Source organism: Streptomyces sparsogenes subsp. cuspidosporus, assembly GCF_039532705.1.
In the GTDB taxonomy this organism is placed as follows: Bacteria; Actinomycetota; Actinomycetes; order Streptomycetales; family Streptomycetaceae; genus Streptomyces; species Streptomyces sparsogenes.
Map to the genome: position 1 here is coordinate 1 of NZ_BAAASD010000045.1, position 57,671 is coordinate 57,671.

General features: G+C 74.2%; 33 protein-coding genes (1 of these 33 running past the window's edge). 16 read left to right on the forward strand and 17 right to left on the reverse strand.

Features of this window, described 5'->3' with window-relative positions; all coding sequences use genetic code 11:
- The 6 genes from ABFY07_RS35265 to ABFY07_RS35290 form a co-directional block, all read left to right on the forward strand.
- A partial coding sequence (locus tag ABFY07_RS35265; RefSeq protein ID WP_346178409.1) for an RHS repeat-associated core domain-containing protein occupies positions 1 to 599 on the forward strand: 599 nt, incomplete at its 5' end.
- Position 600: 1 nt separating this feature from the next.
- Positions 601 to 918 carry a hypothetical protein gene (locus ABFY07_RS35270; protein WP_346178410.1) on the forward strand — a complete coding sequence of 106 codons (318 nt, stop codon included), beginning with the start codon at positions 601 to 603 and terminating at the stop codon, positions 916 to 918.
- Positions 919 to 1,164: 246 nt separating this feature from the next.
- Positions 1,165 to 2,172, forward strand: a complete 1,008-nt coding sequence (locus tag ABFY07_RS35275; protein ID WP_346178411.1) for a hydroxyacid dehydrogenase — start codon at positions 1,165 to 1,167, stop codon at positions 2,170 to 2,172.
- Between the two features lie 239 nt (positions 2,173 to 2,411).
- Positions 2,412 to 4,382 (forward strand): APC family permease, encoded by a 1,971-nt coding sequence (locus tag ABFY07_RS35280; RefSeq protein WP_346178412.1) that lies wholly within the window; start codon positions 2,412 to 2,414, stop codon positions 4,380 to 4,382.
- 97 nt (positions 4,383 to 4,479) lie between these two features.
- A complete protein-coding gene (locus ABFY07_RS35285; protein ID WP_065967575.1) occupies positions 4,480 to 4,815 on the forward strand; it encodes a PadR family transcriptional regulator in 336 nt (111 codons plus the stop codon).
- 20 nt (positions 4,816 to 4,835) lie between these two features.
- Positions 4,836 to 5,774, forward strand: a complete 939-nt coding sequence (locus tag ABFY07_RS35290) for an HAAS signaling domain-containing protein (protein WP_346178413.1) — start codon at positions 4,836 to 4,838, stop codon at positions 5,772 to 5,774.
- Between the two features lie 131 nt (positions 5,775 to 5,905).
- Here the strand turns inward: ABFY07_RS35290 and ABFY07_RS35295 are convergent, their stop codons facing one another.
- From ABFY07_RS35295 to ABFY07_RS35310, 4 genes are all read right to left on the reverse strand, one after another.
- Positions 5,906 to 7,489: an AMP-binding protein gene (locus ABFY07_RS35295; protein WP_346178414.1), complete on the reverse strand. Its 1,584-nt coding sequence runs from the start codon at positions 7,487 to 7,489 to the stop codon at positions 5,906 to 5,908.
- Positions 7,486 to 7,782, reverse strand: coding sequence for an acyl carrier protein (locus ABFY07_RS35300; protein ID WP_346178415.1), 297 nt, complete (start codon positions 7,780 to 7,782; stop codon positions 7,486 to 7,488). Before ABFY07_RS35300 ends, ABFY07_RS35295 begins: the two co-directional genes overlap by 4 nt.
- A gap of 65 nt (positions 7,783 to 7,847) precedes the next feature.
- Entirely contained in the window at positions 7,848 to 8,876 is a 1,029-nt protein-coding gene (locus ABFY07_RS35305) for a 3-oxoacyl-ACP synthase III family protein (protein WP_346178416.1), read from the reverse strand.
- Between the two features lie 45 nt (positions 8,877 to 8,921).
- A complete protein-coding gene (locus ABFY07_RS35310; RefSeq protein ID WP_346178417.1) occupies positions 8,922 to 10,223 on the reverse strand; it encodes an MFS transporter in 1,302 nt (433 codons plus the stop codon).
- A gap of 571 nt (positions 10,224 to 10,794) precedes the next feature.
- Here ABFY07_RS35310 and ABFY07_RS35315 point away from each other — a divergent pair.
- A complete protein-coding gene (locus ABFY07_RS35315) occupies positions 10,795 to 12,216 on the forward strand; it encodes a helix-turn-helix domain-containing protein (RefSeq protein WP_346178418.1) in 1,422 nt (473 codons plus the stop codon).
- 12 nt (positions 12,217 to 12,228) lie between these two features.
- On the opposite strand, the gene ABFY07_RS35320 is transcribed toward ABFY07_RS35315, so the two are convergent.
- The 7 genes from ABFY07_RS35320 to ABFY07_RS35350 form a co-directional block, all read right to left on the reverse strand.
- Positions 12,229 to 13,974: an acyl-CoA dehydrogenase family protein gene (locus ABFY07_RS35320; protein WP_346178419.1), complete on the reverse strand. Its 1,746-nt coding sequence runs from the start codon at positions 13,972 to 13,974 to the stop codon at positions 12,229 to 12,231.
- Complete coding sequence (locus ABFY07_RS35325; protein WP_065967583.1) at positions 13,971 to 14,315, reverse strand: acyl carrier protein; 345 nt, start codon at positions 14,313 to 14,315, stop codon at positions 13,971 to 13,973. The genes ABFY07_RS35320 and ABFY07_RS35325 overlap by 4 nt, the downstream gene beginning before the upstream one ends.
- 118 nt (positions 14,316 to 14,433) lie before the next feature.
- Entirely contained in the window at positions 14,434 to 15,687 is a 1,254-nt protein-coding gene (locus ABFY07_RS35330; protein ID WP_346178420.1) for a cytochrome P450, read from the reverse strand.
- A 42-nt stretch (positions 15,688 to 15,729) separates the two neighbouring features.
- Positions 15,730 to 16,500: an SDR family NAD(P)-dependent oxidoreductase gene (locus ABFY07_RS35335; RefSeq protein ID WP_346178421.1), complete on the reverse strand. Its 771-nt coding sequence runs from the start codon at positions 16,498 to 16,500 to the stop codon at positions 15,730 to 15,732.
- 40 nt (positions 16,501 to 16,540) lie between these two features.
- Complete coding sequence (gntD, locus tag ABFY07_RS35340; protein WP_346178422.1) at positions 16,541 to 17,620, reverse strand: guanitoxin biosynthesis L-enduracididine beta-hydroxylase GntD; 1,080 nt, start codon at positions 17,618 to 17,620, stop codon at positions 16,541 to 16,543.
- A 191-nt stretch (positions 17,621 to 17,811) separates the two neighbouring features.
- Positions 17,812 to 24,390 (reverse strand): amino acid adenylation domain-containing protein, encoded by a 6,579-nt coding sequence (locus ABFY07_RS35345; RefSeq protein WP_346178423.1) that lies wholly within the window; start codon positions 24,388 to 24,390, stop codon positions 17,812 to 17,814.
- Positions 24,387 to 27,722 carry an amino acid adenylation domain-containing protein gene (locus ABFY07_RS35350; protein ID WP_346178424.1) on the reverse strand — a complete coding sequence of 1,112 codons (3,336 nt, stop codon included), beginning with the start codon at positions 27,720 to 27,722 and terminating at the stop codon, positions 24,387 to 24,389. Before ABFY07_RS35350 ends, ABFY07_RS35345 begins: the two co-directional genes overlap by 4 nt.
- Before the next feature lie 219 nt (positions 27,723 to 27,941).
- Here ABFY07_RS35350 and ABFY07_RS35355 point away from each other — a divergent pair, with 219 nt between their 5' ends.
- Positions 27,942 to 29,576: an AMP-binding protein gene (locus ABFY07_RS35355; protein ID WP_346178425.1), complete on the forward strand. Its 1,635-nt coding sequence runs from the start codon at positions 27,942 to 27,944 to the stop codon at positions 29,574 to 29,576.
- A 93-nt stretch (positions 29,577 to 29,669) separates the two neighbouring features.
- On the opposite strand, the gene ABFY07_RS35360 is transcribed toward ABFY07_RS35355, so the two are convergent.
- Positions 29,670 to 30,686: a diiron oxygenase gene (locus ABFY07_RS35360; RefSeq protein WP_346178426.1), complete on the reverse strand. Its 1,017-nt coding sequence runs from the start codon at positions 30,684 to 30,686 to the stop codon at positions 29,670 to 29,672.
- A gap of 207 nt (positions 30,687 to 30,893) precedes the next feature.
- Between ABFY07_RS35360 and ABFY07_RS35365 the strand changes: the two genes are divergently transcribed.
- The 4 genes from ABFY07_RS35365 (at position 30,894) to ABFY07_RS35380 (ending at position 40,470) form a co-directional block, all read left to right on the forward strand.
- The gene (locus tag ABFY07_RS35365; protein WP_065967590.1) at positions 30,894 to 31,682 is read left to right on the forward strand and encodes a thioesterase II family protein; all 789 of its coding nucleotides are present in this window, start codon (positions 30,894 to 30,896) and stop codon (positions 31,680 to 31,682) included.
- A gap of 80 nt (positions 31,683 to 31,762) precedes the next feature.
- Complete coding sequence (locus ABFY07_RS35370; RefSeq protein ID WP_346178427.1) at positions 31,763 to 32,722, forward strand: TauD/TfdA family dioxygenase; 960 nt, start codon at positions 31,763 to 31,765, stop codon at positions 32,720 to 32,722.
- Between the two features lie 190 nt (positions 32,723 to 32,912).
- A complete protein-coding gene (locus ABFY07_RS35375; RefSeq protein WP_346178428.1) occupies positions 32,913 to 39,257 on the forward strand; it encodes an amino acid adenylation domain-containing protein in 6,345 nt (2,114 codons plus the stop codon).
- A gap of 73 nt (positions 39,258 to 39,330) precedes the next feature.
- The gene (locus tag ABFY07_RS35380) at positions 39,331 to 40,470 is read left to right on the forward strand and encodes a glycine amidinotransferase (RefSeq protein WP_346178448.1); all 1,140 of its coding nucleotides are present in this window, start codon (positions 39,331 to 39,333) and stop codon (positions 40,468 to 40,470) included.
- 74 nt (positions 40,471 to 40,544) lie between these two features.
- Here ABFY07_RS35380 and ABFY07_RS35385 read toward each other — a convergent pair whose 3' ends face one another.
- A complete protein-coding gene (locus ABFY07_RS35385; RefSeq protein WP_346178429.1) occupies positions 40,545 to 41,369 on the reverse strand; it encodes a phytanoyl-CoA dioxygenase family protein in 825 nt (274 codons plus the stop codon).
- 184 nt (positions 41,370 to 41,553) lie between these two features.
- On the opposite strand from ABFY07_RS35385, the gene fabD reads away from it, so the two are divergent.
- On the forward strand, positions 41,554 to 42,507 hold the full coding sequence (fabD, locus tag ABFY07_RS35390) for an ACP S-malonyltransferase (RefSeq protein ID WP_346178430.1): 954 nt from the start codon (positions 41,554 to 41,556) through the stop codon (positions 42,505 to 42,507).
- Positions 42,508 to 42,817: 310 nt separating this feature from the next.
- Here fabD and ABFY07_RS35395 read toward each other — a convergent pair whose 3' ends face one another.
- Positions 42,818 to 43,816 carry an Lrp/AsnC family transcriptional regulator gene (locus ABFY07_RS35395; RefSeq protein WP_346178431.1) on the reverse strand — a complete coding sequence of 333 codons (999 nt, stop codon included), beginning with the start codon at positions 43,814 to 43,816 and terminating at the stop codon, positions 42,818 to 42,820.
- A 137-nt stretch (positions 43,817 to 43,953) separates the two neighbouring features.
- Between ABFY07_RS35395 and ABFY07_RS35400 the strand changes: the two genes are divergently transcribed.
- The gene (locus tag ABFY07_RS35400) at positions 43,954 to 45,555 is read left to right on the forward strand and encodes an AbgT family transporter (RefSeq protein WP_346178432.1); all 1,602 of its coding nucleotides are present in this window, start codon (positions 43,954 to 43,956) and stop codon (positions 45,553 to 45,555) included.
- 81 nt (positions 45,556 to 45,636) lie between these two features.
- Positions 45,637 to 46,791: a M20 family metallopeptidase gene (locus tag ABFY07_RS35405; RefSeq protein ID WP_346178433.1), complete on the forward strand. Its 1,155-nt coding sequence runs from the start codon at positions 45,637 to 45,639 to the stop codon at positions 46,789 to 46,791.
- Between the two features lie 12 nt (positions 46,792 to 46,803).
- Here the strand turns inward: ABFY07_RS35405 and ABFY07_RS35410 are convergent, their stop codons facing one another.
- The 3 genes from ABFY07_RS35410 to ABFY07_RS35420 are packed head-to-tail and all read right to left on the reverse strand — an operon-like array spanning position 46,804 to position 57,022.
- The gene (locus ABFY07_RS35410) at positions 46,804 to 47,910 is read right to left on the reverse strand and encodes a hypothetical protein (RefSeq protein WP_346178434.1); all 1,107 of its coding nucleotides are present in this window, start codon (positions 47,908 to 47,910) and stop codon (positions 46,804 to 46,806) included.
- 47 nt (positions 47,911 to 47,957) lie between these two features.
- On the reverse strand, positions 47,958 to 50,813 hold the full coding sequence (locus tag ABFY07_RS35415) for a right-handed parallel beta-helix repeat-containing protein (RefSeq protein WP_346178435.1): 2,856 nt from the start codon (positions 50,811 to 50,813) through the stop codon (positions 47,958 to 47,960).
- On the reverse strand, positions 50,810 to 57,022 hold the full coding sequence (locus tag ABFY07_RS35420) for a putative T7SS-secreted protein (protein WP_346178436.1): 6,213 nt from the start codon (positions 57,020 to 57,022) through the stop codon (positions 50,810 to 50,812). Before ABFY07_RS35420 ends, ABFY07_RS35415 begins: the two co-directional genes overlap by 4 nt.
- A 206-nt stretch (positions 57,023 to 57,228) precedes the next feature.
- Between ABFY07_RS35420 and ABFY07_RS35425 the strand changes: the two genes are divergently transcribed.
- Positions 57,229 to 57,671 carry the 5' end (the start) of a hypothetical protein gene (locus ABFY07_RS35425; RefSeq protein ID WP_346178437.1) on the forward strand. It continues 547 nt past the right edge of the window, so 443 of the gene's 990 nt are visible here — the first part of the coding sequence; the start codon lies at positions 57,229 to 57,231; the stop codon falls past the right edge of the window.

A 57,671-nucleotide genomic window follows, 5' to 3' on the forward strand; every position in this document is an offset into this window, starting at 1 on the left:
ACAACCACCACCGCTACTACGACCCCGAAACCGCCCGCTACCTCACCCCCGACCCCCTGGGCCTGGCCCCCGCCCCCAACCCCGCCACCTACGTCCACAACCCCCACACCTGGGCCGACCCCCACGGGCTGACGCCCTGCAAGCCGTCCCTCAGGGATCGCCTGAAGTCCCTGTTCGGGGGCAAGGACTCCTCGGCTCCCCCGGCTCCCGAACCGCCGGCCGCCCGGCCGCCCCTCATGCTGGAGTCGCCCAACCCCGGTATCGGCACCGTCAGCGACCTGTACGGACCGTTCCACCGGCTGGGCTCGCCGACTCAGACGGTCGAGGTGACACAGCAGGTCGTCGAGTCGGGAGAGCTGTGGGGACGCGCCTCCCGCTGGGGAGGCGAAGAGATGGTCCAGGCCCACCGGGGCCCCATTCCGGACAGCGCGCCACCCGGAAGCTTCGAGTTCTACACCTCGGTCGAGCCCAAGCCGGCGAGGAACACACCGCCCGGCTATGTGGCGTGGGAACTCGGCAGCGAGGCCGGGGTGGGTAGGGTCCACCACGGCGGCGAGGACTTCGCCTCCATCCCCGTCTTCGTCACGGAGGTGAGATGACGTGCGGCGCATCGAGGCAGCGGAGTTCCACGGCTCCCCCCAGGCGTATGTCGCCCAGCTCGAGGTGACCACCGAGAGCCTGGAGGCCCGCTGGGGCGCCCGTGAGATCACCCGGGACGACCTGGGCGACTGGTTCACCTTCGCCTTCGCCCTCGACAGCGGCACGCTCGCGGCCCTGGTGCGGGAGGCCGAGCACGCCCCGCACCCCGGCTACATCCTCACGGCCATCGGGGATGAGCACCCGCGCGCGGTGCTCACGGGATTCCTGGCCGAATCGGGGCTGAGCGCGGATCGCGTCCTCCACGAGGGCTTCGACTGAGACGGCCCCGGCCCCCGGAGCACTCGCCAGGGCCCGGCGTCGGCACCCCGCCGACGCCGGGCCCTTCGCCTTGTCCGGCCACCCCCCAAAGGACCTTCTCCGTCCATCCCCCAGGGGACCTTTCGGGCCGCCGGTGGCAACCGTTCGCTTTGATCGATCCGGCAGTTCGGCGCATTGACCCTCTGCAGGCGCGGCCATAGCGTAGAGACCGGTTGCTATCCCATTCCCGAACCGGAGGCCCCTGCCTTGCCCGAGCGCCCCCTGGCGTTGTTCGCCATGAGTACGAAGACCCTGCCCAGCGTCTATCCCCCCGAGGTGCTGGAGCGGCTGCGGGCCTCCGTGGAGGTCGATCCCTCCCTGGTCGCCGAGGACTTCCGGGACCCCCGGGTGCGCAGCGCCCTCAGCCGGGCCGAGATCCTGCTGACCGGCTGGGGCTGCCCGCTGATCGACGCGGCGGTGCTCGACGCCGCGCCCAGGCTGCGCGCCGTGCTGCACGCCGCGGGATCGGTCAAGGGCATCATGGCCCCCGGCTGGTGGGAGCGGGGACTGGTCGTCTCGTCCGCCGCGGACGCCAACGCGCTGCCGGTCGCCGAGTACACCCTCGGCATGATCATCCTGGCGGGCAAGGACCTCTTCGCCGCCCGCGAGCGCTACCGCTCGCTGCGCACCTTCCCGGTCGCCGAGATCCTCCCCGGCATCGGCAACTTCGGGCGCCGGGTCGGCCTCGTGGGCGCCTCCCGGATCGGCCGCCGCGTCATCGAGCTGCTGCGCCCGCTGGACTTCGAGGTGTTGCTCGCCGACCCGTACGTCGGCGAGGCCGAGGCGGCCGCGCTCGGCGTACGACTGCTGCCGCTGGACGCGCTGCTCCGCCGCAGCGACATCGTCTCGGTCCACGCGCCCGCGATCCCCGAGACCCACCACATGATCGGCCGTGACCAGCTCGCGCTGATGCGGGACGGGGCGGTGCTGATCAACACCGCGCGCGGCAGCCTGGTCGACCACGACGCGCTGATCGAGGAGGTGCGCACCGAGCGGCTCAGCGCCGTGCTCGACGTCACGGAACCGGAGCCGCTGCCCGCCGACTCCCCGCTCTTCGACCTGCCGGGCGTCTTCATCACCCCGCACCTGGCGGGGTCGCAGGGCAACGAGGTGCGCCGGCTCGGGCTGTCCGCGGTGGGCGAGTTGGAGCGGCTGCTGGCCGGGGTGCCGCTGTCCCACCGGGTGGACCCGGCGGAGCTGGAACGGGCCGCCTGAGCCCGGGTTTACGGCGGACACAACGGGCGCTGCGACCTCGCCGAGATCCAGTTCTGGTACCTGGCGCCCGACACGGAGTGACGGCGCGGGTGCCGCGCGTGTGTCCCGCCCGTGCGTAGCGGGCGGGACACAGCAGGTGAGAGCACACCGCCGTGGGGTACCGGTAGGGGGCACGTCTACCCTGATCCGGCCGCCTTCGGGCGGCGCGTTCGGTTCACCCAGGCGACAGGAGTACGACCATGGCCACCTCCACCGATGTGGAAGCCCCTCCCGAGGGGGCGGCGGAGAATCGTTTCCGCACGTGGCTCCTCAAGGGCCTGTCCGACCTGGGCAAGCAGCCGTCCGGGCCGCACGCCCCCGAGGCGGAGGTCCACCGGGGGCAGCGGTGGTGGCGGGTGATGTGCCTGACCGGTGTGGACTACTTCTCCACCCTCGGCTACCAGCCGGGCATCGCCGCCCTGGCCGCCGGGCTGCTCTCCCCCGTCGCCACCCTGGTGCTGGTGATCGTCACCCTGGCCGCCGCCCTGCCGGTCTACCGGCGCGTCGCCCAGGAGAGTCCGCACGGCGAGGGATCCATCGCGATGCTGGAGCGGCTGCTGACGTTCTGGCAGGGCAAGCTGTTCGTCCTGACGCTGCTCGGGTTCGCCGCCACCGACTTCCTGATCACCATCACCCTCTCCGCGGCCGACGCCTCCACCCACCTGGTGGAGAACCCCCACTTCACCGGCGTCCTGCACGGCCATGAGGTGATCATCACCCTGGGCCTGGTCGCCCTCCTCGGCGCCGTCTTCCTCAAGGGCTTCACGGAGGCCATCGGGGTGGCGGTGGTCCTGGTCGGCCTCTATCTGGCGCTCAACGCGGTGGTGGTCCTGGTGGGGCTGTGGCATGTGGCGACCGCGCCCCACGTGATCACCGACTGGTCCCAGGCGCTCACCGCCGAGCACGGAAACCCGCTGGTCATGATCGGTCTGGCGCTGCTGGTGTTCCCCAAGCTGGCGCTCGGCCTGTCCGGCTTCGAGACCGGGGTGGCGGTCATGCCGCACGTCGAGGGCGGGCCCGAGGACACCGAGGAGCGGCCCGCCGTGCGGATCCGGGACACCAAGAAGCTGCTCACCACCGCCGCGGTCGTGATGAGTGTCTTCCTGATCGCCACCAGCTTCATCACGACCCTCCTGATCCCCCAGGACGAGTTCAAGGACGGCGGCCAGGCCAACGGCCGCGCGCTCGCCTTCCTGGCCCACCAGTACCTGGGCTCGGCGTTCGGCAGCGTCTACGACGCCGCGACCATCGGCATCCTGTGGTTCGCCGGGGCCTCCGCGATGGCCGGGCTGCTCAACCTCATGCCGCGCTATCTGCCCCGCTACGGCATGGCGCCGCACTGGGCCCGTGCCGTGCGCCCCATGGTCATCGTCTTCATCCTCATCGCCTTCCTGGTCACCTGGATCTTCGACGCCGACGTCGACGCCCAGGGCGGCGCCTACGCCACCGGCGTCCTGGTGCTGATGACCTCCGCCGCGATCGCCGTCACCATCGCCGCCCGGCGCGCCCGGCAGCGCGGCTGGACCGTGGCCTTCGCCGCCATCTCCGCCGTCTTCGGGTACACCACCACGGTCAACGTGGTGGAGCGGCCTGACGGCGTGAAGATCGGCGCCTGTTTCATCGCGGGCATCATCGCCGTGTCGCTGCTGTCCCGGCTGGCCCGCGCCTTCGAGCTGCGGGTCACCGACGTCCACCTGGACCCCATGGCCGAACGGTTCGTCCGCGACACCGCCACCCGCCGGATCCGGTTCATCGCCAACGAGCCGGACAGCCGCGACGCGGCCGAGTACCGCGACAAGATCCACCAGATCCGGGCCGACAACGACATCCCCGCCGAGGAGGACTTCGTCTTCGTCGAGGTCACCGTGCGCGACCCCTCCGACTTCGAGTCCGCGCTGCGCGTCCGGGGCGAGGTGCTGCACGGCCGCTATCGCGTGCTGACCCTCGACGGCTCCAGCATCCCCAACTCCCTCGCCGCGCTGCTGCTGCATGTGCGGGACCTGACCGGGCGGCGCCCGCACATCTACTTCGAATGGACCGAGGGCAGCCCCTTTGCCCAGTTCCTGCGGTTCTTCCTGTTCGGTCAGGGCGAGGTCGCCCCGGTGACCCGCGAGGTGCTCCGGGAGGCCGAACCGGACCGGGCCCGGCGCCCCCATGTGCACGTGGGCTGAGCGGACACCGCGGGCCCGCCGGTCAACTCGGGTCCCGTGGCCGGGAGTCGACTCTACGGGGTGACATTAGTGTGCGCCGCACAGTATCGTGTGACCTGTGTCCGTAGAAGAACTGACCCTTGCCCAGGCCCAGGAGCTGCGTCGAGGGACGGTCGTGCTGGCCTGCCTGGCGCTGCTCCAGAAGCCCAGTTATGGCTACGCGCTCTTGGAGACGCTCAACGAAGCGGGGGTGACCGTCGACGGCAACACCCTCTACCCCTTGCTGCGCCGCCTGGAGAAGCAAGGCCTGCTCACCAGCGAATGGAATACCGACGAGTCCCGGCCACGGAAGTTCTACCAGGTCAGCCCCGATGGCTCCCGGGTGCGCAGCGGCCTGGTGCGCGAGTGGCGGGACCTCGTCGCCTCGATTTCACGACTCACCAAGGAGGGGTGATGAGTACCCAAGGAGGGGTGATGAGTACGAGCCTGCTCACCGAGCGCTATGTGCACGAAGTCGTCAGGCGGCTCCCGGCCGACCAGCGGGAGGACATCGCCGAGGAGCTGCGCACCACCATCGCCGACACCGTCGAGGGCCGCAACCCGGCCGATCCGCGGGCAGCGGAGCGCGAGGTGCTCTGCGAGCTGGGCGACCCGGTGCGCTACGCCGCGCGCTACACGGACCGGCCGCTCGCCTTAATCGGACCCGACCTCTATCCGACCTATGTCCGGCTGCTGGTGACCCTGCTGTGCACCGTGCTGCCGGCGATCACGTTCGGGCTCGTGGTGCTGGACGTCCTGGACGACGAGGGCCTCGGCCCGGCCCTCGGCGGCGGCATCGCCACCCTGTTCACCCTCGGCTGTGAGATCATCGCCGTGCTCACCGTGGTGTTCGCGGTGACCGAGCGGGTCCGCCACCGCAAGGGTGTGGTCGACGCCGCCTCCTGGACGCCCGACGACCTGCCCGAGGTCCGGCAGCCGGAGAAGGCCGGCGTGGGCACCATCGCCTCGGCGGTGTGGGACGCGCTGCTGTTCGGGCTGATCATCTGGCAGCACACCGCGAAGCCCTACCGGGCGGACGGCGAGCGGTTCCAGGTCCTGGACCCCGATCTGTGGTCGGGCTGGGTCTGGCCGATGCTCGCCGGGCTCGCCGGGCTCGTGGTGGTCCAGGTGGCCCGCGTGGCCGCGCGCGGCTGGACCGTCCCGCTGGCCATCGGGAACGCCGTCTCCCAGGCGCTGTTCACGCTCTCGCTGGCCTGGGTGCTCCATCAGAAGGCGCTCTTCAACCCGGACTTCCTCGCGCACACCAAGGACCTCTGGTCGTCCTCGGACCAGGCCTACAGCGGAGCGGCGCTGATCGTGCTCGCCATCGGCGTCAGCGGGGTGTTCAAGAGCTTCCGCTCGGCGCGCGGCTGAGGCGCAGACCCCGGCCGCGGGGCGGGTCGCCGCGCCGGTCATCGCGCCGGCCGTCGCGCATGACGAAGGGGCGCTCTCCCCGCCGGAGCGCCCCTTCGCGAGCGTGTTCCGCCGGGCCGGCCGGCGGTGCCTCAAGGGCGTTCCAGCACCGAGTCCCTGACCCGGTTGCGGTCGACCTTGCCGGTGGAGGTCCTGGGCAGCGGCTCGGCCACGGTCTCGATGACACCGGGGATCGCCGCCCGCACCGTGCGCTCCGCGCAGTACTGGCGCAGCGCCAGAACGCCCACGCAGCCCGGTTCCACCAGGCGCAGCCGGGCGTGCAGCCGGTGTCCGGCCACCGGGTCGGGGACCGCGACGACGGCCGCCTCGAGGACGGCGGGGTGCTCCAGCAGAATGGCCTCGACCTGCTGGGTGCTCACCTGGAAGCCGCGCACCTTCACCATGAAGTCGGTGCGTCCGAGCACGCTGAGGGAGCCGTCCTCGTGCCGGGTGGCGATGTCCCCGCTGCGGTAGTAGACGAGACCGGGGACGCCGTCCGGGTGCGGGCCGAACTTCCCGTCGCTGGGCACGTTCACGTAGCCGCTGGTCTGGAACGGGGTGTTGACGAGGAGCTCGCCCTGCCCCGGGCCGGTCAGCGTGCGCCCGTCCTCGCCACTGATCAGCCAGCTCACGCCGGGCAGCGGGTGGCCGATCGGCAGCGGGGTGCGGACGGGCCGGTCGCGCGGCACCTCGTAGAGGAAGCTGTTGTTGGTCTCGGTGCAGCCGTAGTTGTTGTACCAGCGGGCGCGCGGGAAGACCGTGGAGAGCCCGGCCAGCACCCGGGCGGGCATGCTGTCGCCGGCGAACACGAGGTGTTCGGGTGCCTCCAGCGGCCCTTCGCCGGCCGAGGCCTCCACGAGCAGCTGGAAGAGGAGCGGTACCCCTTGGATCACCTGGACCCGGTGGTCGGCGACCAGGTCGCGCAGATAGCCCGGGGAGGCGCCGCGGTCGGGGTCGGCCAGGACGACGGTGCCGCCGTACGCCAGGGTGGTCCACACGTCCAGCAGGCACAGGTCGAAGTTGAGCGGGGCGTAGTTGAGGACGGTGGTGCCCGCGGTGATCCCGAAGGTCTCGGCGCCCCACGCGGTGAACCGGGTGACCGCGCCGAACGACAGGGGGACGATTTTCGGCAGGCCGGTCGAGCCTGAGGTGGTGAGCATGAAGCCGATGGCTTCGTCGTCGACCGGCGCGGGCACCGACGAGGCCACCGGCACGGTTCCCGGCGCGGGCACCGACGAGGCCACCGGCGCGGTTCCCGGCGCGGCCGCTGAGGCGTCCGCCGGCCGCGGGGGCCCGGTGGTGTTCCCGGCGGCCGCATGGGGGTCCACCACCCGGTCGACCAGCGGATCGTCGGTCAGGCCGAGGACCACCTCGCACCCCGCCTGCTGGTACAGCTCCTTGGCCGGTGTGTCGGGCAGCTCGTGGGACGGCAGCAGAAAGCGGCGGCCCGCCATCAGCGCGCCCAGCACCAGCGCCACCGCCTCGGGCGACTTGCGCACGCGCAGGCCCACCGGGCGGGAGGTGTCCGGCGCTGCGGCCGCCACCTGGGCGCGTGCCCGGCGGGCCATGGCGTGCAGCTCGGCGTAGCCGACCGCGCGGCCCTCCCAGATGAGCGCGGGCGCGGACGGCCGGTCGGCCGCGTGCCGGGCGAACGCGGTCACGAATGTGTGGCTCATGCGGGTCCCCGCCCCGCGGCGCGCTCGGCGGTGTTCCGGATGGCCCGCACCGAGCGGAAGTTCCTGGTGGTCAGCTCCGCGTCGGGAACCACGACCCGGTAGCGGTCCGCCAGCCATCCGGCGATCCGCAGCACGGCGAGGCTGTCGATCACGGCGGTGGCCAGCAGGTCGTACTCGGCGTCGAGCTCCACCGTGGCGACGCCGGGCAGGAACCGCTCCACGACGAACGCGGCGATGTCCTCCTCGGAGATGTCCGGCACGGTCGCCGGTGCGGCGTGGGGGTGCGCGGGCATGGTGTTTCCCCTTCCACTGGTTCCTGACGTCCCACTGGTTCCGACGGCCTCACACTTCGACGTCCTCACACTTCGATGAGCGTGCAGAACCAGTGCATGCCGGGCGCCGCGACTCCCACGAGCGCCACGAGGTCCCCCCGCGACAGCTCGGCGGCCTCGATGTGGCGCCACAGGCAGATCAGTTGGTCGGCGGCGCCCATGTGGCCCAGTTCGCGGGCCAGTTCGGCGTTGGTGCGCGTCAGGGGGAGGCCGACCGCGTCCGCGGCCGCGCGGATCGTCTGCTGGTTGTCGTTGAGGTAGACGAGGCGGGCCAGTTGGGTCCGGTCCCGTCCGGCGCGGGCGAGGGCCTGGTCGACCACGTCCGCGACCCGCCCGCTGATCTCCTTCATGAACACCTGGAACCGCTCGGGGTCCCGGCCGAAGTGGCGGTAGACCCCGGTCATCGGGTCGGCGTGCAGATTGCCGTGGCCCGGGGGCGGCAGGGGGGCCGCGGCGCCCCCGTACTCGACGCGGAACAGGTCGGCGTACTCGGGGTTGGTGAAGTGGGCCGAGGAGAGCCGGCGCAGGCGCGGGTGGCCGCGCCGCAGCACGGCCGCGACGGCCCCGTCGCTGGCGATGGCGCCGTTGAAGTCCATCCTGTTGGTGTGGGCCTCGCTGGCCACGTTGACCAGGGCCACCAGCACGTTCCGGGTGTCCGGCGAGAGGGCCATCGCGCCCGCCGCGTGGTCGAGCGCCACCGACCAGGCCGCGCACACCTGGGTGAACATCACGGTGGGCGTGGCGTGGGCGCCCAGCGCCCGGGCCACGGCCGCCGAGGCGTCCCAGCCCAGGTACTCGGGGACGTCGGAGTGGCCGACGACGATCAGGTCCACGTCGGCGATGTCGAGGTCCGCGTTCTCCAGGGCCGCGCGGGCCGCCTCGGCCGCGAGGTCGGTGGCGGTGACTCCCTCGGCCACCCGGTGGTAGGTCCGGTACCCGAGGCCGCTCACGACCTCGGGATCGGGCACGTACTCGCCGGCCGTCTCGGCCACGTCGTGCCGTTCGCCGAAGGCCATGCCCATCGCGACGATGCCCAGGTCCACTGGAGTGGCCATGTGTTGTCCCTTCGCTCGGATGGCGTCCTCGCCAGGTGTGCCGGCTCAGACGTGCGCCGGCTGGAGGGCCGGGAGTTCGGGCACCTCGGCGAGCGGGGTGTCCAGGATGCTCAGGTGGCGCCGGGCGAGGTGCAGGCTGATGGCCAGCAGGGCCATGGCCGCGGCCAGGATGAGGACGGCCGTCTCCACCCCCGCGGCGTCGGCGAGGAATCCGGCCACCAGCGGGCCGATCCACTGCATGCCCTGGAAGAAGAACTGTCCGGTGGCGGCGACCCGGCCGAGATACGCGTCCGGGACCAGCCGCACCTCGTACGACTCGGTGACGACGTTCATCGGCGCCATACCGGTCATGCCGACCATCAGGACCAGCCCGATCTGCCACGGCTGGGGCACCAGCGCCACCAGGGCGAAGGACGCCACGAAGACCCACGCGGACAGCAGCAGCACCCGCCTGGCGCCCAGCCTCCGCATCAGCCAGGGCCCGGCCACGGCGCCGATGAGGCCGCCGGCGAGGGCGAGCGAGGTGGCGACGCCGACCGCGGTGGGCCCGCCGCCGCGGTGCCGCACCAGCACGATGAACAGGAGGGTGAGCCCCTGCGCCACGGTGTTGAGCAGGGCGCCCCAGGTGAGGGTGAACATCAGGTAGTCGCTGCGTCTGATCAGCCGCACGCCGTCCTTCATGTCCGCGACCAGGCCGGGCCGCCGGTCGCCGTCGGGGTGCCGGTCCGGGCCGAGCGGCCTTCGGATGAGCAGCGAGCCCAGGGTGACGAAGACGAAGGACACCGCGTCGAAGAGGAACGGGATCCAGCGGGCCATGGAGTACAGCAGGCCGCCGAGGGGGGCGCCGATGAGCTGGACGACCATGTCGCGGCCCATGCTCTGCGCCGTGGCGGTGGCGACCTGTTCCTTGGGGACGATCCGGCGCAGCACCGGCGTGGAGACGCCGATCTTCAGCCCGGCGGCCAGTCCGCTGACCAGGGCCAGCGCGTCGAGCGCGAGGACCGGCGGACTCCCCCGGTACACCAGCAGGGCGACGGCGGCCATCGCCACCGCCTCGACCAGCGGGACCACGCACAGGATGGCGCGCCGCGACACCCGGTCGGCCAGGGCTCCGCCCACCGCGAGGGTGCCGAGTTTGCCGAGCATGTGCAGGACGGTGATGGTTCCGGCCTGGGTCGCCGACCCGGTGGCGTACAGCATGAAGAGGGGGAACGCGAGGGTCGACACGCTGGTGCCCAGCGTCGACAGGCCGTTTCCGGACCACCAGTACACGTAGTCGCGGTCGCGCCACAGCGATGGTGGCCGCTCCGCGGTGTTCGGCGTTTCCCCGGGACGTGACCGCGCCATCGCCCTAGCCCCCGTCCCCTCGGCTGTCTCGCTCGTACCGTTCGCTGGTGCGTCCTGCCGGTCCGCGGCCGTTGCCGGTGACCTCGCGCAGCATGCTGGTCGATGCGTCGCCGCCCGGGCCAGGCACTACACCGGCAATTCACGGGGGAAGTTGCCGCTGGGCGCAAGAAGTGTGAGAAGTGAGGGAGAAGCGGGGAGAAGGGGGAGAACACCCGGAGAACGAGGAGGCACGGAATGCTGGGATGTCCGCTTCCGGCCACATTGGCGGAGTTGTCAACTAGTGGACACAGACCGCTTTCATGTCAAGGCTACCACTCCCCCTCGGACGTGTTGTCGAGTAGGGTCCCATTCTTGCCACGGGACGATGTCATGTGCGTGCGAGTGGTTTATCGGGTCCTTGAGCAGGCACAAACGGGGAACCAGGGGGTCGGATGAGCGTCGGACGAGCCCGCCCCGATTTCGTCGGCCGCCTTGCGCCTGCCCGGTCACGGGGCGGCGCCCGCCTTTGCGCGCGCGCCGTACGGGATGCGCAGGGGGAGCACTTGTTCCATCTCAAAGGGGGATTCACTCAATGGCGATTCCTAATGATTTCACGTCGTTCGACGGAACCGACATTCATCAGCTGCGTGACTTTCTGCTGAACCAGCGGCGGATTTCCGGCTGGACGCAGGAGGAGCTCTCCGAGCGCTCCGGTGTGAGCGTGCGTACGATCCGCAACCTGGAGACGGGCTCCAACACCAACCCGCGCAGGACATCGGTGGCCTTGCTGCTCAGCGCCCTGGGCGCGGCGCCCGCCTCGCTCCCCGAGGCGGCCCCCTGGGGCGGGGACGACATGACGGTGCTGCCCGAGCGGCGGCCGGAGTCGCACCGGGGCCGGGCGACCGAGCTTTCGCCGTGGCACGGCCCCCGGCCCCTGGGCGACCCGTTAGTGGGCAGACAGGCCGATATGCGGCACATCCTGGCCTGCGCGCAGCGCAGCCGGCTGATCGTCCTCACCGGTCCCGGCGGGGTGGGCAAGACCCGCCTGGCCCTGGCGGCGGCGTCCCGGCTGCGCCCCCTGTTCCGCGACGGCGTGGCGGTGGTGGAGTTGCGCGACTGCCCGCCCGAGCACCTCGACCCCGCACGCGCACGTGCCGAGTTGACGCGCGTCATTCGGGATTTCATCCGTGAATCGGGACATTCCGGCACCGCCGCGCCGGGCGGCCGGCGGCTGCTGGTGCTGGACGGCGCGGAGCATGTGGCGCAGCAGGCCGCCCGTATCGCGCGGCAGTTGCTCGACGAGCGTCCGGGGCTGCATCTGCTGGTCACCTCCCGTCGCGCGCTGGCCGCGAGCGCGGCGGAGACCTGGGAGGTCGAGCCGCTGCGGGTGGACGGCCGGGAGCGCCGTGACATCGCGGTGCCGAGCGCGGTGGAGTTGTTCCTGCGCCGGGTGCAGGCCAGTCTGCCGACCCTGGATCTCACCCATCACCTCCCGCTGGTCACCACGCTGTGCCGGCTTCTGGACGGTGTGCCGCTGGCCATCGAGGTGGCCGCGCAGCGGTTGCGGTCGCTGCCGCTGACCTCTCTCCTCCAGGAGGAGACGCTCTTCCATCTGCTGGACCAGGCCGACACGGGGGGTCTGAGCGCGCACCGCACACTGTCGGACAGCGTGCGGTGGAGTTACGACCTGCTTCCCGTGGCGCACCGTGAGCTGCTGCGCGAGCTGGTGGCCCTGCCGGACGGCTTCTCGCTGGACGACGTGGTGACGGCGCAGCCGGGCCGCCGTCCGGGCATGATGCGGGTGGCGCATCTGCTGGCCGAGCTCGCGGACGCCTCGCTGGTCCAGACGCAGCGGGAGCGGCAGTACACCTACCGCATCCACGCGCTGGTGCGGCATGTGGTGACGCAGGTGGCGCGTCACCCGCAGGCCGCCGACGCCGGGGCCGCCCGGCCGGCCGAGCCGGACCGCCCCGAGCCGGTGGCGGTGCGCAGCGCCGGGCGCCCCGCCGCCTGACCCGGAGGACACTCAGCCCGCCGCCGCGGCGCCCGCCTTGACGGCCTGGAGCGAGAAGTACTCCGGGCCGTCGAGGCGCGCGAACATCAGCTTCTCCAGCCACGGCAGCAGGCTGTCGTCCGGTTCGGCGGTGTGGTCGAGCCTGCTCAGCAGCCGTTGCAGCACGAGGACCAGCCATCCGGTGCCCGGGGCCGTGGCGCGCTCCTCGGCGAAGGAGTACAGCCAGGTGTACAGGCACGAGGCGGCCGCGTGATGGACGCAGTGTTCGGTGGCCCGGTCCTGTCCGTCGGTCGTCGCGGGGTCGAGCGACTCGGCGGCGATCCGCGTGTAGAAGGCCGCCCGGCGGGCGGACCACGCGTCGAGGACCTTGCGGAGCGCGTCGGCCTCGGCCGCCGGGACCTGGCGTTCGGCGATCAGTCGGGCCTCGGCCACCGCGGGGCCCCAGCCCCGGGTGATCTCGTCCTCACTGGCGTTGGTCAGCCGCAGCGCCCGGCCGGAGGGTTGCCACACCGGGGCCTCGTCGGACCAGTCGAAGAGCCGGCGCAGCAGGGTGTCCGCGCCGGGGGCGGGGCGGTCGGCCACCCGGGCCACGGCGGGCAGTTGCGAGGCGATGCTGTGGAGGTTGACGTGTGTGGTGCCCTCGAAGACGCTCGCGATCGCGTGGTCGCGCTGGAGCTTCTGGAAGACGCCGCCGGCCACGCCCTCGCGCAGATAGCCGCGTGCCCCCAGGACCCGGCCGGCCTCCTGGACGACCTCCTCGCCGAGGGTGGGCACCAGGTACTTGACCACGGAGGACCACAGGCTGAGCCGGGACGGGGCGACCGACAGCGAGCGGGCCACCGGCAGGGTGACGCACTCGGCGATCAGCAGGTCGAGGTGGGAGCGCACCAGGTGCCGGCGGATGACGGGGATGCGGTAGATCTCCTGCCCGTACAGCACCCGCTCCCGCGCGTGGCGCAGGGCGATCCGCAGCACCGAGTCCATGGTGCCGATGGACAGCGCGCCGATGGCCGTGCGGGTGATCTGCAGGACCTGGAGGATGCCGGTCAGGCCCCCGCCGGGGCGGCCGAGCAGCGCGCCGGCGGGCACCTTGGTGTCCCGGAAGGTGATGCCGCTGAGGTCGTGGCCGCGCAGGCCCACCGTGCGCACGAAGGGGTGGTTGTCCCAGCTGCCGGGCGGGAGCGCTTGCTTGTCGACCAGCAGCAGGGAGGGGCCGGCCCCTTCGACGGCCGCGTAGACGGTGAGGAAGCGGCCCCGGGTGGCGTTGCCGACGGGCCACTTCTCCCCGCTGAGGAGGTACCCGTCGCCGTCCGGCACCGCCGTGGTCTCGTTGGTGCCCAGGTCGCTGCCGTGGTCCGGTTCGGACACCGCGAAACACGCGAGGTCCCCGCCCAGGAGGCCCTGCGCGACCCGGGCGCGCTGCTCCTCGTCGCCCCACAGCCACACCGGGTTGACGCCCAGGAGCGCGGAGCCGAACATCACCGCGACCGTCAGGTTGCGGCGCGCGAGCGAGCGGGTCAGCAGGACGAGCTGTTCCAGGTTCCGCAGCCCCCCGCCGAACTCCTCGGGCACCAGGTAGCGCGCGAACCCCCAGGACCGGATGAGGTCCACCGCGCCCGGGGGCAGGGCGCCCCGCTCCTCGTGCTCGACCGTCTCCGCGTGGCTGAACGGGCCGCCGGCCGCGCCCGGGTCGCCGAGGGTCCGCTCGAGGTCGGCGACCAGGGCGAGGGAGGGGCGGTCGCCAGGGTGGCGGTTCATGCGGTGGGGGCGTCGGCGCCGTAGCGGGCGAAGAGGGCGGCGACCTCGTCGTCGGGGGGAAGCTGCGCCCGGCCGTCGGCCACCTCGGTGCGGACGAACTCGACCACGTCCCTGACCCGCTCCAGCTTCATGGTCTCCTCGGGGGTCAGCACCCGCAGGCCGTAGAGGTCCTCCAGGTTGTAGCCGAGTTCCGCGAGGACGAGGGAGTGGAAGCCGAGGTCGCCGACGAGCCGGTGGTCCGGCTCGACCCGGTCGACCTTGCGCGGAGCGATCAGCCGGACCATTCCGCACACCACGGGGGAGACGGCTTCGGCGCCGAGGGCGGCAGGAGTGTGAGTCATGTCCTCGACGGTAGGCCGGGTGGCGGGCCGCTCCCAGGCAACGGGCCCGGCAAGCACACGGCAACTCGCCGCCACCGGGGGTGCGCTTCCGCCGAACTGCCGCCGGGATGCCCATGGGTCAGCGGTCGCCGTCGCGGCCCGTGGGCCGTTCCCCGGTCAGGGCCACCGGCAGCGCGGACATGCCGCTCAGGAAGTTGGAGTACACGTATCGCGGCTCGCCCGCGGGCTCGGCGGAGGCGACCAGCTCCACCAGGCTCTCCAGGAGGGCCGTCAGCTCGGCGCGGGCCAGGAAGGAGCCGAGGCAGAAGTGCGAGCCGTGGGCGAACGACAGGTGTTTGTTGGGGGTGCGGGCCAGGTCGAAGTCGTCGGGCCGGTCGAAGACCCGCTCGTCGCGGTTGGCGGAGGCGAGCCAGGTGACGACGATGTCGCCCGCCTCGACGAACCGGTCCTCCAGGAGCACGTCCCGGGTGGCGGTGCGGCCGCTGTGCAGGGCCGGGGTGGTCCAGCGCAGCACCTCCTCGACGGCCGATGCCACCTCGACCCGGCCGGTCTTGAGCGCCCGCCACTGCTCGCCGTGTTCCATCAGCGCGTGCAGGCCGCCGATCATCGCGAAGCGGGTGGTCTCGTGTCCGCCCATGATGATGCTGTAGCAGTTGAAGACGATCTCCTCGTGGGTCAGCGGCCGGCCGTCGATCTCCTTGGTGACCAGCAGGCTGACCACGTCGTCGTACGGCTTGGCGCGGCGCTGGGCGGCCAGTTCGGAGAAGTAGAGCAGCAGGCCGTTCCGGGACGACCAGGTCGCCTCCTCGGTGGGGGCGCCGTCGGCGGAGGACAGCGCGGAGGAGGTGAGCTCGATGATGTGCCGGCGTTCGGCGGCCGGCACGCCGAGCAGGTCGCAGATGGCGGCGAGCGGGATGTGCGCGGCCACGTCCTCGGCGAAGTCCACCTGGCCCCGCTCCACCGCCTCCTCGACCAGCGCCCGGGTGGAGCGCCGGACGCTGTCGACCACCACGCCCAGGGAGCGTGGCGAGAACGGCTTGAGCAGGGCGCTGCGCAGCGCCTGGTGCGGGCGGCCGTCGGTGACGGCGAGCATCTGCCCGGCCGCCGAGTCGCCGCCGGCGAGCAGGGTGTCGAGCACATTGCCGCGTTCGGAGGTGAAGGTCTCGCTGTCGCTGAGCACCGAGACCACGTCGGCGTAGCCGCTCACCGCCCAGAAGCCGGGGCCGCGCGCGGTCTCGGGCTGCCAGTGCACGGGGGCCTCGGCGCGCAGCCGGCGCCACAGCGGGCCGAGGTCGTGGTCGGCGTGCAGCAGGGGGTCGGCGAGGTCCAGGTGGTCGAGCGGTTCCGGGGCGAGCGCCGGGCGGGTGTCCATGGTTGTTCCTCGACTCGGTGGCGGGATGGCTCGGGGGTGCGCTCAGCCGAGCGGCTTGGTGGGGCCGGGGAAGAACGCGGTGGTGGCCCCGGCGGTCTCGGCGCCGTCCACCACGAACTGCTGGCCCGAGACGAAGGACGCCTGGGGGGAGGCCAGGAAGTGGAAGACGTCCGCGATCTCCTCGGGGAGGGCGTGGCGGCGGGCGGGGATGCGCTCGTTGACCTCCTGGAGCATGGCGTCGGTGTACTCGGCGCGCTGCATGGGGGTCAGGACGGCGCCCGGCGCCACGCAGGCGGTCCTGATCAGGGGGGACAGTTCGACGGCGAAGGTCTGGCAGAGCGAGGCCACCCCCGCCTTGCTGGCGTTGTAGTCCGCGTAGAGCGGGTAGCCGCGGGAGCCGTTGACGGACGCGGTGGCGAGCAGCACGCCCTCGCCCCGGCGCAGCATGTGCGGGACGGCGTGGCGCCACAGCGCGAGGACGCCCATCAGGTTGACGTCCAGGGTGCGCCGCGCCTCCTCCTCGGTGAGGTCGAGGATGCCGTGGCGGACGCTGATGCCGGCGTTGGCGATGACGACGTCGAGGCGGCCCCGCTCGGCGTGCACCCGGTCCACGGCGTCCCGGACGCCGGCCCAGTCGGCGACGTCCAGCTCGATCCAGCGGACGTGGCCCCCGCCCTCGCGGGGGCCTTCCCGCGTGCCCGGGGCGGGCGGCTGGATGTCGAGGTTGACCACGTAGTCGCCGGAGCGGGCGAACCGCTCCGCGGTGGCCTGGCCGATGCCGCTGGACGCGCCGGACACGATGACGGTGCGCATGGGAGGTGGCTGCCTTTCTGCGGGAGCCCGCGGGGCGGGGTCAGACGATGACACGGGGGTGTTCCAGCGCGTAGCCGCTGAGGTTGCGCCGCAGGTTGCGGCTGACGGTGAGCTTCTTGAGCCAGCGGTCGGTCCCGTCGTACCGCGGGGTGAAGGGGCGGCGGCCGTGTACGGCCCGGTAGTTGTCCACGATCAGCAGCGAGCCGGGGCCCACCACGATCTCCCGCTGGACGCGCCGTAGTTCGTCCATGAGCCGGTCGAGCGCGGCGGCGGCCTCGATGTCGTCGGAGGCCACGCGCATGAAGGGCCGGTCGATGCGCAGGTACGGGTTGAGCCGGTCGCCGAAGAGCACGGCGGTGGGCACGGGCCGGTTCACCATGGCGTACAGCCTGGCCAGCGCGGGGTGGCCGGGCGCGGACGTCTCGAGCTGCCGGATGTGTTCGCTGTCCGGCAGGATGTGGAAGCGCTCCTCGGCGAGCACGGTGCGGTCGTGGTCGCTCAGCCGTACGTCGCGGACGGACGCCACGACGGTGGGCACCCGGTCGGGGTTGCGCAGGCCGAACAGCAGCAGGTAGTCGCAGCGGTTGGGGTGGAATCCGTCCTCGGTGTGGAACTCCAGCAGGCTCTCGCTGCCGTAGCCGCTCTGGCGCTGTTCGTCGCCGCGGATGGGCAGGATGTTCTGGATGATGCGGCCCTCCTGGAGGGTCACCCAGCCGAACGGGTCGCCCAGCGCCATTCCGCACATCGCCAGCCACAGCTCTTGGGCCCTGGCCGTGTCGCCGTCGATGGCCTGGCGCCAGTGGCCGGGGGTGGGGCCGATCCGGGTGTCGTCCACCGGGAAGCCGTGCACCAGGCAGGCGGCCGTGGACTCGGTGCGGCGGTAGGAGAGGAGGAAGCCGCGCAGTCCGGGGGGCAGCAGTTCCTCCGCCGCGTGGTCCCGGTCGTAGAACTCCGGCAGGCCGGGCGCGCCGTGGGTGTCGCCGAGCCGGGCCGCGGCGGCCCGCAGCGCGGCGGCCTCGGCTGCGTCGAGGCGGTATTCGAGGGGGGTGTCGGGTCCGCCGGGGTCCCGGTCGGCCGCCCCGGGGCGGAGGGCGTGGGCAGCAGGGTAGGTGCTCGTCATGGCGATGGTCCTCCACCGGGGTCGTGACCGCGCGGGTCGTCCGTCGTTCGGTCCTGTGCGCCCCGCGCGTCGCCGCCGGGCCGCGTGGTGGTGCCTCACTGGGCCGGCCGAGCAGGGTCCCGGCCGTCGTCGGCCCAGTGGTGGTGCGGGCGGTGGCCGGGGGCGTGTCCGGCCACCGCCGAGGGGGGAGTTCAGACGGGTTCCTGCCAGTCGGACGCGAACGCGTCGAACTCGTGCTGGTCCAGGGTGATCAGCGGCTCCTCCGGGCCGGCCGCGTCCGCGTCCGGGGCCGGGGCGAGCTCCTTGACCGCGGTGGCGAGCGCCGCCACGGTCTTGTGGGTGAACACGTCGCGCGGCGCCATGTCCAGGCCGTCCGCGTGGGCGAGGGTGACGAGCTTGATCGAGCTGATCGAGTCGCCGCCGAGGTCGAAGAAGCTGTCGTCGATGCCCACCCGCTCCACCTGGAGCGCCTGCGCGAACAGCGCGCACAGCCGCTCCTCGCGGGCGGTGCGGGGGGCCCGGCTCTCGGGGGTGCCGGTGAAGTCGGGCGCGGGCAGGGCGTCCCGGTCGAGCTTGCCGCTGGGCGTGACCGGCAGCCGGTCCAGGACGACGACGGCCGCGGGCACCATGTGGTCGGGCAGGGCGGCGGCGGCCCGGCGGCGCAGGTCCGCGGGGTCCGGCCGGGCGCCCGGGGCCGGGGCCGCGTACGCCACCAGCAGCGGCCGGCCGGGCCGGTCCTCGCGGACCACGACGGCCGCCCGGGCGACGGCGGGGTCGTCGGCCAGCACCGTCTCGATCTCGCCCGGCTCGATCCGGAAGCCGCGCACCTTGACCTGCTGGTCGGCCCGGCCCAGGTATTCCAGGGTGCCGTCCGGCGTGCGGCGGGCCAGGTCGCCGGTGCGGTACATCCGCGACCCGGGCGGGCCGTACGGGTCGGCGACGAAGCGTTCCGCGGTGAGCCGGGCCTGGCGCAGATAGCCGCGGGCGAGCCCCTCCCCCGCCAGATACAGCTCGCCGGGCGCGCCCACCGCCGCCGGGCGCAGCGCGCCGTCGAGCAGGTAGACGCGGGCCCCCGCGACCGGGTCGCCGAGCGGCGGCCTGGTCCGGCCCGCCAGCGGGCGGCTCATCGTGGCCATGACGGTCGCCTCGGTCGGGCCGTAGGCGTTGACCATGCGGCGCCCGGCCGACCAGCGTTCGACCAGCTCGGGCGGGCAGGCCTCGCCACCGACGACGAGGGTGACCCCGGGGGGCAGGCCGTCCTCGGGCATCACGGCGAGCGAGGACGGGGGGAGCAGGAGCGCGGTCACGCCGTGCCGGGCCACGGTGGCCGCCAGGGCCGGGCCGGGCAGCAGCTCGTCGGGTTCCGCGACGACCGCGCTCGCCCCGGTCAGCAGGGCGGTGGCCAGTTCCCACACCGAGGCGTCGAAGCTGGGCGAGGCGAACAGCAGCACCCGCTCGTCGGCGCGCTGCGCCAGGCCGGTGCGCTGCTGGGCGACCAGGGCGGGGATGCCCAGGTGGGAGACCAGCACGCCCTTGGGGCGGCCGGTCGAGCCGGAGGTGTAGATGAGGTACGCGGTGTTCCCGGGCCGCAGCGGGGCCACCCGGTCGGCGTCGGTCAGGTCCTCGCCCGACAGCCCGGCGGCCAACTCGGCGGCCGCATCGGCCCGTTGGGAGGCGTCGGCGGCGGTGTCCGTACCGTCCGTGCCGTCCGTACCGTCCAGGCACAGGGTGGCCCGGGCGCCCGCCTCGGCCATCGGCCCGGCCGCCTCGGCGGTGGTCAGGACGAGGGCGGGCCGGGCGTCGGCGATGACGTGGCGCAGCCGCTCCGGTGGGTACCGCAGGTCCAGCGGCAGGTAGGCGGCCCCGGCCTTGAGGACGGCCAGGACGGCCAGGACGGAGCGGGCCGACTTGGGGACCGCGACCGCGACGATGTCCTCGGGGCCGATGCCGCGGGCCACCAGCGCGCGGGCCAGCCGGTTGGCCCGCGTGTTGAGCTCGCCGTAGCTGATGGCCGACTCGCCGTCGTACACGGCGATGGCCTCGGGGCGGGCGCGCACCCGTTCCTCGAAGAGCCCGGGGAAGGTGGCGCGCGCACCGGGGTGCGCGGGCCCGTCGGCGGCCGTGCGGAAGCGGTCGTGTTCCCGTGCGGTGAGCAGGTCGAGGCGGCCGAGGGGCACCGCCGGGTCCGCCACGAAGCCGTCGAGGACGGTGCGTACCCGGGCCAGCAGGTCCTGGCACTCCTCGGCGGTGAACAGGTCGGCGCGGTAGCTGAGTTCGAGGCTCATGCGCTCGCCTGGCACCACGACCAGGCTGAGCGGGTAGTGGGTGGCGCCGGGCACGGGCCGGTCGTCGACGGAGATCCGCAGGCCGGGGACGTGTTTTTGGACGGCGTCGCCGTCCACGGGGGTGTTCTCGAACCCGACGACGGTGTCGAAGAGTTCGCCGAGGCCCAGGGCCCGCTGCACTTCGGTGAGGCCCAGGTGCTGGTACGGGCCCAGCTCGGCCTGTTGGTGCTGGAGGTCGGCCAGGACCCGGCCGAGCGGCCGTGCCGGGTCGAGCCGCACCCGGACCGCCACGGTGTTCATGAGCAGGCCGACGATGTCCTCGGAGCCCGGCAGCTCGGGCGGGCGTCCGGCGCAGGTCGCGCCGAACACCACGTCCTCGCGGCCCAGCAGGTGGCCGAGTGCCACCGCCCAGGCGCCCTGGACCACCGTGTTGAGCGTCAGTCCGGCGGCGCGGGCCGCGGTGGACAGCGCCGCGGTGTGCTCCGGGTCCAGAAGCTCCGTCGCCAGGTGCGGGACGGTCGCGGCGGCGGCCTCGGCGTCGGGGGCCACGAGTGTGGGCTCGTCCAGCCGGTCCAGTGCCTCGGCCCAGGCCCGCTCGGCCCGCTCGGTGTCCTGGCCGTCCAGCCAGCGGAGGTAGTCGGAGAACTGCGCCGGTGGCGGGCCCTGTTCCGGGTCCGCCCGGCCGCCGCGGGCGTAGAGGGCGAACAGGTCGCGGAAGAAGAGCGGCAGCGACCAGCCGTCCAGCAGCCCGTGGTGGTACGACACCAGCAGCAGGTGGTCGTCGGGGGCGAGCCGGACCAGGGTGACCCGCAGCAGTGGCGGCTCCGCGAGGTCGAAGCGGTGCAGCCGGTCCTCGTCGATCAGCTCGGCGAGGCGGGTGCGGCGCTCGTCCTCGCCGAGGGCGGAGAGGTCGGCCTCCCGCCACGGCACGCGCATCCCCTCGTGCACGACCTGGACCAGCCGGCCCGTGCCCAGCAGGGTGAAGGAGACCCGCAGGGCGCAGTGGCGGGCGACGAGCGCCTCGACGGCCTGGCGCAGCGCGGCGGGGGCGAGCGGGCCCTCGAGCCGTACCGGGGCCTGGGCCGTGTAGACGTCCACGCCGTCGGCGGCCAGCATCGCGTGGAAGTGCATGCCCTGCTGCAGCGGCGTCAGCGGCAGCACGTCGGCGGGCCGGTGGCCGCGCTCGGCCAGCTCCGCGCGTTCGGCGTCGGTGAGCGGGACCAGCGGGCCCTCGGTCGCGGCCGTGGCCTCCCCGCTCCGCGCCTCCCCCCGCGCGCCGGTGTCCTCGGCCACGTCGGCGAGCCGGGCGATGGTCTTGTGGAGGAAGACGTCCTTGGTGCTGAGGGCCAGCCCGGCCCGGTGGGCGCGGGCCGCCAGCTGCATGGCGATGATCGAGTCGCCGCCGAGGTCGAAGAAGCTGTCGTCCACGCCGATCCGCCCCCCGCCGAGCACCTCGGTGAACACCTCGTGCAGCACCCGCTCCCGGTCGGAGGCGGGCGCCCGGTAGGCGCCAACGGCCTGGAACGTGGGGGCCGGCAGCGCGGCACGGTCCACCTTGCCGTTGGGGGTGAGCGGGATGTCCTCGACGACCATGATCCGGGCCGGGACCATGTACGCCGGGAGCCGCCGCGCCACGGACGCGCGCAGCGCGGCCGGGTCGGGGCGCGCCGGGGAGCCGGGACGGGGGCGGACGTAACCCACGACGCGCCGGGTCCCCGACGGGTCGGCGGACACCGCCGCCACGGCCTGCCCCACGGAGGGGTCCGCCGCCAGGGCGGCCTCGATCTCGCCCAGTTCGATGCGGTGGCCGCGTATCTTGACCTGCGAGTCGACTCGCCCGCGGTACTCCACGGCCCCGTCCGGGCGGCGGCGCCCCAGATCTCCGGTGCGGTACATGCGGGCGCCCGGGGGGCCGAACACATCGGCCACGAACCGCTCGGCGGTCAGGCCGGGTCGTCCCAGATAGCCGCGGGCGACCCCGTCACCGGCGATGTACAGCTCGCCGACCACCCCGGGCGGCACCGGCCGCAGGAACTCGTCGAGCACATACACCCGGGCGTTGTCGGCGGGGACGCCGATGGCGGGCCGGCCGACGGCGTCCCCGCCGTCGTGGTGCCAGAACATCGCGTCCACCGTGCACTCGGCGGGCCCGTAGAGGTTGTACACCGACAGGCCCGGCACCCCGTGCAGTTCGGTCCACAGGTCGTCCGGGACCTCCTCGCCGCCGAGCGCCAGGACACTCACCCGGTGGCGCTCCCCCGAGGCCGCGAACATGCCCGCCGCCAGCATCTGCCGGGCCACCGACGGCGTGGTGTCGAGGACGTCCACCGCGGCCCCCACGGCGTGTTCGACGAGCGCCCGGGAGTCCCGGCGGACGGTGTCGTCGACGATGTGCAGCTCGTGCCCGGCGACCATCCACAGCAGCTGGCTGAAGGAGGCGTCGAAGCCGAGCGAGTTGGTGAGCGCGGCGCGCAGTGGCCGGCCTCCCGCCCGGGTCCGCTCCGGCTCGAAGAAGTTGGCCCGGTGGCTGTGGAACATGTTGGCCAGGTTGCCGTGTTCGACGGCGACGCCCTTGGGGCGGCCGGTGGAGCCGGAGGTGTAGATCACATACGCCAGGTGGCCGGGGCGCAGCGCGCCGGCGCGGTCGCCGTCGTCGAGGTCGGTGGGGTCCTCGGGCAGCGCGGCCTCGTCGAGCAGCAGGGTCCGTACCCCCTCGGGCACGGCCCGCGCGGTGGCGGCGGTGGCCAGGACGAGGGCGGGGCCGGCCTCGGCGCAGATCGCCGCGATCCGCTCCGGCGGGTGCTCGGTGTCGATCGGCAGATAGCCGGCCCCCGACTTCCACACCGCGAGGATCGCCGCCACCGCCGCCGCGGTGCGGGGCAGGGCGACGCCGATGAGACGGTCGGGCCGCGCGCCCTCGGCGACGAGCAGCCGGGCGAGCCGGTTGGCGTCGGCGTTGAGCCGCTCGAAGGTCAGGCTCGCCGTGCCGTCGCTGACCGCGACCGCGTGGGGTGTCGCGCGGACCCGCGCCTCGAACAGCTCGGGCAGGGCCTGGGGCGGGTGGGGCGCGGTCCGGCCGCTGGACGCCCGCAGGATGTGCCGCCGCTCGGCGTCGGAGCACCCGGGCAGCCGCCCCGCCGGCAGGTCGGGCCGGTCGGCGAGGTCCCGTATCACGGCGCACAGCCGGTCCAGCACCTCGGCCGCGGCCTCGCCGATGTAGACGTCGTCGCGGTAGTTGAGTTCGAAGCGGAGCCGCTCGCCGGGGTGGACGGCGAGGCTCAGCGGGTAGTGGGTGCCCTCGAACGCGTCCTCCACGGCGTCCCGGAGCAGGCTGACCGCGAGCCCGGGCACCTCGGCGCCCTGGACTGCGTGTTCGACGGGGACGTTCTCGAAGGCGACGGTGGTGTCGAAGAGCTCGCCGACCCCGGCGGCGCGGTGGATGTCCGCGAGGCCGAGGTAGTCGTGTCCGGTCAGGGCCGCCTGCTCGCGCTGGATACGGGCCAGCAGGTCGGCCACCGGCTCGGCCGGGTCGATCCGCACCCGGGCCGGCACCGTGTTCATCATCAGGCCCACCATGCGCTCGCTGCCCGGGAGCTGGGGCGGGCGCCCGGCGACGGTGTTGCCGTAGACGACGTCCCGCCGCCCGGTGAGCCGGGTCAGCAGCAGCGCCCACGCGCACTGGACCAGGGTGTTGGTGGTCAGCTCCCGCGACCGGGCCGCGGCGGTCACCCGCGCGGTGTCGGCCTCGGACAGCTCCGCGACGACACGCCGCTGGCCGCGGCCGGAGGCGCCGGTGCCTGCCCCGCCGGCCACCAGCGTCGCCCCGTCGAGCCCGGACAGCGCGGCCCGCCAGGCGCGCTCGGCCCCGGCCCGGTCCCGGTCGGACAGCCAGCCGAGGTAGTCGGCGAACGACGGGGCCGCCTCCAGCCGCTCGGCGCTGCCGCCGTCCCCGTAGACGCGGAACAGGTCCGCGAGGACCAGCGGCAGCGACCAGCCGTCCAGCAGGATGTGGTGGTTGGTGAGCACCAGGACGTGGCGGTCGGCCGCCAGCCGCACCAGGGTGAAGCGCAGCAGCGGCGGCTTGGTCATCTCGAAGCGCCGGGAGCGGTCCTCGGCCAGCAGCCGGGTCAGCCGCGCCCGGGACTCGTCGGCGCCGAGGCCGGAGAGGTCCACCTCCTCCCACGGCGGCTCGACCGCCCGGGCGATGGCCTGCACGGCCTCGCCGGAGCGGCGGCGCAGGAACCCGGCGCGCAGACTCGCGTGGCGCGCGGGCAGGGCCAGGCAGGAGCGGCGCAGGACGTCGGTGTCGAGCGCGCCGACCAGTTCCAGGGGGGTCTGCACGGTGTAGAAGTCAACGGACCCGCCGGATCCGCCGGGTTCTCCGGTTCCGCCGCCGGCGGCCCCCTCGTCGAAGAGGGCGTGGAAGAGGATGCCCTGCTGCAACGGCGTGAGCGGCAGCACCGCCTCCAGGGATGTCTGTTTCACGAGGTCTCCCACTGGGCTTCGAGCTCGTCGAGTTCCTCCGCGTCGAGGTGCACCAGGCTCGCGGCGTCGCGCGGTGTCCCGGCTTCCGGGCCGGTGTCCTGGGCCACTTCGGCGAGCCGGGCGATGGTCTTGTGGAGGAAGATGTCGTTGGTGGTGACGACGAGCCCCGCCTCGTGGGCGCGGGCCGCCAGTCGCATGGCGACGACCGAGTCGCCGCCGAGGTCGAAGAAGCTGTCGTCCACGCCGATCCGCGCCGCGCCGAGCACCTCGGTGAACGCCTCGTGCAGCACCCGCTCCCGCTCCGTGCCGGGCGCCCGGTAGGCGCTCGCGGCCTCGAACGCGGGGGCCGGCAGGGCCGCGCGGTCCACCTTGCCGTTCGGCGTGAGCGGGAAGGTGTCGAGCACCACGATCCGGGCCGGGACCATGTACGCGGGGAGCCGGCGCGCCAGGAACTTCCGCAGCCCGGACGCGTCGAGCCCGCCGTACGGCGCCGGGCCGCCGGTGGCGGTGGTGGTGCCGGTGGCGGTGCTCGCTGTGGTGTCGGCGGCCGTGGTCGTAGTGGTGTCGGCGGCGGGTACGGCGTAGGCGACCAGCTGTCTGGTCCCGGGCCGGTCCGCGCGGACGACCGCGACGGCCCCGCCGACGCCGGGGGCCTGGGCGAGCTGGGCCTCGATCTCGCCGAGTTCGATGCGGAAACCCCGCAGCTTGACCTGGCGGTCGGCGCGGCCGAGATACGTCAGCTCGCCGTCCGCCGTCCAGCGGGCCATGTCCCCGGTCCGGTACATCCGCGCGCCGGGCGCCCCGAAGGGGTCGGCGACGAACCGCTCCGCGGTGACCCCGGGCCGGCCGAGGTAGCCGCGGGCGAGCCCGTCGCCGCTCAGGTACACCTCCCCCGCCACCCCGGGCGGCACCGGCCGCAGCGCGGAGTCGAGCAGCCGGAGCCGGCCGCCGGGGACCGAGGAGCCCATGGGCGGCGCGGTCCGGCCGGACAGCGGCCCGGTCTGGGTGGCGATCACCGTGGCCTCGGTGGGGCCGTAGGCGTTGACCATGTGCCGTCCCGGGGACCAGCGGGCGACCAGCTCGGGTGGGCAGGGCTCGGCGCCGACGACCAGATTGACGCCCTTCGGCAGGCCGTCCGGGGGCATGGCCGTGAGCGCGGAGGGGGCGAGCAGCAGGCAGTCGACGCCCAGTTCGGCCACCAGGGCGGCCAGCGGCGGCCCGGGCACCAGGCGTTCGGGCGGGGCGACCACGGCGGCGGCGCCGGTGAGCAGCGCCACGCACAGCTCCCACACCGACGCGTCGAAGCTCGGCGACGCGAACTGCAGCACCCGGGTGTCCGGTCCCAGGCGCAGGAGGTCCGTCTGCTGCCGCAGCAGGGCGGCCAGGCCGGTGTGGGTGACCACCACGCCCTTGGGGCGACCGGTGGAGCCGGAGGTGTAGATGACGTACGCCGGGTGCCCCGGCCTCAGCGGCGCCACGCGGTCGCGGTCGCTGAGGTCGGTATCGGCCAGGTCGGTGCCGATGCCGGTCTCGGTGTCCGTGTCCGGGTCCGTGGCCGTGGCGTGACCGGCTCCGTCCAGGTAGAGCCGGGGCACACCGGAGGCCAGTGTGCCGTCGTCGGCGGCCCGCGTGGTGAGCAGCATCAGCGGCTCGGTGTCCGCCAGCATGGCGGCGACCCGCTCCCGCGGATAGTCCAGGTCGACCGGGAGGTACGCGGCGCCCGCCTTCATCACCGCGATCACGGCCGTCAGCGCGGCAACGCCACGCGGCAGGGCGACGGCCACCAGGCGCTCGGGGCCCGCTCCCCGCGCCACCAGGGCCCTGGCGAGGCGGTTGGCGCGGGCGTTGAGGCCGGCGTAGTCGAGGCGGGAGGTGGGCGAGAGCACCGCGCAGCCCCGCGGGGTGCGCCGCACCTGGTCCTCGAACAGCTCGGGGAAGGTACGCGGCGTCACGTGCCGCGCCGGACCGGGTGGCAGGCCGACGGCGAGCGCCTCGGTGCGTTCGTCCGCCGTGAGGACGTCCACCCGGGCGAGCGGAAGGTCGGGCGGGGCGGCGAGGAAACGGGTGAGGAAGTCGGTGAACCGCGCCTGGTGCGCGGCCAGTTCCGCGGCGGTGTAGCGGTCGGGGTTGGCCTCGAACTCCACGCGCGCGCCCCGGCCGTCGGGTCCGGGGTGGCAGGTGATGTTGAGGTCGGTGACCGGCCCGCCGGAGAGCGCGGCCAGGCGCGCCTCGCGTCCGGTGAACGCGGTCTCGGAGCCCGCCGGCACGATGTTCACCAGCACGCCGAACAACTGCTCGTCGGTGCCGAGCAGGCGCAGGTCGCGGCGGAGCTCGTCGTACGGGTAGCGCTGGTGGGTGAGGAGTTCGCCGAGCCGCCGCGCCACCTGCCGGACCAGCGGTGTCCTGCCCTCGGCGGGGCTGACGGCCAGCCGCAGCGGGAGCGTGTTCGAGAGCATGCCGGGCACGTCGCGCGACCGGGCGCCGAGCCGTGCGGTGACCGGGACGCCGAGGGTGAGGTCCTGGGCCCCGGTCATGCCCTGGAGATACGCGGCGACGGCCGCCAGCATCGGCACCGTCCACGGGGCGCGGGCGTCCCGCCCCGCGCTCTGCAGGGCCCGCAGTTCGGCCTGTGAGAGGACCGTCGTCGCCGACAGGGCGCGCCCCGCGGCGCCGGTCGGCACCCCTTGGGCGAGCGAGGCGGTCTCGGGCCGGTCGGCGAGGACACCGTTCCAGTAGTCCCGGTCCGCGGTGTAGTCGTCCGAGGCGCGGTAGTCCGCCTCCTCCGCCAGCAGGTCCACGAGGCGGCCCAGCGGCTCGCCCGCCGGCTCGGTCCCGGCGGCCAGGGCCTCGTAGACGGTGGCGATCCTGCGCGAGTGCAGCACCGAGCCGAACGCGTCGGACAGGATGTGGTGGCTGCGCTGGTACCACAGGTGGTGGTCGGGCCCGATCCGCATGAGGACGTGCCCGGACAGCGTGTCGCGGAGCGGGTCGCGCGCGGTGGCGCGGTCCCGTTCGACCAGCGCCCGGGCCGTGGTGAGGGCGTCCGGGTCCCCGCTGAGGTCGATCTCCCGCCACGTCGAGCGGCCGGGGGCGACCGGCCGCTGGTAGAGGCCGTCCGGACGCTCCACCAGCTCGACGTCCCAGCTGCCGCTCTCGCCCTCCGCGTGGCGGATCGCCCGGCGCAGCAGTTCCCCGTCCAGCGGCCCGCGGACCTCCATGACGGCCACGGTGTTGTAGGCCGGGTTGTCCGGCTGGAGGCGCTGGGCGTGGAAGACACCCCTCTGGGCGGCCGTGAGCGGGAGCAGGCCGTGCTCGGCGTCGGGTGAAGTCATCGGGTTCGTAACCGCTCTCTCGTGCACCGGACCGTGAAGCTCGGATCTCGGTCGATGCTGCATCGGCGCACGGCCGCTCACCAGGCAATCGACCGGCAATCGCGGTTGCTGGTCGAAATGCCGCCCGGGCCGGGGCGAGTTACCGGCCGCTTGCCTGGTGGCCGCGCGGGCCGCGTGGCGATGCTGTGCGGCGGTGCACTCCCGGAAAGGACGAGGACGTTGGGTATTCCGGATCGGGGCCTGCTCGACTGGCTGGACGAGGCGTCCACCGAGCGTGGCCTGTACTACGCGAACGACGACGACGGCTGGGACTTCTGGTCCTACCGCGACCTGGGCCGGCTGGTGCTGCGCACCGCCGCCGCGCTGCGGGCGAACGGGATCGGCCGGGGCGATGTGGTGGCGCTGGTGCAGCGCTCCAGCCCGGGTTTCGTGGCCGGGTTCTTCGGCGCGCTGGCCGCCGGCGCGACACCGTGTTCCCTCGCCCCGCCGTTCGCCTTCCAGCGTGCGGACGAGTACGAGAAGCACGCCGCGCATCTGCTGCGTACCGTCCGGCCCGGGGCCGTGGTCTGCGACGACGAGTCGCTGGAGCGGATGGCCAAGGTGGCCGCGGAGGTGGGCCTCGGCGCACCGGTCGCCTTCGACGGCCTGGTGGCGGACACCGAGCCGCTGGAGCGGCCGCTGCCGGTGCCCGAGACCGCGCTGGTGCAGTTCACCTCGGGGTCGAGCGGTTTCTCGCGCGGGGTGCGGATCTCCGCCGAGGCGCTGCGGACCAACATCTCGGGGATGGGCACCTGGCTGGGCTGCGCGCCGGAGCGCCCCGCGGCGAGCTGGCTGCCGGTCCATCACGACATGGGCCTCGTCGGCTTCCTGCTGAACGTCGTCGTCACCGGCTTCGACGGGTGGATGTTCCAGCCGGACGACTTCATCCGCTCGCCGCTGCGCTATCTGCGCTGCCTCAGCGACCGGCGCATCGTCATGACGGCCATGCCCAACTTCGGCCTGTCGTACATCGCGCGCCGGGTGAGGCCGGCCGATCTGGAGGGGCTGCGCTTCGACGCGCTGCGGGCCGTGATCGTCGGAGCGGAGCGGATCGACCCACGGGTGCTGCGCGACTTCCACGCGCTGCTGGGGCCGCACGGGCTGGACCGCGGCGCGCTGGTCCCCGCGTACGGCAGCGCGGAGGCGACCTTGGCGGTGACCGGTCTGCCCCCGGGCGAGGGCTGGTCGACGGGGCGCCCGGACACCGCGGGCGACGTGGCGTCCCTCGCCGGTACGGCGGTGGTCGGCTGCGGCCGCCCGCTGCCCGGCAGAACGGTGACGATCGTGTCCGAGGACGGCGCGGCCCTCCCGGACGGGCGGGTCGGCGAGATCGTGGTCAGCGGCGTGTCGATCGCGAGCGGGTACGTGGGCGACACCGGCTCGGCCTCGGGGACCAGCCTCGGCGAGCGGGGGCTGCGGACCGGTGACGCGGGGTTCGTGCGGGACGGTCAGCTGTTCGTGATCGGCCGGCTGGGCGACGGGCTCAAGGTGAGCGGGAAGATGGTGTTCGCCGAGAGCCTGGAGGCGCTGTTGCACGAGCGCGGCATCCCGGAGCGCCGGGTGGCCGTCCTGCTCGGGGTCCGCGACGGCAGGCCCACGGCGGTGGCCCTGTTCGCGGCGGCCAGGCCCGGCTGGCGGCGGACCGCCCACGAGGTGCTGTCGGAGTGGCTCGGCGACGCGGAGCTGTTGTCCGCCGAGGTGCCCCGGGGTGGCATCGCGGTGACCTCCAGCGGCAAGCCGCGGCGCCGCGTCATCTGGCGGGCGGTGTGCGCCGGGGAGTTCCCCTCGGCGCTCGGGCCGCTGACGGCGGACTGATCCGGCACACTCCACCGCTGCCCGGCGCGCGGTGCGCGGCGGGCAGCGGTGGAGTGTGCCGGGGTGAGCGCTGGGCCCCCGTTCCAGGTCCGGTCAGCGGGCGGCCATGGTCTCGGGGCGCACCAGGTTCTCCGCGAGCAGCAGCTCCTTCACCCGCTCCGACAGCAGGCCCAGTTGCCGCAGCACATGGATGACCTGCTGGAACAGCAGCTGCCGGTAGGTGGCCATCATCGGGTTGGTGCGGGCGAAGTGCAGCCCCTTGGCCACGTCGAGGTCCATCCGCTCCCACACCTCGCGGAGCATGAAGCGCCGGGACATCAGACGGATGGACTCCAGCAGGAAGTCCTCGCGCTCCCGCAGCTCGGCCGTGGTGGCGTCCGCGTACATGCCGGTGAGGGAGGTGACGCCGAAGGCGATGTGCCGGGCCTCGTCGCTCGCCACCATCTTGGTGATCTGCCGGATCAGCGGGTCGCCGAAGCCACTGCTGGCGAGCCGCAGCCCGGTGATCGCCAGTCCCTCCATGACCACCTGCATGCCGAGGTAGACGATGTCCCACCGGGACTCCGACAGCACATCGCGCAGCAGTGTCCCGAGCCCGGGGTTGACCGGGTAGACGGTGCCGAGTTTCTCGTCCATGTAGCGCGCGAAGGCCTCGACGTGCCGGGCCTCGTCGGCGACCTGGGAGGCGGCGTAGGTCTTGGCGTCCATGTCGGGCACGGTCTCCACCAGCCGGGCGGTGGTCACCAGCGCGCCCTGCTCGCCGTGCAGGAACTGGCTGCACATCCAGGCCTGGTACTCCCAGCGGAACCGGGTGAGCAGTTCGCGCGGCACCGGGCTGCCCTCGCCGACGACGAAGCCGGCGAGCCGGGCGCCGTTCTCCTCGGTCAGCTCGGACCCGAAGCGGACGTCGTGGTCCCAGTCGATGTCGGTCGCGGCGTTCCACTGCGAGGCCTTGTTCTTCTCGTACAGGCTCCACACACGGCTGTCGCGTTTTCCGTAGTCCCAGTTCAGGCACGCCTGGGTGAGGGCCTCGACCTTCATCAGGTCCGCCGTGACGGCGTCCAGGGTGAAGAAGGTGGCGTCGGTTGCCTCGTCGGGAACAGTGGTCATGGGAAGGCGGTCCCCTCAGGCGCAAGGGCAGAACGGTCGGCCCCGATCCTCGCCGCGCGACGCTTCCGCCCTCCAGGCAGACCTGGGGGCAACTCGGCGGCAGACCGGTTGCCGGTCCGTGTGCCTGGCCCGGCGGCCACCGCGGCGCCACCATGGGCCGCCGGGGCCACCGCCCCGGGGCGAGTGCCGGGCGAGGAGAGGAGCGGGATGGGAACCCACGCCGCCGTACGACCCTGCCACGTGGCGGACACGCCGACGCGCGGGGTGGACACTCCGTGGATCGTCGGCCGGGTGACCGCTCCCCGTCCCCGACTGCGGTTGTTCTGCCTGCCCCAGGCGGGTGGCAGCGCGGGCTCGTACGCCCCGTGGCGCCTCGCGCCGCCGCCCGGCATCGAGCTGGCGACGGTGGAGCTGCCCGGCCGTGGGGTGCGCAGCGCGGAGCCGCTGCCGGACACCCTGGAGGAGCTGGCGGAGGCCGTGCTCGACGGCATCTCGGCCGAGTTCGACCTGCCGTACGCGCTCTTCGGCCACAGCTTCGGGGCGCTGCTGGGCTATGAGATCGCCGTCCGCGCCGGCCGGCGCGGTCTGCCCGCGCCCCGCGCGCTGCTGGTCTCCGCCTCCCGGGCGCCGCACACCCCGGTGCCCCGGCGGATCTCGGACCGGGACGACGAGAGCCTGCTCGCCTGGCTCGAGGGGTTCGGCGGCTTCCCGCCGGACCTCCGGCGGTATCCGTCGTATCTGCGGTACGCGCTGCGTACGGTCCGCCGCGACCTCGCCCTCACCGAGGTGTACCGGAGCGCCGGACCGGTACCGGTCGGCTGCCCGCTGCATGTGTTCGGCGGCGCCGAGGACCCGCTGGTGGCCGCCGACCGGCTGGAGCGGTGGCGCGAGTGCGCCGGGGCCGGGTGCACGGTGCGGCTGCTGCCCGGCGGGCACGACTACCTCTTCACCGGTGCTCCGGCGGTGCTCGGCGCCGTCGCGGAGGCGCTCGGCTGACCGGCGGGGTTCTCACCGAACACCAGGGCACCCGACATCAGGGCACCGGATGCGGGCCCGTTCCCAGGGAGTTGTGACGAGTGGACGATCTGACCGGCATCACCGTGTTGCGGGCGGAGGGCGAGCGGCTGGGGGCCTTCGCGCGGCGGCGGGCCCCGGCGATCCACGAGGCCGTCGCCACCAGTGGCGCCGTGCTGATCCGGGGGGCCGGCGCGGAGGGCGTGGCGGATTTCCAGCAGGCGCTGGACGGGCTCGGGTTCCGGCCGCTGGAGTACACGGAGCGCTCGACGCCGCGCAGCGAGGTGGGCGACGGGGTGTTCACCTCCACCGAGTACCCGGCCCGCGAGGTGATCCCGCAGCACTGCGAGTCGTCGTACGCCGGTGCCTGGCCCGGCCGGCTGGCGTTCTTCTGCGCCACCCCGGCCGCCACCGGCGGCGCCACCCCGATCACGGATGTGGAGCGGGTGCTGGAGGAGATGCCCGCCGAGGTGGTCGAGGCCCTGGAGGCGCGGGGGCTGCGCTACGTGCGCAACTACGGCAGCGGGGTGGGGCTCGACTGGCGCGAGGCCTTCCAGACCGACAGCCGGGCCGAGGTGGACCGGTTCTGCGCGGCGGGCGGGCTGGAGTGGGAGTGGCTGGAGGACGACCGGCTGCGTACGGTCCGCCGGGCCCCGGCGACCGTGACGCACCCGCGCACCGGGCGCCGGGTGTGGTTCAACCACCTGGTGCTGTTCCACCAGTCGGCCCTGCCCGACGGGTTGCGGGCGGACCTGGTGGCGCTGTTCGGCGCCGACGGGCTGCCCAATGACGTGCTGTTCGGCGACGGGAGCCCGATCCCCGACGAGCTGGTGGCCGCGGCCCGGGCGGTCTTCGAGCGGCGCGCGCGGCGCTTCGCCTGGCGGCGCCACGACCTGCTGGTGATCGACAACATGCGCTGGTCGCACGGGCGGGAGGCGTTCACCGGGGCCCGCCGGGTGCTGGTCTCCATGTCGGACCTGATCACCCGGTCCGCCCGGCCGGAGCCGGCCTACCGCGGCTGACCCGCGCACCGGCAACGCGGCTCGGCCGCCGAGACGTCGGCGGGCAGGGAAGCTGCCGGTCGGCTGCCTGGCCCGGGTGTCGGGCCGCCCGACATCATCGTGGCATCCGGCCGAAACCGGTCGCCACGCCCTCCCACGACACGCCACCCGCCTCGGCGCGCGCCGCCGACCGCCTCCGGGGAACCCGCCAGTGAACGAAGTGACACAGTCGCCGATCGAGTCCGTGCTGCCCCTCACGCCGCTGCAGGAGGGCATGCTCTTCCACGCTCTGTACGACTCCGAGGCTGTGGACGTCTACACCATCCAGGCCCCCTTCGAACTGGTCGGCGAGGTGTCCGCGAAGGCCCTCCGCGCCGCCTGCGCCGCCACCCTGGCGCGCCACACCGCGCTGCGGGCCGGTTTCCGCCAGCGGGCGAACGGGCAGGCGGTCCAGCTGATCCGGCGCACCGTGAAGACGCCGTGGACCGAGCTGGACCTCTCCGCGGACCCCGAGTCGGTGCGCCGGAAGAAGCTGGTGGCCTTCCTGGAGGAGGAGCGGTCGCGCCGCTTCGACATGACGGCCCCGCCGCTGATGCGGTTCGCACTGGTCCGGCTGGCCGAGCGCCAGTACGCGTTCATCCTGACGTACCACCACATCCTGCTGGACGGCTGGTCCCTGCCGCTGGTGCTGGAGGACCTGTTCACCCTGTACCGCCGGGAGAGCGAGGGGGGAGGCGCGGGCGGCGGGCTCGCGCAGGCCACGCCGTTCTCCGACTTCCTGCGGTGGCTCTCCCGGCAGGACCGGCCCGCCGCGGAGGCGGCGTGGCGGTCGGCGCTCCAGGGGCTCTCCGAGCCCACGCTCGTGGCTGCCGGGGCGCCGGCGGCCGGGGACGGGGAGATGCCCGGTCTGCTGCACATCACGCTTCCGGAGGGCGCGACCGAGGCGCTGTCGGAGACCGCCCGCAGGCACGGGCTCACCCTCAACACGGTGGTGCAGGGCGTCTGGGCGCTGCTGCTGTCCCTGCTGACCGGGCGTGGCGACGTGGTGTTCGGCCAGACCGTGCACGGCCGCCCGCCAGGGCTGCCCGGCGCCGACTCGGTGGTCGGCCTGCTCATGAACGCCGTGCCGGTCCGGGTGCGGATCGACCCGGCGGAGACGGTGGCCGCGCTGTTCGCCCGGATCCAGGACGAACAGTTCGCGCTGGCCCCGCACCAGCACCTCGGGCTCGCCGAGGTGCGGCGCCTGACCGGGCTGGACACGCTGTTCGACACCTCGACCGGCTTCGGCAACGCGCCCTTCGACTGGGCGTCCGTACGCGACAGCGTGCCGGGCCTGCGGATCGCCCCGCTCGCCGACGAGGAGGCGGGCGAGGGAGGCGAGGGACCGGAGGACGGCGGCCGGCAGGAGATCACCGGTGCCACGCACTACCCGCTGAGCGTGGTGGCCGTGCCCGGCCCCCGGCTGCGCCTGGACATCAGCTACCGGCGCCGCCTGTTCGACGACGCCCGCCTCGAGCTGATCGGCTCCCGGCTGCGGTTGCTGCTCGACGCCTTCACCCACTCCCCCACCACCCCCGTCGCGCGACTGCCGCTGCTGACCGGCCAGGAGCGCGCACGGGTGCTGGGCGAGTGGGCCGGCCGCACCGGGACCCGGACGGCCGCGGCGGACGGGCCCGGCACGGCCACGCTCGTCCGGCGCTTCGAGGACCAGGTGCGCCGGACCCCCGACGCCCCGGCCGTGGCCGACCCGGCGCGCACGCTCGGCTACCGCGAGCTGGACGAGGCCGCCAACCGGCTGGCCCGGCTCCTGCTGGGGCGCGGCGTACGGCCGGGGGATCTGGTGGCGGTGGCGCTGCCGCGCGGCACCGACCTGGTCGTGGCGCTGCTGGGGGCGCTGAAGGCGGGGGCCGGCTATCTGCCGGTCGACCCCGGGTATCCGCCGGAGCGCGTCGCGTATCTGCTCGCCGACGCCGCCCCGTCCGCGGTCGTCTGCGCCGACACCGCCCACCCGGAGCTCGCCGGACACCCGTCGGCGGTCGCGCTCGGCGACCCGGCCGTGCGGGCCGGGCTCGCGGCGCTGCCGGGGGATCCGCTGGACGACGCCGAGCGCGGCGCGCCGGTCCGGCCCGCCGACCGCGCCTACGTCATCTACACCTCGGGGTCGACCGGCCGCCCCAAGGGGGTGGCGGTGGAACACCGCACGGTCGACAACTACCTCGCCTTCGCCCGCGAGGCCTACCCGGGCCTGGCCGGACACGCGCTGGTGCACTCGCCGCCCTCCTTCGACCTGACCGTCACCGCCGTCTTCGGCCCGCTGACCTCGGGCGGCCTGGTGCGCATGGTGGACCTGGAGGACTTTGACGCCCCGCCCGGGGCCACCGGCGCGGCGCCCACGTTCGTCAAGGCCACCCCCAGCCATCTGCCGGTGCTGGTCGACTCCGCCGACTGGTACTCGCCGACCGGCGAACTCGTCCTGGGCGGCGAGCAGTTGACCGGGGAGGCGCTGGCCGCGTGGCGGGCCCGCCACCCCGGCGCGACGGTCGTGAACGAGTACGGGCCCACCGAGGCGACCGTGGGCTGTGTGGAGTACCGCCTGGAGCCCGGGGATCCGCTGCCGCGGGGCGCGGTGCCCATCGGCCGGCCCGTCCCCGGCGCCCGGATCTATGTGCTGGACGCGTGGCTGCGCCCGGTCCCCGCGGGTGTGCCAGGCGAGCTGTACATCGGCGGTGAGGTGCTGGCCCGCGGCTATGTCCGGCGGCCGGGGCTCTCCGCCGCCCGCTTCGTCGCCGACCCGTTCGGCGAGCCCGGCGGCCGGATGTACCGCACCGGCGACATCGCCTGGTGGCGGCCCGACGGCACCGTGGTGTACGGCGGCCGGGCCGACGACCAGGTGAAGGTCCGCGGCTTCCGGATCGAACTGGGCGAGATCGAGGCCGTGGTCGGCGGCGACCCCGCGGTCGCCCGGGTCGCCGCGGCGGTACGGGAGGACCGCCGCGGCGCGCCGAACCTGGTGGCGTACGTGGTGCCGGAGCCCGGGCGGGAAGCCGAACTCGCCACCCTGGCAGAGCGGATCGCGGCCAGGCTGCCCGCGTACATGCTCCCCTCCGTGTTCGTCACCCTGCCCACGCTTCCGCTGAGCCCCAACGGAAAGGTCGACCGGTCCGCGCTGCCCGCGCCGGAGCCGGCCGCGGAGACGGCACCGCCGCGCGGGCCCGGGACCGGGGAGGCCGGAGGGGCCCGGCCGGACCCGGGGGCGCAGGAGGGCGCCGCGGCCACGCTCGCCGGGCTGTTCGCGCAGGTGCTCGGCGCGGACGGAGCCGGGGCGGGGGACGACTTCTTCGCTCTCGGCGGCGACTCGATCACCGTCATCCAGCTGGTGGCGCGAGCGCGCGAGGCGGGCCTGCGGTTCACTCCCAAGCAGGTCTTCACCCATCGCACGGCCGAGGCCCTCGCCGCGTTCCTGGAGCAGGACGCGAAGCCGGCCACCGCCCCGACGGCCGGTGCGCCCGCCCGCGACGAGGGTTCCGCCGTCGTCCCCGCCACGCCGATCATGCGCAGGCTCCATGAGCACGGCGGCGCGGTGGACGCCTTCCACCAGTCGACGCTGCTGCGGGTGGCGCCCGGACTCGGCACCGACCGGCTGGCCGCCGCCGTGGCAGCCGTCGTGGAGCGGCACCAGGCGCTGCGCGCCCGGCTGCGGGACGACGGGTCGCTCGCCGTGGACCCGGTGGACCCGGGCGGGTCGCGCGGGGCGGTCCGCCGGGTGGACATCTCCCGCCTCCCCGCCGGCGCCGTGCGCCCGCGGATTGCCGCCTGCGCCGCGGAGGACGCCGACGCGCTCGCCCCGCGCCAGGGCGCGATGGTGCGGGCCACCTGGTTCGACGCCGGCGAGGGCCGGCCGGGGCGGCTGCTCGTCACCGTCCACCACCTGGCCGTGGACGCGGTCTCCTGGCACATCCTGCTGACGGACCTGTACACCGCCTGGCGGGCCGCGGCGGCGGGCGGGGCCCCGGCGCCGGTGGACCCGGTGCCGCTCCCGCTGCGGGACTGGAGCCACCGGCTGCTGGCCGTCGCGAAGGAACCCGCCCTGCGCGGCGAGCTCCCCGTGTGGCGCCGGATCCTGCGCCCGGGCTCCATCGCCCTCACCGACGCCCGGCTCTCGCCGTCCCGCGACATCCACGCGACCGCCGGCGAGATGGACCTCGCGCTCCCCGCGGACCTGACCGCGCCGCTGCTCACCTCGGTGCCGGCCGCCCTCGGCGCCCGCACCGACGAGCTGCTGCTCACCGCCCTGGCGCTGGCCGTCGCCGCCTGGCGGCGCGCCGAGGCCGGGGGCGCCACCGCCGTGCTGGTGGATGTGGAGGGGCACGGCCGCGAGCAGCTCACCGAGGACACCGATCTGTCGGGCACTGTGGGCTGGCTCACCTCGCTGTACCCGGTGCGGCTCGACGCCGGGTTCGCCGGCTGGGACCCGGAGGGCGATCCGGCCCCCGCGCGCCTCGGCGACGCCGTGCGCCGGGTCGCCGCCCACCTGCGGCAGATCCCGCGGCGCGGCATCGGCTTCGGGCTGCTGCGCCATCTGAACCCGGACACGGCCGCCGAGTTGGCGGCCCGACCCGACCCGCAGATCGGTTTCAACTACCTGGGCCGGCAGGAGAACTCCACGGACGCCGACTGGAGCGTGGCGCCGGAGTCGGACGCGCTGCCGGCCGGTCCCGATCCGCGGATGCCGATGACCCATGTCGTCGAGGTGAACGCGGCGGTCCAGGACGGCCCGGCGGGCCCGCGACTGGTCGCCCACTGGCTGTGGGCGTCCCGCCTGCTGGCCGGGGACGAGGTCGGCGAGCTGGCGCGGCTGTGGTTCGCGGCGCTGCGCGCGCTGGTGACGTACGGGGCGAGCGCGGCCCCCGAGCAGGCCGCGACGCGGGGCGGGGCCGGACTGGACGGCGCCGAACACGACGGGGCCGAACGGGACGAGGCCGAACGGGACGAGGAGGAGCTGTCCCGGCTCGCCGGCCGGATCGGCATGCCCGTGGCGCGGCTGCTGCCGCTCACCCCGACACAGGAGGGGCTGCTCTTCCACGCCCGCTACGACAGCGGGGCCCTGGACGTCTACAACGTGCAGGTCGCCCTGGAGGTGCGGGGCCCGCTCGACGCCCAGCGGTTCCGGGACGCGTGCGACGCCCTGCTGAGGCGCCACTCCATGCTGCGCGCGGCCTTCCTTCAGCGGCGGTCGGGCGAACCGGTCCAGGTCATCCCGGAACAGGTGCGGATGCCCTGGTACGCGCACGACCTGACCGGTCTCGCCCCGCGGGAGCGGGACGCGCGGCTGGAGGAGCTGCTGGAGGCCGACCGGCGGCGGCGCTTCGACGTGTCCCGGCCGCCGCTGACCCGCTGCACCCTGATCGAGCTGGAGGAGGACCGGCGGCGGCTGGTGCTGAGCGTGCACCATCTGCTCGTGGACGGCTGGACCACCTCGCTGCTGCTGCGCGACCTGCTGGCGCTCTTCGACCACGAAGGCGACGAGAGCGGTCTGCCGACGCCCGGCCACTACCCCGACTATCTGCGGTGGCTGGCCGCGCAGGACCGCGACGAGGCGCGCGCCGCCTGGCGCGCCTCGCTGGCGGGCCTGAGGGAACCCACCCTGGTCTGCCCCGGCCGGGACATCGCGCGGACGCCCGTCCTCCCGGAGCGCACCGTCGTCGAGCTGCCCGAGCCGGACACCTCCGCGCTGCTCGACGCCTCGCGCCGGCACGGCGTCACGCTCAACACGCTGCTGCGGCTGGCCTGGGGCCTGGCGCTGCACCGGCGGACCGGGCTGCGGGACATCGTCTTCGGGGCCACGGTCTCCGGCCGGGTGGCCGAGCTGCCGGGCATCGAGGAGATGGTGGGGCTGTTCATCAACACCGTGCCGGTGCGGGTGCGCCTCGACCCGGCCGAGCCGCTGTCCGGGCTGCTGACCCGGCTGCAACAGGAACACGCCGAGCTGCTCCCGTACCACCACCTCGCCCTGACGGACATCCAGCGGGCCGTGGGCCTGGGCACACTGTTCGACAGCTGCGTCGTCTTCGAGAACTTCCCGACCGCCGAGGCCCTGCCCAGCCCGGAGGACGGCCTGTGGCTGACCGAGGTCACCGGCCACGACGCCTACCACTACCCGCTGAAGCTGATGGTCGCGCCCGGCCGGCGGCTGCGCCTGGAGCTGAGCCACCGCCCCGATCTGCTCGACGCGGACGACGCGCGGCAGATGGCCGCGGACCTGCGGGAACTCCTGGCCGAGCTGCCCGGGGCCCTGACGGCGCCGACGGAGCGCTTCCTGACCGGCGCCGGCACGCCCGCCGCCGGAGCCCTGGAGCGGCGGCTGTGCGAGCTGATCGCCGAGGTGCTGGGGCTCGAGGGCGTCGGGGCGGACGACGACGTGTTCGCCCTCGGCTGCGACTCGCTGACGGCGCTGCGCCTGGCGGGCCGGATCGAGGCGGAGCTGGGGCGCGGCGTCGACATCGCGGCCGTCTTCCGCTGCCGCACCGCCCGGTCCCTCGGTGAGGCGCTCGCCTGAGGCCCCCGCCGGGCTCGCGGCCGGGCCCGGCGCGGCATGACCCGACGTGAGGAACACGCAGGTGGAGGTGGACATGGGACACGACTCGCTGGTCGTCAATTCATGGAACGAGTGGGACCCGCTCCAGGAGATCGTGGTCGGCTCGGCCGACCGCGCCTGCTTCGAGCCGACCGAGCCGGGCAGCCGCCCCGCGATCCGCGACGCGCCGGGGGTGCCGTTTCCCACCGGACCCAAGTCCGGGGAGGCCGTCGAGCTGGCCAACGAGGAACTGGACGGGCTGGTGGCCCTGTTGGAGTCCCAGGGGATCGTGGTGCGCCGCCCCGAGCCGCACGACTTCTCCGCCCCGATCCGCACCCCGGACTTCGAGGTGGAGAACCAGTACTGCGCGGTCTGCCCTCGCGATGTGATGATCACGATGGGCAACGAGATCATCGAGGCCACGATGTCCCGCCGGGCCCGCTACTTCGAGTACCAGCCCTACCGCAAGCTGGTGTACGAGTACTGGAACGCCGACCCGCGCGTCGAGTGGACGACCGCACCCAAGCCGTCCATGAGCGACGGGATGTACCGCGAGGAGTTCTGGGAGTGGCCGCTGGAGAAGCGGCACGAGCGGATGCATTCCTTCGAATTCTGCGTCAACCAGGACGAGGTGGTCTTCGACGCCGCCGACATGAGCCGGCTGGGGCGGGACATCCTGGTCCAGGAGTCGATGACCACCAACCGGGCGGGCATCCGCTGGCTGCGGCGGCATCTGGAGCCGCGTGGCTTCCGGGTCCACACGGTGCACTTCCCGCTGGACTTCTTCCCCTCGCACATCGACTGCACCTTCGTGCCGCTGCGCCCCGGGCTGGTCCTCACCAACCCGGAGCGGCCGCTGCGCGAGGGGGAGGAGAAGATGTTCCTGGCGAACGACTGGGAGCTGGTCGACGCCCCGCAGCCGGTGCTGGGCAACGACGAGATGCCGCGCTACTGCCAGTCCTCCAAGTGGCTCTCGATGAACGTGCTGAGCATGTCGCCGACGAAGGTCATCTGCGAGGAGCGGGAGAAGCCGCTCCAGGACCTGCTCGCCAAGCTCGACTTCGAGGTGTTCCCCGTGCCGTTCCGCCATGTCTTCGAGTACGGCGGCTCGCTCCACTGCGCCACCTGGGACGTGCGCCGCGAGGGCACCCGCGAGGACTACTTCCCCGCCCTCCGCTACGAGCCTCTGGTGTGACGCGCGTCCGGGCGGCCGGCGCGCGGAGGTCCCACGGCGGCCCCGCCCCCTCATCCGGGCGGGGCCGCCCCCGTTCAGCGGGGTTCGAGGGTGAGGCGCTCGTCGGCGAGCGGGGTGATCGGCGTGGCGTCCCGGGCCACGAGGAACTCGGGGCGGGTCGGCCGGGTGGGGGCGTTGTCGACCGCGTTGTAGGTGATCAGAAGTAACGCGCGGCGGTCGTCGGAGAGGTTGTTCGACGAGGAGTGGACGATGCTCGGGTGGAAGGCGTGGACCGAGCCGGCCGACCCCTTGATCTTGGCCTCTCCGCGCTGCCGGGCCAGGGCCCGCGCCCGCTCCTCGCTCACCGTGTAGGCGAGGTCGGCCGATACGTGCTGACGCCAGTCGGACTTCTCGCCGGAGTCCTCGGCGGGCAGGTCGAGCACTCCCAGGCCGTGTGAGCCGGGGATGACGACCAGCGGGCCGTTGTCGTCGTGGACGTCGTCGAGCGACAGGGCGATGTTGACCGCGTCGGGGCGGCGCATTCCGTCCTCCTCGCTCCAGAACGCGAAGTCCTGGTGCCAGGGCCAGGCGGCACCCTCCCGGGCCTGCTTGAGGTTGACCTTGAACTGGTAGACATAGACGGGTTTGCCGGTCAGCGCCTCGGCGAGGGAGACCAGTCGGGGGTGGCGCACCAGTGCCGAGCAGAGCTCGTCGAAGGCGTGGCAGCCGTGGATCGCGCGCACGGTGTCGTTGCCCGCCTCGTGGACGACCTCCGGCCTGCGCTGCCGGCTGATCGCCGCCACCCGGTCGCGCAGCAGCCGCACGGAGTCGTCGGCGAACCGGTAGGGGTATGCGCACCAGCCGTTTTCGTCATAGGCGGTCTTGAGATCCGCCAGGGATGCTTCCGCCGGAGCGGACATGCGTCATCTCCTTCATCATGCATGCTCAGTCAGTCAAAAGCGGGGTGAAGTGACGTCAGGACCTCACAGATCGGTCGGGAACTCGAGGGCTTCCCGGGCGTCCTCCCGTTACGGCTTCCCGATGGCCCCTCCGGTCGTATCGTTGCGGTGCGCGCATTGCTTTCCCTCGGCGACGGAGGCTGCTGTGAACAGAGTTGCTTTTCTCTTCCCGGGACAGGGGTCGCAGGTGCCCGGCATGGGGCGGGATCTCGTGGCGCTCCATCCCGACCTGGTGCGGCCCTACTTCGACACCGCGGACGAGGTGCTGGGCATGCCGCTGAGCCGGCTGTGTTTCGAGGGCGACCCCGAGGAGCTGCGGGACACCTCGGTCACCCAGCCCGCGGTGTATCTGGCGAGCCTGGTGTCCGCGGTGGTACTGCGCGAGCGGGGCGTCGCGCCGGCCGCGGTGGCCGGGCACAGCCTGGGCGAGTACACCGCGCTGGTCGTCGCGGGCGTGCTGGACTGGGTGGACGCCCTGAAGCTGGTGCGCCGGCGGGGGGTGTTGATGTCGGAGCTGAACCGCCGTACCCCGGGCCGGATGGCGGCCGTCATCGGTCTCCCGGCGGACCGGGTGCGGGAGCTGTGCGAGGAGGTGTCCCACCGCCGGCGGCTGGTCGTCGAGGTGGCCAACTACAACGCGGCGCGGCAGACGGTGGTCTCCGGCGTCGTCGAGGGCGTCGCCGAGGTGTCCCGCAGAGCCCGCGAGGAGGGCGCGAGCCATGTGGCCGAGCTCAAGGTCGGGGCGCCTTTCCACTGCTCCCTCATGGCGGACGTCGCGGCGGAGTTCGGCGGGGATCTGGACGCGGTGGACTTCGCCACCCCCTCCCTGCCGGTGGTGGCCAACGCGACCGCGGGCTACGTGTACTCGGGCGCGGAGGCGCGCGAGCTGCTGCGCCGTCAGCTCGCCGCTCCGGTGCGCTGGCAGGAGACGCTGGACCTGCTGGCCCGGGAGGAGGTGTCGGCCTTCGTGGAGGTCGGCCCCGGGCGGGTGCTCACCAACCTCAGCCGCGCCGGGCATCCGCGGATACCCGCCATGACGGCGGGCACCGAGCGGAAGATCGGCGAGGTTGTGGAGAAGCTGAGCCCGGCCCTGGTGTGACGGCCCGGCGGGCGCCCGCGTGCGCGGCGCCCGCCACGGCCCCGGCACGCGTTCCGCCCCGGGCGCGGTCACGGTCGCCGCTGGTGTGTCACCGCTGCCACAGAGCCGTGCGCAGGCGTGCGCATCCGCTTCCCCCTGTTCCCCGTCTCCCGCACCCTCACCCGTCTGCCGAGTTCATGACATCGACACGAAGGCGATTGGGATGATGTCAATCGGGCCAGGGGCAGTCAACCGTTGATCAGCCAAATGACCTGCGGGAAAAGGGGTGTTGTCAGGACATCGCCGCACTCACCCCCGGGCGGTCGGCCGCTCACCCGTCCGGCAGCAGCCGCCCGTCCTCCCGCGCGATCCAGTACCGCCGCAGCACATCGAGCACCACGGACACCTCGCACGCGGTGATGCCGGGCAGGTTCGCCAGATCGCTGGTGAGCAGCCCGGCCAGGCCGTCCTCGTCCCGGAACACCCCGTGGTGGATCACCGCGGAGGTGCCGGCGACCACCGACACATACCGCGCCGAGGGATGGCGGGCCAGCGTGTCGGCCACCTCCTGGACGGCGCCGGGCGCGGCCCGCACGGCGACGACGGCCTCCAGCGGATAGCCAAGGAAACCCGGTTCGATCTCCACGCGCGGCCGCACCAGCCCGCGCCGCAGCAGCGACTGGAGCAGTCGGTAGGCGGTCGGCTGGCTGATGCCGACCGCGCGGGCCACCTCCGCCGCGCTGGCCCGCCCGTCGTGGCGCAGCAGTTCCACGGCGCGCAGCTCGTCGGCGCTGAACTCGGCCGCGTCGGCCGGCTCGTCGCGGGGGTCGGCCAGCTCCCGCAGGGCGGCCACCTGGTCCTCGCTCAGCCGGTGCAGCCGCCAGGCGTCCGACTTGGTGGCGGCCCGCAGCACCAGGTCGCTGTGGGCGGAGCGCACCCCCGGCACCGAGGGGACGCTCGTCATCAGCAGCTCCCGGGCCCGGTCGCGCCGGGCCGCGTGGATCGAGCAGTAGACGTCGGAGCGCCCCGTCGTCGTGGCCACGAACGGGACTTCGGGCAGCTCGGCGAGGTGGCGGGCGACCTCCCGGGTCCGCCCGGGGTCGGTGGCCACCCAGACGTGCAGGGGGTGGCCCTCGGCCAGCATCGGCCAGTCCACCTGCCCGATCACCCGCAGCAGGCGCTCGTCCTCCAGCCGGGCCAGTCGGCGGCCGACGGTGCTGGGCGAGGCGCCGAGCACCTCGGCCAGCGCGCTCAGCGGTGCGCGGGGCGCCACTTGCAGGGCGGCCACCAGGTCGAGGTCGGCGTCGTCCAGCCGCGGGGTCTCCTCCATGCGTACGAATGTACCGCGCGAGGGTTGGCCCTGCCGTGAATGATTCATGCGTTACAAGTCTTTTACTTGCATCATTCCATCAGCGCCTCTCTAATGGACCACCACGCTTGCGCCCCTGACGTAAGGAAGTGCCGACGGTGAGCCCGAACGACGCCCCGACCACGCCCGGCCCCAGCCCACACCGGCCGCCCACTCGACCCGGCGATGACACCTCGGCGGCGCTGGCCGGACTGCTCCGGCTGCTGGGGGCGATCGAGCGGGCCGGCAACAGACTCCCCCACCCCTTCTGGCTGTTCGGGATCCTCAGCGCCCTGCTCGCCCTGGTCAGCTGGGGCCTGGCCGCCGCCGATGTGTCGGCGCCCGACCCGGCGGGCGGCAAGGACGTGGTGGTGCGCAGCCTGGTGTCGGTCGACGGCGTGCGGTCGATGATCACCGACTCGGTGACGAACTACGCCACCTTCCCACCGCTGGGCACGATCCTGGTCGTCATGCTCGGGGTCGCCGTCGCCGACAGGTCGGGGCTGCTCACCGCGATGCTGCGGGCCGGGGTCGGCAAGGTCCCGGCCCGGTGGATGACCTTCGCCGTGGCCTTCACCGCCATGGTCTCCCACATCGCCTCCGACGCGGCCTACGTGGTGCTGGTCCCCCTCGGCGGGCTGGCCTTCCGGGCGGTCGGGCGCAGCCCGGTCCTGGGGATCGTGGTGGCGTACGTGGGGGTGTCCGCCGGCTACGACGCCAGCCCGCTGATCACCCCGATGGACGCGGTGCTGTCCGGGCTGACCACGGCCGCCGCGCACACCGTGGACGCCGGATACTCCGTCACCCCGCTGTCCAACTACTTCTTCTCCCTGGGCTCCTCGGTGGTGCTGGCCGCCGTGATCACCTTCGTCACCGAGAAGGTGCTGGCCAAGCGGGTGGCGGCGCTGCCGCCCGAGGCCGAGGAGCCCCAGGACGAGGACCCCGGTCTGGGCGAGCTGGAGCTGCGGCCCGAGGAGCGCCGCGGGCTGCGCCGCGCGGGCGTCACCCTGCTGCTGTTCCTCGGGGGGATCGTGGCGGCCATGATCCCGGTGGGGTCGCCGCTGCGCGGCGAGGGCGGATCCATCGTCGAGTCCCCGGTGCTGTCCGGCATCGCGGTGGTGCTCGGGGTGTTGTTCGCCCTGCTCGGCGCGGTCTACGGGCGCGCGGCCGGCACGGTCCGAAACAGCCGTGACATCCCGGACTTCATGGCGCAGGGCATGCGCGAGATGGCCCCGATCCTGGTGCTGTTCTTCGCCATCTCCCAGTTCCTCGCCTACTTCAAATGGACCGGCGTCGGTCAGGTGCTCGCGGTGCGCGGCGCCGACCTGCTCAAGGACCTGGGGGTGACCGGCCCGGTGGCGTTCCTGGGCATCCTGGTCGTCTGTACGGTCATCAACCTGGTGATGACCAGCGGATCCGCGATGTGGGCGCTGGTCGCCCCGGTGTTCGTGCCCATGCTGATGCTGCTGGACGTGCCCCCGGAGGCCACCCAGGCGCTGTACCGGATCGCCGACTCCTGCACCAACGCGATCACCCCGATGAGCGCGTACTTCATCATGGCCCTCGGTTTCCTCCAGCGGTACCGGCGCTCCGCGGGCATCGGGACCCTGGCCTCGCTGACCCTGCCGCTGTCCGTGGCCATGCTGGTGGCCTGGACGCTGCTCTTCTACGCCTGGTGGGCGCTGGGCATCCCGCTCGGTCCCGGCGCGCCCGTCCGCTGACCCGGGGCCCGCCGGCCCCGGTCCCCCGCCCGCACCCGACACCCCCGCTGCGCGAACTCCTCGAAAGGACCCCCCCACTCCATGGCGCTCCCCGACATCACCGCACTCGCCCGGCGGGTGCTGCCCGAGATGACCGACGATCTGCGGAGGGTGGTGGAGCTGGAGACACCGAACGACGACAAGACACTGCTGGACGCCGGGCTCGCCGCGATCCGGTCATGGCTCGTCGAGCGGCTCGGCGAGCCCGACGAGGCGCGGCGGTACGACGGCGGCGAGCACGGCGACGTCCTGGCCGTCACCTACCGGGGTACCGCGCCCGGCACGGTGCTGCTGCTCTGCCACTACGACACGGTGTGGCCGGCCGGGACGCTGGCCGAGTGGCCGTTCGAGGTGGTGGACGGCCGCGCCACCGGACCCGGGGTCTTCGACATGAAGACCGGGCTCGTGCAGGCCGTGTGGGCGCTGCGGCTGCTGCGGGAGCTGGGGCTCTCCCACCCCTCGGTGCGCCTGCTGCTCAACGGCGACGAGGAGATCGGCAGCCCGGCCTCCCGCCCGCACATCGAGCGGCTGAGCGAGGACGTGCTGGCCACGTTCGTCTTCGAGGCCGCGCAGGACGGGGCGCTGAAGACCGCGCGCAAGGGCGTCGGGCTGTTCGAGGTGACCGCGCACGGCGTCGAGTCGCACGCCGGCCTCGATCCGTACGCCGGGGCGAGCGCGGTCCACGCCCTGGCCGAGGTCGTCCCCGCCGTCGTCGCGCTGGGCTCCAGGGAACACGGGACCACCGTGAACGTGGGGCTGATCAGCGGCGGTACGGGCCGCAATGTGGTGGCCGCCCGGGCGTGGTGCGGGATCGACGTCCGGATCGCCGAGCCGGCGGAGATGGCGCGGCTGGACGCCGGGCTGAGCGCGCTGGCGCCCTCCGACCCGCGGGTGCGGCTGACCGTCAGCGGCGGGTGGAACCGGCCGCCGATGGTCGCCCACGAGGCGTCGGCGGCGCTGTTCGAGCGGGCCCGCGCCATCGCGGCCGCGCAGGGCTGGGAGCTGCGCGGGACCGCGGTCGGCGGGGCGAGCGACGGCAACTTCGTCTCCGCCCTGGGCCGGCCGGTGCTCGACGGACTGGGCGCCGTGGGCTCCGGCGCCCACGCCCGCCACGAGCACACCCTGCTCGACCACCTCCCCGCCCGCACCGCGCTCACCGTCGGGCTGCTGCACGCCCTGGCGTCGGACGGGGAGTGAGGCCGGCCCGGGTCAGGTCCGGCAGGTGACCTTCATCTGGGCGGCGGCGTGGTGGGCCAGGTTCCAGCCGGCCGACCAGTCGTCGCCGCGGTCGAGCAGCTTGATACCGATCTTGCCCCGCTTGACCGCGAAGCTGCCCACGTCGACCCACTGGCCGCGGTGGCCGGCCTGGTCGACGGTGAAGGAGTCGTACTTCGTGGTCCGGTCGAAGGGGTCGGTGAGGACGTGGTACGTGGTGGGGTGGCCGGCGACGTCGCGGTCGTTGGGCCCCTTGGGGACATACACCGACACCTGGCAGCTCCTGGCCGAGGTGCCCGGCTCCCACCACCACATGACACGGCTGTGGGCGTCCTTGTTCGGGTCGCCGGACATCGGTACGGAGGCGAACACGCCGTCGCAGCCGTGGCCCACGTAGCCGCCACCGCCGAGGGAGTACCAGCCGCCGTCGCCGTCGGTGAAGCGGTTCTGCTCGTAGTAGCCGCCCCGCGGCGGGGTGGGGCAGCTCGGCCCGGCGTAGTCGGTGTAGATCACCTTGCTGCCCGCCGACTTGGGTGCCCCGCCCCCGCCCCCGCCGCCGGTGGTGGTGGCGGCGGGCGCGTCGGCGCCGCCGTCGTGGGACCCGCCGGAGCGGTCGCCCCCGGACGAGGGCGGCGACCCCGCGTCGCCGCCACCGTCGCCGCTGCCGCTTCCTCCGCCGTCGCCGCTGCCCTTGCCACCGCCGCCGCCGGGGCCACCGCCTGAGGAGTCCCCGCCGGGGGCGCCCTTGTCGCCGGTGGCGGGCGCCGCGCCGTCCTCGGCCGCGCTCCTGCCCGACTTCGGGGAGGACGAGGCGCCGTCGGCCCGGTCCGCGGACGTGTGCCGCGCGACGGCGGTCCTGGCGGCGTCCCCGTCCTCCTCGAAGCGCAGCTGGGACACGCCCGCGGAGACCAGCACCACGGCGCCGACCGCGAGACCGGCGGTCACCGGCAGCCCCAGCACCGTGGTCCACACCCGGCGGCCCGGGGCGAGACCCCGCAGCGGCACCCGGGTCCGCCGGGCGAAGGTGTCCGCGAACCCGCGCTGCGCCGCGCGCTCCCTGCCCTGGGTCCTGCCCTGTTCCTCGCGGCTCGGCTCGGACACCGCGGCCTCCTTCTGAGAGCTGTCGTTCGTCGGTCGGGGTGCTGCGGTCATCGCGGTGGCTCCGGCAGCTCGGGCACATCGAGCTCGGACAGCGTCATCAACTCGCTCTCCGAGGGGTTCTCGATCTCCGACACCCGATACGCCTGGCGCTCCGTCATGGCCTGGAACACCTGCCGGGCGGACCGGCCGTTGCCGAACCGGCCGTCTCTGGGGAGGAGTTCGAAGTAGCCGGTGAGGGTGGCGCGGGCGGCGTCGGTCAGATCGTACTGGTGCGAGGCCGCGTGCCGCTCCACGATGCGCAGCAGCTCCTCGGTGTCGTAGTCCTCGAACATCAGCGTGCGGTTGAAGCGGGAGGACAGGCCGGGGTTGGAGTCGATGAAGTGCTCCATCTCGGTCGGATAGCCCGCCACGATCACCACCACCGAGTCGCGGTGGTCCTCCATCAGCTTGACCAGGGTGGCGATGGCCTCCTGCGCGAAGTCGTTGCCGCCCCCGCCGTGGGCCGGGGCGAGCGAGTACGCCTCGTCGATGAACAGCACCCCGCCCATGGCCTCCTGGAAGACCCGCTGGGTCTTGGGGCCGGTGTGGCCGACGTACTCGCCCACCAGCGAGGAGCGGTCGGCCTCCACCAGGTGGCCGCGCTCCAGCAGTCCCACGGCGGCCAGGATCCGGCCGTACAGCCGGGCCACGGTGGTCTTGCCGGTGCCCGGGTTGCCCGCGAACACCAGGTGGCGGCTCAGCGGCGGCGCCGCGAGCCCGGCGCTCTCCCGGCGCTGGACCGTACGCATCAGCTTCACCAGGGACGCCACGTCCTGCTTGACCCTGGCCAGGCCCACCAGCCGGTCGAGTTCGCCGAGCAGGTCCTCCAGGCTCTCCTCGGCCGCGGCGGCCTCCCACGGCTCGGCGGCCCCCTCGGGCGGGGGCGTCTGCCCGGACCCGGGCCCCGCCGGCAGCCCCTCCGGCAGCCCCCGCGGCGTCCTCTCGGCGGTCTCGGGCGCCGGCCACCGGGCGGACTTCACCCGCACCGAGACGCAGTCCTCCACCTCGGGCCGGGCGCCGGGCTCGGCGCTCAGGTCCTCGGCGGCGTCCCGGACCAGGATCCGGCGCAGCTCGGGCGCGGCCCGCTCGGCCAGGTGCACCGCCGGGAAGCCGGGCCGGACGATCTCCACGTCCTCGAACACCCCGGCGCCACCGCCGTCCAGGATCAGTCCGTTCTTGCCGGGCCTGATGATCCGTACCCCTCTCGCGTGCGGCGCGGCCTCGCCCGCCACCACCAGCCCGGACCCGGCCGGCTCGCGGATCTCCGTGTCGGTGACCCGGGCGGTGGCGCCCGTGGCGAACACCAGGCCCGCGGTGCCCGGCCGCAGGATCCGGCCGCCGGACACCTCGGTGTCGCCGGGGCCGAGGGTGATCCCGGCCCGCTCGGCGTCGGTCACCTCGCAGTCGGTGAGCCGCAGCGGGCCGTCCGACCCGGCCGTGACACCGTTCACGCAGCGCGTCACGGCGAGCCCGGACGCCTCGGCGCGGGCGGCGCCCGCCACGTCCAGGCCCGACATGCCGCAGTCGGCGAGGCGGGTGTCGGTGAGCGTCAGGGCGGCCTCGCCGACGGCGTGCACCCCGTGCTCGGGCGTGCCGCCCGCCCGCACCCGGGTGAGCGTGGCCCGCGTGCGCTCGCCCAGGTGGACCGCGCTGTAGCGGCAGCCGGTCAGCTCGCTGTCGGTGAGGTCCACGGCCGCGGTGCCGGTGGCGAGCAGCCCGTTGGCGGCCGCGTCCCGCACGGTCACCTCGCGCGCGGCCAGTTGGGCGGAACCGTGCGCACCGAGGGCCGAGGCGCCGGTGCGTACGACCGTCACGGCGGCCAGGAGCACCCGCGCGCCGTCGCCCGCCGCCACGCCGGAGCCCGCGCAGTCGCGCAGCGTGGAGGCGGTGGCCCGCAGCTGGGCCGGGCCGGTGACGCCGATCGCGTCGGCGGCCGCACCGGTCAGCTCGCAGCCGTGGAGCACGACGCCGCCGGTGGCGCCGGTGGTCCCGGTGGCCCCGACGGTGTCGGTGGTCCCGGTGGCCCCGACGGTGTCGGTGGTCCCGGTGGCACCGGTGGTCTCGGCGGTGTGGGGGGCGGGGTCGGGGTCGGGCAGCGGGGAACTGCCCAGGGCGCGGACCGCCTCGCCTCCGGTGTCCCGGATCCGGCAGTCCGTCAGAAGGGCGGCGGCCCGGTCCTCGGTGAGCAGTCCGCTGCGGCCGGGCCTGTCGATCAGGCAGCCGCGCAGCACCGCGCGGGCGTCCTCGCGCACCCGGACGCCGGAGCCGGCCGCGGCCCGGATCTCGGTGCGCACCAGCTCCAGCCGGGTGGTCCCGCCGGCCACCAGACCGGTCCCGGCGGTGTCCGCCACCAGACAGCCGGTGAGCCGGACGGCGCCGGTGGTACGCAGCAGCACCCCGGCCAGCGCGGCGCCGGACAGCACGGCGCCGGCCATGCGCAGCGCGGCGTCGCCGCGCACCTCCAGCCGCCCCTGCCGCACCCCGCCGCCCGACCAGTCGGTGGCGCCGCCCGCCAGCAGGTCGGCGGGCCGGTCGGCGGCCGCGCCGTGGACCGTCACCCCGCGCAGCGTCGGCCGCGCCCCGGGCAGCACCTCCAGGGCGCGCCGGTCGGCGGCGGGGGCGGCGAGCGTCACGCCGGCGCCCGGCGGCGGCCCTCCGGCCGGGTCCGCGCCCTCGCCGGCCACGGCCGCCGCCGTGAGCGTCACCCGCCCGGCGAGGCGCAGGCTCTCCTCGTAACGGCCGGGGGCGATACGGATCTCGTCGCCGTCCGCCGCGTCCCGCAGCGCCTCGGCGATCGTCCGGTAGGACCGGTGTCCGTGGGCCGAGGCCAGCCGCACCGGGGCGTCCGGGGTGAGGGGATTCATGGGTTGCCTCCTGACGGCCTCGGTGTCCCCGGGCCCTGGTGCCGAAGCCGGTCCAGGAACTCCTGGGCCCGCTGGGCCTGCTCCTCGGCCGCCGCAGCGGCGGCGTAGGCGCGCTGGAGCTCGCTGGTCCCCGAACTGCCGCCGGCCGCCTGACCGGCGCGACCCTCGGCCTCCCGGACCCACCGGAGGGCCCGCCGCAGATCCTCGTCGGCCCGCTCGACGGCCTGCTCGGCGGCGGCCACCTCGGCCGGGTCGGCCCGCCCGGCGGGGGCCGGGAAGTGCGGCACGGACGGCACCGACGGCACGGTCCCGGCGGAGGTACGCGCCTTGCCCTTCCCCTTGCTGCCCTTGGGCGCGGGGGTGGTGGAGCCGTCCTGGGCGAGGCGGGGGCGCTTCGTGGAGCCCGGTCCCTCGACCGACCCGGGGGCCTCCCCGCCGCCGCGCGGCCGCTTCACCTTCGGGGCGGACACGTCCGTAGCGCTCCCGGCACCGCCCCGGCCGCCCCGGCCCCGGCCGGGCGGCGCGGCGTCGGGGATGTGCGCCGCCCAGCCGCCGTCCGGGCCGGAGTTCCAGGTGAGATGCAGCGCCGGCCCGCGATTCCGGGCCGCGACCCCCACGGCGGTCACCGTGAGGGTGGTCCCGTCCCCGCCGGTGACCCGGATGTCCCGGCCGAGCGCCGCCGCGTACTGGCTCAGCAGGGCGTCCCGCGCCGGGTCGGGGCCGAGGGCGCCCCCGGAGGCGCGGAACGCCTCGAAGTCGCCGGTCGCCGGGTGGAGTCTGCCGTCCACCAGTCGGGGGAAGAACTTCTCGACCTCCACCCCCGCGGCGTTGACCTGCTCCAGCATCCGGCCGAGCGCGTTCGCGCCGCCCTGGCGCAGGTCCAGGAAGGCCCGCCCGACCAGGTTGCGCATCATCCGCAGCGGATGCAGGGAGAGGTCCCCGGTCACCCGGGCCGCCTGCTCCAGGGCGTGGAAGAAGGTGCCGGGGGCCGTGGGGACCTGCCCGCGCGCCAGGTGCTCGCGCGCGAAGTAGCTCAGGTGACGGGCCAGATAGCCCTCGTCGTGGGTGAGCGCGAGGGACTGCGCGGCCAGCCGCATCTGCTCGGGGTCGATGCCCGCGAACAGCCGCGACCCGCCGCCGGGCACCTGGGCGGACACCGCGAGGCCCACCCGGTTCTTGCCGATCACGCCCATCCGGGAGTCCAGCGTCGCCGACAGGTCGGCGGCGAGCCGCGCGCTGGGCAGTTCGCCGCGCGGGTGGTGGAGCGGCCACAGGGGGTCGTTCCAGCCGCCGTCCCTGATGGACTGTCTGAAGGAGTCGCGGAGCCACTTCAGCTCGACGCCCTCGCGCAGCGCCTGGCTGTTCTGGCCCGCGCCGAGCGCGTCGCGGCTGAACAACCGGTCCAGGGGGTTCTTCAGACCGGCGTGGTCCTGCGGCAGTTTGCCGTCCTTGTACCAGTCCTTCATCAGCCGGGACAGGTCCGTCTCGGTGGACGCCTCCCGGAATTTCGTCAGGTACGACACGCCCCGGTGCGGCAGGGTGTTGTTCTCGGCGTGCACCTTGCGCAGGGCACTCAGCTCGTCGAGCGTCTCCGCCCCGATCGCCGCCGAGGGGGTGCGCAGCGACTGGTCCAGCTCCCACGCGTTCAGCCGGTTCAGCCGCTCGCTCAGCTCGCCGAACTCCGCCCCGCCCTGCCCGAACCTGACCCGGATCAGATCGTCGGTGAGCAGGGTCGCGGCGGCGTCCACGAAGAGATTGGGCTCGGGGGCGTACGGCAGCTGCGGATGGAGGCCGGTGAGCCGGTCGCGGATGCGCATGTCCTGCTCGATCCGCCGGACGAAGTCGAGCCGGGTGTCCTCCAGCGGTGGCCTGGGGTTCTTCCGGGCGGGCAGGGTCTCGCCGGCGAGTCTGGCCCGGGTGTCGTCGATCAGCCGGTCGACGCCGCCGACGGGCGGGGGCTCGGGCACCCGGTAGCCGCCCGCCATCATCAGTGGCCGCAGTGGGGTGCCCACCTCGTGTCCGTCGTCCACCACCCGCAGCACACGCTCCCAGTACGCGAAGGCGTGTTCGCCGCCGGGGACCAGGTGGGGATAGGTGTCGAAGTCCATGATCGAGTGGTAGGGGTGCAGCCCGTCGGCCATCATCGAGCGCACCATGTGGCGCGTGGCCAGGCTGTCCAGCGTGTTGTTGCGCGCGGTGCCGTAGACGAAGTGGCCGGGCTGATAGGGGCCCAAGGGCGTGGCCACGAGCGCCAGCGGGTGCCCGAAGGTGGTCTGGCCGAGGGCGTCGGCGATCGCCTGGCGGATCGCGGGCAGTTGGGCGTGGGAGCCGTTGACCCCGATCACCACGCCGACCCGGCCGTCGAAGCCGGTCAGCTGGTGGGTGAGGGAGTTCAGGAAGCCCTGGAGGCCGTCGCCGAGCTGGTCGTACCGGACGATCGCGGTGACGACGAACCCGAGCGGGCGCGGCTCGGTCTCGATGGCGCGCACCCAGGTCATGTAGTCGGTGTCCGTCATGCGCGCGTGCCCGGCCTGCGTCAGCCGCAGGAACGAGTCGTTCACCATCATGTCCGCCGGGCCGCCGCCCGGCACGGCGCCGGCCGGGGTCCACGCGTGCGAGCCGCCGGTCGGGCCGGCCACCGCCTGGGGGTACGCGGGCGGGTCCACGTCCATCGCGCCCGGCACGGGGGTCTGGTCCCGCACGGTGCCGTACGGCGATCCCATGTCCATGACGTCGTCCATGACGTCGTCCATGGCATCGTCGACCGCGTCGTCCACGGATTGGGTCTCGGGGGATCCGGGCGGCGGGGTGCCGCCCATGGAGGCGTCGGTCGGCGAGGCCGGAGGCCAGGGCGAGCCGCCCGGCAGCCCGCCCCGGTCCCGGAACATCTGGGCGGTGATGCCCCGCATCTGCCGGTGCGTGGTCCGCGCGTCGATGCCCAGCCGGTCCAGCCGGGACTCTGCCGCGTCGAGCCGGGCCCGGACCGCGCCCAGCTCGTCCAGCGCGCTGATCTGCGCGGCGGACGGCCCCCGCGAACCGCCCTGCCCGGGCGGGGGCGTGGTCAGCTCGACCTGCCGCTCGGCGGTGGCCAGGTCGGACAGCGCGCGCTCGTACGACGCCCACGCGTTGAGCCGTGCGGCGGCCTCGGCCCCGCTGGTGCCGCCCATGATGAGCTGGTGGCTCTCCCGGATGCGCTGGTTGACCGCCGCCATGGGCGACAGCCCGCCGAACCGCCCCTTGCCCCCGCCCGGAGACGGCGGGGCGTACGGCGGCGGCGTGTCGGCCTTCAGCGCCTGCTGGTACGGCGGGGGCGGCTGGACCTTCGCCGCCGCGTCGCCGGTTTTCGGCAGCTCGGCGCCGGTCTTGGGCAGCTCCGCGCCCGTCTTGGGCAGCTCGGCGCCGGTCTTGGGAAGCTCCGCGCCCGTCTCAGGCAGCTCCGCGCCCGTCTTGGGGAATTCGGGGCCGGTCTTGGGCAGCTCCGCGCCCGTCTCGGGCAGCTCCGCGCCCGGTGCGGCGATCTCGCGCGGGCGCCCAGGGTGCGCGACGAGGTCCATCGCGTCCCCCGCCGCCCTGCCGCCCCCGCTCCCGGCGGCGTCCAGCGGCCCGCGCGCGGACACTCCGCCCGGCGGCGCCACCGGCCGGGCGCTGAGCCCACCCGCCGGGGACGGCCCCGGCGCGGCGCGCTCGCCGCGCAGCAGATCCATCGCCAGGTCATGCGCGGCAGCCGCGGACAGCGGCTCCGGCACCCGTCCGGCGCCGCCCGGCGCGGGCGCGCCGGCACGCCCGGGGGCACCCGGGGACGCCGAGTGCGCCACCGTCCCCGGCGGCGCGTGACCGCCCGGAGCGGCGTGAACCACCGGGGCCGGACCGTGCGCCCCCGCATCCACCGAACCCACGCGCCCCGGAACACCCGAGGCCGCCACCGCACCCGGCGGCGTGCTCGCCGCACCCTCATGGACGGACGCCCCCGGCGCCGACCGACCGCCCGTATCCGCATGAACCGCCGGGGCGTGCGCCCCCGCGCCGGCCGGCCCACCGCGCCCCGGAGCGCCCGAAGGCGCCGGGACCGCTCCCGAGTGGACCTGGCCGCCCGACGGTGCACTCGCCGCGCCCGCATCGGCATGAACCACCGGGGCCGGGCCGTGCGCCCCCGCATCCACCGAACCCACGCGCCCCGGAACACCCGAGGCCGCCGCCGAACCCCCATGGGCGGGCGCCCCCGGCGCCAACTGGCCGCCCGTATCCGCTAGAAGCACCGCCGGAGCGGCGCCCGGCACGTGGCCCTCCGCGACCGTAGCGGCCCCCACCCGAGCCGGGGGCGCCGAGGCCCCTGTGGGGACCGGGGCCGTGCCGGCGATGGTGTGGGCGTCGACGGTGCGGGGGGCCGCGTCGCCGATGCGCAGGGTGATGCCCTCGTCCCGGATGGCGGTGACGGCGACGTCCCCGTGCGCCAGGGCGTTCAGCTCGGGGAAGGTCAGGTCCTGCAGCGCCTCCGCGTGTCCGACGGCCCCGCGGGCCATCGTGACGCCGTCGGACACGCCGCCGGCCGCGGCCAGGCCGGGGGCCGACTCGTGGGCGGTGTGGGTGACCGGGGACGGGGTGTGGGCGTCGCGCAGCAGGTCGATGGCGGTGTGGCCGGGCAGCAGCAGATTGTTGTCCAGCCGCACCTGCCCGGCGGCGAAGTCCGCCTGGTGGAGCAGCTGAAGGCCGTGGCCGCCGGGGGTCGCGTGGGCGGCCGGGACGATCAGACCGCCGGGGCCGGCGGTCATGCCGTGCGGCAGCGGCGGGGTGGTGAGGCCGTGGGCCACTCCCCCGAGCCCCTGCGGGGCCAGGGCGCCCAGGTTCACGGTGGGCAGGTGGGACAGCGCGCCCGGCGGGGCCGCGCCCAGGGCGCCCGTGCCGAGGCCGCCGATGTGGAAGGCGCCGCCCGGCAGATAGGCGCCGGGTGGCCGGATCAGACCGGTGGGCACCAGGCCGCCGGAGCCGGTACGGACCGGGGGGATGCCATGCAGGGCCGCGTCCGTACGGCCGGCGTTGGCGAGCAGGGCGCGCAACTCGGGCTGGGGGATGCCGAGGACGCGCTCGCCGAAGGCGAGCCGGGCCGCGCCGCCGAGGCCGAGGACGCCGAGTTCGGTGAAGTTCAGCGGGAGGAGGGTGGCGGCGCCGAGCCGCCCCAGCCGCTGGAGGTTCGCCAGCGAATAGGCACCGGCCTTGGCCCAGCCGCCGGTCGCGGTGGCGGTGACGCGCGCCCAGTCGCCGCCGATCGCGGTGATCGCGCTGTTCCAGCCGCCGCGCAGGGCGCCGCCGAAGCCCTTGCCCAGCGCGACGAAGTCGATTTTGACCAGCGGGGCGAGGTGCGCGCCGATCACCATCGGGGCCACCACGATCCTGGGCAGGCCGGTGAGCGAGGAGAAGTGGGCGATCTGGCCGAAGAGGTTGCGGCCCGCGCCGGTCAGGCCGCTGATGCCGCCCTTGAGGCCGTTGCCGAGGCCCTTGATGATGGCGCCGACGTTGATGCCCTTGGTGGTGGGGAAGAGGATGCCGAGGAAGGCGAGGCCGAGTTCCAGTCCGCTGGCCTTGCCCTGGCTGAAGTCCACGATGGTCTTGATGAGCAGGGCGGCGTTCATGCCCCAGGCCAGGATGCCGAGGATGCCGCCGGTGAAGACCGCGATCACCGAGATGATGATCGTCAGCCACTGGAACGCCTCCCAGAAGAGGTCGCAGTCGCTGACCGGCTGCACCATCATCGCGCCCGCGTCGTGGAGCTGGCGGCGCAGCTCGCCCGCGGCGCCCGCGAGGTCGGAGCGGGCGTCCTCGGCGCGCTGGGTGAGCTGCTGCCGCTGGGGGTCGTCCTCGGGGAGCCCCTGGGCGGCGGAGAGGGCCTGGTCGGCCTCGCCCTGGGCGGTCTCGACGGCGGTCGCGTAGGCGCGGATGGCGGTCTCGGCCTTGTGGAAGGACTCCTCGACGTGTCCGACGAAGTTGTACAGATGGCTGTCCACCATCTCGCGCAGCCGGTCGGCGGTGACGCCGATGAACCGCTGTCCGTCGCCCGCGGTGTTCTGAAGTTCGCGCAGCCCGTTGTTGATCACCCCGGCCGAGGTCGCGAGGTCGCGCATGGTGTCGGCGATGCTGTTCAGCGTGGCGGGGTCGCCCGGGACCGGGTCACCGCCGAGACCGAGCGCGCTCCAGTCGCCGGGACGGGTCGGCAAGCTCTTCCTCCCCCCTCATGTTCACGTGTTGTACGGGCACCGCACCGGTCGGCGCCTACACTTGCGTAACGCACCAGCGGGTGAGAGCGGTTCACTTCAGGATGAACGGTACCGTCGGGCCGGAGTAATCCCTGAACCGGACGAACGTTCCGGCCCGTTGGTCACGGTGGAGCGCCGAGCCCGCCGAGCCGAACCCAGGGGGGACCGTGCCGGACATCGTCGTCGACTACGAGCTGCTCAATCAAGTCGCGCTGAAGGCCCGCAGCCTCAAGGAGCAGGTCCAGCAGGCGCGCGAGAGCAAGCAGGACTACACCACGGACCAGGTGGGCGCGGGCGGGGTATCGACCGCCATCCAGGCCTACTACACGGTGTGGAAGGGCTCGTTCAAGCGGTCCGAGGAGAAGCTGGAGAAGCTTCACAACCTGTACGAGGGCGTCGCCAGGGGCTGGGCGGACTGGGACTTCCGGCTGGCCGGGGAGGCCAGCAAGCAGGAGGCGTCGCTGGCCGCGGACCTCTACCGCACCCAGAAGGAGATCTGGGACGACTGGCAGGAGGCGGTCGCCAAGGGGTACGTCGATCCGAACGACCCGCACGCGCCCAAGCCGCCGGGCGAGCGCGAGAGCCAGTGGACGACCACCGACGGCCATGG

Bases quoted from the DNA above. Each gene is read 5' to 3' on its own strand.
- ABFY07_RS35350 (WP_346178424.1), bottom strand. From the start codon at position 27,722: ATGACTTCACCCGACGCCGAGCACGGCCTGCTCCCGCTCACGGCCGCC.
- ABFY07_RS35290 (WP_346178413.1), top strand. From the start codon at position 4,836: ATGAGTACGAGCCTGCTCACCGAGCGCTATGTGCACGAAGTCGTCAGG.
- ABFY07_RS35320 (WP_346178419.1), bottom strand. From the start codon at position 13,974: ATGAACCGCCACCCTGGCGACCGCCCCTCCCTCGCCCTGGTCGCCGAC.
- ABFY07_RS35295 (WP_346178414.1), bottom strand. From the start codon at position 7,489: ATGAGCCACACATTCGTGACCGCGTTCGCCCGGCACGCGGCCGACCGG.
- ABFY07_RS35280 (WP_346178412.1), top strand. From the start codon at position 2,412: ATGGCCACCTCCACCGATGTGGAAGCCCCTCCCGAGGGGGCGGCGGAG.
- ABFY07_RS35360 (WP_346178426.1), bottom strand. From the start codon at position 30,686: ATGACCACTGTTCCCGACGAGGCAACCGACGCCACCTTCTTCACCCTG.
- ABFY07_RS35405 (WP_346178433.1), top strand. From the start codon at position 45,637: ATGGCGCTCCCCGACATCACCGCACTCGCCCGGCGGGTGCTGCCCGAG.
- ABFY07_RS35300 (WP_346178415.1), bottom strand. From the start codon at position 7,782: ATGCCCGCGCACCCCCACGCCGCACCGGCGACCGTGCCGGACATCTCC.
- ABFY07_RS35380 (WP_346178448.1), top strand. From the start codon at position 39,331: ATGGGACACGACTCGCTGGTCGTCAATTCATGGAACGAGTGGGACCCG.
- ABFY07_RS35315 (WP_346178418.1), top strand. From the start codon at position 10,795: ATGGCGATTCCTAATGATTTCACGTCGTTCGACGGAACCGACATTCAT.
- ABFY07_RS35305 (WP_346178416.1), bottom strand. From the start codon at position 8,876: ATGGCCACTCCAGTGGACCTGGGCATCGTCGCGATGGGCATGGCCTTC.
- ABFY07_RS35325 (WP_065967583.1), bottom strand. From the start codon at position 14,315: ATGACTCACACTCCTGCCGCCCTCGGCGCCGAAGCCGTCTCCCCCGTG.
- ABFY07_RS35415 (WP_346178435.1), bottom strand. From the start codon at position 50,813: ATGAATCCCCTCACCCCGGACGCCCCGGTGCGGCTGGCCTCGGCCCAC.
- ABFY07_RS35330 (WP_346178420.1), bottom strand. From the start codon at position 15,687: ATGGACACCCGCCCGGCGCTCGCCCCGGAACCGCTCGACCACCTGGAC.
- ABFY07_RS35365 (WP_065967590.1), top strand. From the start codon at position 30,894: ATGGGAACCCACGCCGCCGTACGACCCTGCCACGTGGCGGACACGCCG.
- gntD (WP_346178422.1), bottom strand. From the start codon at position 17,620: ATGACGAGCACCTACCCTGCTGCCCACGCCCTCCGCCCCGGGGCGGCC.
- ABFY07_RS35395 (WP_346178431.1), bottom strand. From the start codon at position 43,816: ATGGAGGAGACCCCGCGGCTGGACGACGCCGACCTCGACCTGGTGGCC.
- ABFY07_RS35385 (WP_346178429.1), bottom strand. From the start codon at position 41,369: ATGTCCGCTCCGGCGGAAGCATCCCTGGCGGATCTCAAGACCGCCTAT.
- ABFY07_RS35335 (WP_346178421.1), bottom strand. From the start codon at position 16,500: ATGCGCACCGTCATCGTGTCCGGCGCGTCCAGCGGCATCGGCCAGGCC.
- ABFY07_RS35310 (WP_346178417.1), bottom strand. From the start codon at position 10,223: ATGGCGCGGTCACGTCCCGGGGAAACGCCGAACACCGCGGAGCGGCCA.